Annotated in this window: 48 protein-coding genes, 1 tRNA gene and 2 pseudogenes (1 of these 51 only partly in view); 33 read left to right on the top strand and 18 right to left on the bottom strand. The window is 63.7% G+C overall.

Annotated elements, in window-relative coordinates:
• The 8 genes and pseudogenes from A7A08_RS12325 to A7A08_RS12290 form a co-directional block, all read left to right on the top strand.
• On the top strand, positions 1-137 hold the 3' end of the coding sequence (locus A7A08_RS12325; protein WP_069095775.1) for a GtrA family protein. 217 nt of this gene lie to the left of the window's left edge; 137 of the gene's 354 nt are visible here — the last part of the coding sequence; its start codon lies off the left edge, out of view; its stop codon occupies positions 135-137.
• Entirely contained in the window at positions 134-2,155 is a 2,022-nt protein-coding gene (locus A7A08_RS12320; protein ID WP_069095774.1) for a hypothetical protein, read from the top strand. The genes A7A08_RS12325 and A7A08_RS12320 overlap by 4 nt, the downstream gene beginning before the upstream one ends.
• Positions 2,156-2,233: 78 nt before the next feature.
• Positions 2,234-3,094: a 3-methyl-2-oxobutanoate hydroxymethyltransferase gene (gene panB / locus A7A08_RS12315; protein ID WP_069095773.1), complete on the top strand. Its 861-nt coding sequence runs from the start codon at positions 2,234-2,236 to the stop codon at positions 3,092-3,094.
• A gap of 172 nt (positions 3,095-3,266) precedes the next feature.
• Positions 3,267-4,313, top strand: a complete 1,047-nt coding sequence (locus A7A08_RS12310; RefSeq protein WP_069095772.1) for a tetratricopeptide repeat protein — start codon at positions 3,267-3,269, stop codon at positions 4,311-4,313.
• A gap of 26 nt (positions 4,314-4,339) precedes the next feature.
• Complete coding sequence (locus tag A7A08_RS12305; RefSeq protein WP_141693988.1) at positions 4,340-5,671, top strand: outer membrane protein assembly factor BamB family protein; 1,332 nt, start codon at positions 4,340-4,342, stop codon at positions 5,669-5,671.
• A gap of 40 nt (positions 5,672-5,711) precedes the next feature.
• Positions 5,712-7,075, top strand: a pseudogene (der, locus tag A7A08_RS12300) (ribosome biogenesis GTPase Der).
• Positions 7,072-7,533: a DNA polymerase III subunit chi gene (locus tag A7A08_RS12295; RefSeq protein WP_069095771.1), complete on the top strand. Its 462-nt coding sequence runs from the start codon at positions 7,072-7,074 to the stop codon at positions 7,531-7,533. Before der ends, A7A08_RS12295 begins: the two are co-directional and overlap by 4 nt.
• 58 nt (positions 7,534-7,591) lie before the next feature.
• Positions 7,592-8,257, top strand: a complete 666-nt coding sequence (locus A7A08_RS12290) for a hypothetical protein (protein ID WP_141693987.1) — start codon at positions 7,592-7,594, stop codon at positions 8,255-8,257.
• Positions 8,258-8,264: 7 nt separating this feature from the next.
• On the opposite strand, the gene A7A08_RS12285 is transcribed toward A7A08_RS12290, so the two are convergent.
• Positions 8,265-8,615: a DUF3147 family protein gene (locus tag A7A08_RS12285; protein WP_069095769.1), complete on the bottom strand. Its 351-nt coding sequence runs from the start codon at positions 8,613-8,615 to the stop codon at positions 8,265-8,267.
• Positions 8,616-8,732: 117 nt separating this feature from the next.
• Here A7A08_RS12285 and ndk point away from each other — a divergent pair, with 117 nt between their 5' ends.
• Positions 8,733-9,155: a nucleoside-diphosphate kinase gene (gene ndk, locus A7A08_RS12280; RefSeq protein ID WP_069095768.1), complete on the top strand. Its 423-nt coding sequence runs from the start codon at positions 8,733-8,735 to the stop codon at positions 9,153-9,155.
• A 101-nt stretch (positions 9,156-9,256) separates the two neighbouring features.
• Here ndk and A7A08_RS12275 read toward each other — a convergent pair whose 3' ends face one another.
• From A7A08_RS12275 to A7A08_RS12260, 4 genes are all read right to left on the bottom strand, one after another.
• Positions 9,257-10,630 carry a cytochrome P450 gene (locus tag A7A08_RS12275; protein WP_245290925.1) on the bottom strand — a complete coding sequence of 458 codons (1,374 nt, stop codon included), beginning with the start codon at positions 10,628-10,630 and terminating at the stop codon, positions 9,257-9,259.
• A 292-nt stretch (positions 10,631-10,922) separates the two neighbouring features.
• The gene (gene purN, locus A7A08_RS12270; protein WP_069095851.1) at positions 10,923-11,588 is read right to left on the bottom strand and encodes a phosphoribosylglycinamide formyltransferase; all 666 of its coding nucleotides are present in this window, start codon (positions 11,586-11,588) and stop codon (positions 10,923-10,925) included.
• Positions 11,589-11,593: 5 nt separating this feature from the next.
• Positions 11,594-12,691, bottom strand: a complete 1,098-nt coding sequence (gene purM / locus A7A08_RS12265) for a phosphoribosylformylglycinamidine cyclo-ligase (protein WP_069095767.1) — start codon at positions 12,689-12,691, stop codon at positions 11,594-11,596.
• Positions 12,692-12,774: 83 nt separating this feature from the next.
• Positions 12,775-13,971 carry a hypothetical protein gene (locus tag A7A08_RS12260; protein WP_141693986.1) on the bottom strand — a complete coding sequence of 399 codons (1,197 nt, stop codon included), beginning with the start codon at positions 13,969-13,971 and terminating at the stop codon, positions 12,775-12,777.
• Between the two features lie 239 nt (positions 13,972-14,210).
• Here A7A08_RS12260 and A7A08_RS12255 point away from each other — a divergent pair, with 239 nt between their 5' ends.
• The 7 genes from A7A08_RS12255 (at position 14,211) to A7A08_RS12225 (ending at position 22,153) form a co-directional block, all read left to right on the top strand.
• Positions 14,211-15,446: a DUF2066 domain-containing protein gene (locus A7A08_RS12255; RefSeq protein WP_169823003.1), complete on the top strand. Its 1,236-nt coding sequence runs from the start codon at positions 14,211-14,213 to the stop codon at positions 15,444-15,446.
• Between the two features lie 79 nt (positions 15,447-15,525).
• On the top strand, positions 15,526-16,134 hold the full coding sequence (locus A7A08_RS12250) for a CDP-alcohol phosphatidyltransferase family protein (protein ID WP_083226761.1): 609 nt from the start codon (positions 15,526-15,528) through the stop codon (positions 16,132-16,134).
• Positions 16,131-16,808, top strand: coding sequence for a P-loop NTPase family protein (locus A7A08_RS12245; RefSeq protein ID WP_083226744.1), 678 nt, complete (start codon positions 16,131-16,133; stop codon positions 16,806-16,808). Before A7A08_RS12250 ends, A7A08_RS12245 begins: the two co-directional genes overlap by 4 nt.
• A gap of 157 nt (positions 16,809-16,965) precedes the next feature.
• Positions 16,966-19,146: an RNA degradosome polyphosphate kinase gene (locus A7A08_RS12240; RefSeq protein WP_069095763.1), complete on the top strand. Its 2,181-nt coding sequence runs from the start codon at positions 16,966-16,968 to the stop codon at positions 19,144-19,146.
• A gap of 45 nt (positions 19,147-19,191) precedes the next feature.
• Positions 19,192-20,709 (top strand): Ppx/GppA family phosphatase, encoded by a 1,518-nt coding sequence (locus A7A08_RS12235; RefSeq protein WP_069095762.1) that lies wholly within the window; start codon positions 19,192-19,194, stop codon positions 20,707-20,709.
• 155 nt (positions 20,710-20,864) lie between these two features.
• Complete coding sequence (locus tag A7A08_RS12230) at positions 20,865-21,818, top strand: DnaJ C-terminal domain-containing protein (RefSeq protein WP_069095761.1); 954 nt, start codon at positions 20,865-20,867, stop codon at positions 21,816-21,818.
• Entirely contained in the window at positions 21,818-22,153 is a 336-nt protein-coding gene (locus A7A08_RS12225; protein WP_208430634.1) for a MerR family transcriptional regulator, read from the top strand. Before A7A08_RS12230 ends, A7A08_RS12225 begins: the two co-directional genes overlap by 1 nt.
• Before the next feature lie 43 nt (positions 22,154-22,196).
• On the opposite strand, the gene rnd is transcribed toward A7A08_RS12225, so the two are convergent.
• Together rnd and A7A08_RS12215 are read right to left on the bottom strand one after the other, a co-directional pair.
• Positions 22,197-23,366 carry a ribonuclease D gene (gene rnd, locus A7A08_RS12220; RefSeq protein WP_069095759.1) on the bottom strand — a complete coding sequence of 390 codons (1,170 nt, stop codon included), beginning with the start codon at positions 23,364-23,366 and terminating at the stop codon, positions 22,197-22,199.
• 215 nt (positions 23,367-23,581) lie between these two features.
• On the bottom strand, positions 23,582-23,899 hold the full coding sequence (locus A7A08_RS12215; RefSeq protein WP_069095758.1) for a hypothetical protein: 318 nt from the start codon (positions 23,897-23,899) through the stop codon (positions 23,582-23,584).
• Positions 23,900-24,026: 127 nt separating this feature from the next.
• Between A7A08_RS12215 and A7A08_RS12210 the strand changes: the two genes are divergently transcribed.
• Positions 24,027-24,290 (top strand): hypothetical protein, encoded by a 264-nt coding sequence (locus A7A08_RS12210; RefSeq protein WP_069095757.1) that lies wholly within the window; start codon positions 24,027-24,029, stop codon positions 24,288-24,290.
• Between the two features lie 143 nt (positions 24,291-24,433).
• Positions 24,434-26,209, top strand: coding sequence for an aspartate--tRNA ligase (aspS, locus tag A7A08_RS12205; protein WP_069095756.1), 1,776 nt, complete (start codon positions 24,434-24,436; stop codon positions 26,207-26,209).
• 137 nt (positions 26,210-26,346) lie between these two features.
• On the opposite strand, the gene A7A08_RS12200 is transcribed toward aspS, so the two are convergent.
• Positions 26,347-27,546 (bottom strand): DUF2254 domain-containing protein, encoded by a 1,200-nt coding sequence (locus A7A08_RS12200; protein WP_069095755.1) that lies wholly within the window; start codon positions 27,544-27,546, stop codon positions 26,347-26,349.
• A gap of 209 nt (positions 27,547-27,755) precedes the next feature.
• On the opposite strand from A7A08_RS12200, the gene A7A08_RS12195 reads away from it, so the two are divergent.
• A complete protein-coding gene (locus tag A7A08_RS12195) occupies positions 27,756-28,523 on the top strand; it encodes a hypothetical protein (RefSeq protein ID WP_069095754.1) in 768 nt (255 codons plus the stop codon).
• A 73-nt stretch (positions 28,524-28,596) separates the two neighbouring features.
• Positions 28,597-29,124, top strand: a complete 528-nt coding sequence (locus A7A08_RS12190) for a cupin domain-containing protein (RefSeq protein ID WP_208430633.1) — start codon at positions 28,597-28,599, stop codon at positions 29,122-29,124.
• 45 nt (positions 29,125-29,169) lie between these two features.
• Here the strand turns inward: A7A08_RS12190 and A7A08_RS12185 are convergent.
• Positions 29,170-29,765: pseudogene (locus tag A7A08_RS12185) on the bottom strand (cation efflux transmembrane domain-containing protein).
• Between the two features lie 187 nt (positions 29,766-29,952).
• Between A7A08_RS12185 and A7A08_RS12175 the strand changes: the two are divergent.
• The 7 genes from A7A08_RS12175 (at position 29,953) to A7A08_RS12145 (ending at position 39,191) form a co-directional block, all read left to right on the top strand.
• Positions 29,953-30,747 carry a COG4705 family protein gene (locus A7A08_RS12175; RefSeq protein WP_069095752.1) on the top strand — a complete coding sequence of 265 codons (795 nt, stop codon included), beginning with the start codon at positions 29,953-29,955 and terminating at the stop codon, positions 30,745-30,747.
• A gap of 160 nt (positions 30,748-30,907) precedes the next feature.
• Positions 30,908-30,994: transfer RNA gene (locus A7A08_RS12170), tRNA-Leu, on the top strand.
• 178 nt (positions 30,995-31,172) lie between these two features.
• Positions 31,173-31,394, top strand: a complete 222-nt coding sequence (locus A7A08_RS12165) for a hypothetical protein (RefSeq protein WP_069095751.1) — start codon at positions 31,173-31,175, stop codon at positions 31,392-31,394.
• A gap of 353 nt (positions 31,395-31,747) precedes the next feature.
• Positions 31,748-33,391, top strand: coding sequence for an arylsulfatase (locus A7A08_RS12160; RefSeq protein WP_083226742.1), 1,644 nt, complete (start codon positions 31,748-31,750; stop codon positions 33,389-33,391).
• 229 nt (positions 33,392-33,620) lie between these two features.
• Entirely contained in the window at positions 33,621-35,477 is a 1,857-nt protein-coding gene (locus A7A08_RS12155) for a sulfatase-like hydrolase/transferase (protein WP_083226741.1), read from the top strand.
• A gap of 183 nt (positions 35,478-35,660) precedes the next feature.
• Positions 35,661-36,797 (top strand): hypothetical protein, encoded by a 1,137-nt coding sequence (locus A7A08_RS12150; RefSeq protein WP_069095750.1) that lies wholly within the window; start codon positions 35,661-35,663, stop codon positions 36,795-36,797.
• A 129-nt stretch (positions 36,798-36,926) separates the two neighbouring features.
• Positions 36,927-39,191 (top strand): tetratricopeptide repeat protein, encoded by a 2,265-nt coding sequence (locus A7A08_RS12145; protein ID WP_245290924.1) that lies wholly within the window; start codon positions 36,927-36,929, stop codon positions 39,189-39,191.
• A 14-nt stretch (positions 39,192-39,205) separates the two neighbouring features.
• Here the strand turns inward: A7A08_RS12145 and A7A08_RS12140 are convergent, their stop codons facing one another.
• Positions 39,206-39,832, bottom strand: a complete 627-nt coding sequence (locus A7A08_RS12140; protein WP_069095749.1) for an SGNH/GDSL hydrolase family protein — start codon at positions 39,830-39,832, stop codon at positions 39,206-39,208.
• 222 nt (positions 39,833-40,054) lie between these two features.
• On the opposite strand from A7A08_RS12140, the gene A7A08_RS12135 reads away from it, so the two are divergent.
• The 5 genes from A7A08_RS12135 to A7A08_RS12120 all read left to right on the top strand — a co-directional run bounded on the left by A7A08_RS12135 (position 40,055) and on the right by A7A08_RS12120 (position 48,089).
• Positions 40,055-41,224 carry a mechanosensitive ion channel family protein gene (locus tag A7A08_RS12135; protein ID WP_069095748.1) on the top strand — a complete coding sequence of 390 codons (1,170 nt, stop codon included), beginning with the start codon at positions 40,055-40,057 and terminating at the stop codon, positions 41,222-41,224.
• A gap of 231 nt (positions 41,225-41,455) precedes the next feature.
• Positions 41,456-43,261 carry a catalase gene (locus A7A08_RS12130; protein WP_280948801.1) on the top strand — a complete coding sequence of 602 codons (1,806 nt, stop codon included), beginning with the start codon at positions 41,456-41,458 and terminating at the stop codon, positions 43,259-43,261.
• On the top strand, positions 43,165-43,566 hold the full coding sequence (locus A7A08_RS16595) for a DJ-1/PfpI family protein (RefSeq protein WP_280948815.1): 402 nt from the start codon (positions 43,165-43,167) through the stop codon (positions 43,564-43,566). Before A7A08_RS12130 ends, A7A08_RS16595 begins: the two co-directional genes overlap by 97 nt.
• A gap of 174 nt (positions 43,567-43,740) precedes the next feature.
• On the top strand, positions 43,741-44,865 hold the full coding sequence (locus A7A08_RS12125) for an efflux RND transporter periplasmic adaptor subunit (protein WP_083226738.1): 1,125 nt from the start codon (positions 43,741-43,743) through the stop codon (positions 44,863-44,865).
• A gap of 2 nt (positions 44,866-44,867) precedes the next feature.
• Positions 44,868-48,089: an efflux RND transporter permease subunit gene (locus tag A7A08_RS12120; RefSeq protein WP_069095747.1), complete on the top strand. Its 3,222-nt coding sequence runs from the start codon at positions 44,868-44,870 to the stop codon at positions 48,087-48,089.
• A gap of 32 nt (positions 48,090-48,121) precedes the next feature.
• Here the strand turns inward: A7A08_RS12120 and A7A08_RS12115 are convergent, their stop codons facing one another.
• The 7 genes from A7A08_RS12115 to A7A08_RS12085 all read right to left on the bottom strand — a co-directional run bounded on the left by A7A08_RS12115 (position 48,122) and on the right by A7A08_RS12085 (position 55,417).
• Positions 48,122-50,329, bottom strand: coding sequence for a sensor domain-containing diguanylate cyclase (locus A7A08_RS12115; protein WP_069095746.1), 2,208 nt, complete (start codon positions 50,327-50,329; stop codon positions 48,122-48,124).
• 224 nt (positions 50,330-50,553) lie between these two features.
• Positions 50,554-50,988 carry a hypothetical protein gene (locus A7A08_RS12110; RefSeq protein WP_069095745.1) on the bottom strand — a complete coding sequence of 145 codons (435 nt, stop codon included), beginning with the start codon at positions 50,986-50,988 and terminating at the stop codon, positions 50,554-50,556.
• Positions 50,989-51,012: 24 nt separating this feature from the next.
• Positions 51,013-51,456, bottom strand: coding sequence for a curli-like amyloid fiber formation chaperone CsgH (csgH, locus tag A7A08_RS12105; protein ID WP_141693984.1), 444 nt, complete (start codon positions 51,454-51,456; stop codon positions 51,013-51,015).
• 41 nt (positions 51,457-51,497) lie between these two features.
• A complete protein-coding gene (locus tag A7A08_RS12100; RefSeq protein WP_069095743.1) occupies positions 51,498-51,941 on the bottom strand; it encodes a hypothetical protein in 444 nt (147 codons plus the stop codon).
• Between the two features lie 160 nt (positions 51,942-52,101).
• On the bottom strand, positions 52,102-52,719 hold the full coding sequence (locus tag A7A08_RS12095; protein ID WP_083226760.1) for an exopolysaccharide biosynthesis protein: 618 nt from the start codon (positions 52,717-52,719) through the stop codon (positions 52,102-52,104).
• A 69-nt stretch (positions 52,720-52,788) separates the two neighbouring features.
• Positions 52,789-54,312, bottom strand: a complete 1,524-nt coding sequence (locus tag A7A08_RS16590) for a mechanosensitive ion channel family protein (RefSeq protein WP_208430632.1) — start codon at positions 54,310-54,312, stop codon at positions 52,789-52,791.
• A 97-nt stretch (positions 54,313-54,409) separates the two neighbouring features.
• Complete coding sequence (locus tag A7A08_RS12085; RefSeq protein ID WP_069095846.1) at positions 54,410-55,417, bottom strand: zinc transporter ZntB; 1,008 nt, start codon at positions 55,415-55,417, stop codon at positions 54,410-54,412.
• A gap of 137 nt (positions 55,418-55,554) precedes the next feature.
• Here A7A08_RS12085 and A7A08_RS12080 point away from each other — a divergent pair, with 137 nt between their 5' ends.
• A complete protein-coding gene (locus tag A7A08_RS12080; protein ID WP_141693983.1) occupies positions 55,555-55,845 on the top strand; it encodes a hypothetical protein in 291 nt (96 codons plus the stop codon).
• 40 nt (positions 55,846-55,885) lie between these two features.
• On the opposite strand, the gene A7A08_RS12075 is transcribed toward A7A08_RS12080, so the two are convergent.
• A complete protein-coding gene (locus tag A7A08_RS12075; protein ID WP_069095740.1) occupies positions 55,886-57,109 on the bottom strand; it encodes a cytochrome P450 in 1,224 nt (407 codons plus the stop codon).
• Positions 57,110-57,177 lie beyond the last annotated feature (68 nt).

Raw genomic sequence — 57,177 nt, 5'->3', positions numbered from 1 at the left:
TCTGGGGCTTCACCGCGTTCACGCCGTTGAACTATCAACTCGCCAAGCTTCCGACTGCAGGATTCGTTTTTCTGTTCAACTATTTTGCCCGCCGACAGCTGCTCTTCACCGTGCCCGGCGAACCCCAGTCCCCATGAGCGTGAGCCACGAGAGCGGCTGGGTTCGTCCTTGCAGTGAAGGACGCAGGACGGTCTGTCAGGGATCCATTCCCGTTTGGCTGACGGCCGGCCTTCTCGGCATTGTAGCTTTGGGCGTCGTCCTGCTGACCCATCCTTATGCCGGCATACGCTACGACGCGCGTCTCTACGTCGGCAGCGTTCTGGCACAGATGGACCCTCTCGGGGTCGGCCGGGATTTCATCTTCGCCCAGGACGGCCAGTTCGGTTTTACCGTTTTTCCCGCCTATCTGCGGCTGTTGGTCGAGAGCTTCGGTGTTGGCGTTGGCGCCAAGCTAGCGAGTTTGATCGGCCTTGTGGTTTGGCTTGGCGGATTGATCGGCTTTGCCTCGGGTTTTGCGCCCGGGCGGCTTCGCTGGCTCGTGGTCATCTTTGCGGTTGTTCTGCCCGGCGCCTATGGCGGCTGGCCCATATTTTACGCCGGGGAAAGCATGGCGGTTCCGCGTGTCTACGCGGAAGCGATGATGCTGATGTCGTTCGGTCTGGTGTTGCGGAAACGCTTTTTCTGGGCGCTCGCACCGCTTTTGATCGCCGCGATGTTCCACCCGCTCATGGCCTTGCCTGGCTTTGCCATATGGGGGTCCCTCCTACTATTCGATCCCAGGTATCGACCGCTTTCCATTTCCGCGAGCTGTGCGGTCGTCGCGATCGGTGTCGGCTTAGTGCTGCTCGGCGCCTTTCTGCAATTGCCTTTGCTAGACCGTCTCTTCGTCAGGCTCGACCCGGCACATCACGCAATCGTTGTGGCGCGGACCCCCTATCTCTTTCCTTCCAAATGGCCGGCAATCGCTTGGGCGCCGCTTTTGGTGCAGGGCGCCACCATCGGGGTCGCTATAAGCTGTCTTCGCGAGAGGGTCCGTCCGTTCCTCGTCGCGGTCCTCGCCGTCGCCGTGGCCGGGCTCGCTGTCGCTCTCCTGGCCGGCGATCTCTTCGGTTCGCTGCTGGTTCTTCAACTCCAGCTATGGCGCGTGAGCTGGATTTTCGGTCTGGTGGCAGCCGCCGCGCTAGGCTTGCTGGTCATCCGACTTTGGCAGGAGGGCGATTCCGGCAGGCTAGCACTGGCGTTCCTTGTGTTCGCCTGGCTCAGCATTGGCGAAGGATGGCTCGGTCCCCTGGCGGCGCTTCTGGCCCTCGGCTTCGTGCGCGCGAAGTGGCCTCGCGAGGAGCCGCTCGCGCGGCGCTTTAGCATCTTGGCATGGGCGATCGTCGGCACGTACGGCGCCGCAATGTGGCTTCTTAAAACCTATGCGGCCGCCGATTACGCCATGCAGGTCCCCGAGGGTGGCGTGGCGCCACTCAGCGTGCTGAACGCCGCGCATGCCTTGACCCTGCCGCTCTGCATACTCGCCGTGGCATGGGTCGTCGTTCAAGGCCGGGAGCGGTCGGCCATTCCGCTTGCCGTTGCTGCGGCGGTGATGATCGCAGCGGGCATCCTCCTCTGGGACGCGCGGCCGCAGTGGCATCGCGAGATGGAGGCCCAAAATGGCAGCGCTGCACTGCGGGCCATGCTTGCAAGTCGTCCGGGGGAGGTTCTTTGGCTCGATGGTCCATTCGAGACTTGGTCTCATGCTCAGCGTCCGAATTGGGCGACATCGATGCAGGGGGCCGGGGGCGTGTTTTCTCCCGCGCTTGCGACGCAGTGGGATCGCCGGGTGCGGCTGTTGATCGATCTAGGTCTTGCTGATGCCAGGATTCGCGTCCCCTTGGAGCCTGGAGATGCAGACATCAAAGATTTCATGCCCTGGCGGGAGGTCTCCGTCAGTGCGCTGACGAGGCTTTGCGAGACCGAGGATGCGCCGAGCTGGATCATCGTGCCGGCAAAGAAGGTCGAGAAGGCCGGCCTTTCGGATCCACGCTGGCACCTTCGCCACTGGGACGCGCCCGCAGCGAAGTTCACCTACGCCCTCGACGGCACAACCGTTGGGGCGGTGGCCCACCGCCGTTACGCCGTCATCGCTTGCGCCGGTAAGCGCTCGTAATCGGTCGGGGTTTCTCCTCGCATTTGCGACCCCATATCTGGCATAAGCTAGTCTTTTGCAGAGGATTGGAGCGGATCGGTGTCTGTCCAAAGCCAAATCAAGCGTCTTACGGCCCCCGCCATCGCCCGGAAGAAGGGTGGAGAGCCCATCGTGGCCCTCACCGCCTATCACGCCCACACGGCGCGGATTATCGACCCGTTCGTCGATCTCCTGCTCGTGGGCGACTCCCTCGGCATGGTGATGCATGGCTACGAGACGACGGTGCCGGTGCCGCTCGACCTGATGATCCGCCATGCCCAGGCTGTGGTGCGCGGCTCCGAGAGGGGCCTCGTTGTGGTCGACATGCCGTTCGGCACTTATGAGGAGAGCCCTCAGATCGCCTTCCGCAATGCCGCGCGCGTGCTGAAGGAAACCGGTGCGGGCGCGGTGAAGCTGGAGGGCGGGGTGCATATGGCCGAGACCATCCGGTATCTGACCGACCGGGGTATCCCCGTGATGGCCCATATCGGCATGACGCCCCAGTCCGTGAACGTGTTCGGAAGCTTCAAGGCGCAGGGACGCCGCCGTTCCGAATGGGCGAAGTTCGAAGAGGATGCCCAGGCGATCTCCGATGCCGGAGCCTTCGCCGTGGTGGTGGAGGCGCTCGCCGAGCTCTTGGCTGCGCGGATCACCCGGCAGATTCCCATCCCGACCATCGGTATCGGCGCTTCCGCCGAATGCGACGGGCAGGTTCTCGTGCTGGAAGATCTCCTCGGTCTCTCGCCGCGCGTGCCGAAATTCGTGAAGGAATACGCCCAGCTGGGGGAGGCGATCCGCGATGCGGTCTCGGCCTATGCCGACGATGTGCGCACCCGCAGCTTTCCTGCCGACGAGAACACCTATCCGATGCTGGACGAGGAATCCGAGACCCAGCCGGCGCCAAAGACGGCCACCCGCTAGTCTCCGCCGGCATCCCCGGGAGGTGCTCCGCAACCGGCCGGATGCCATCGCGGACCGGAAATTTGCGCTTCTCAGCTTGCTTCGGACGGGCGGCTTCACTATACGCCCCGGAGGGTATGAGCAGCGCCGGATGGGAAAAATCCGCTGCGGGAAACGCCTTTAAGGTAGGGCCATGAGTGACGGTGATCTTTTTCGCGAGGTGGACCAGGCTGTCCGCCAAGAGCGGTATCGGCTTATTTGGGACCGCTTCGGCTATTACATCCTCGCAGTCGCAGCGCTGATCGTGCTGGTGGTGGCCGGCTATAGGGGCTGGGTCTATTGGCAGGAGAAGCAGGCCAAGGAGACAGGCGCGGAGTTCGTTTCCGCTCTTGAGCTGGCCCAGGCGCAAAACACCGAGAAGGCCGAAAAGGCGTTTGAGAAGCTCGCCGAAGATGCGCCTCAGGGCTACGAGACCCTCGCGCGCTTCCAGATCGCTGCGGCCGAGGCCGATGCCGGGAAGACCAAGGAGGCAGTCGCCAAATACGATGCCATTGCGGAGGACGGCAGCGTCGATCCGATCCTGCGCGGCAATGCCATCGTCCAGGCGGCGACACTGCGCCTTCCCGAAGCAGATTATGCCGAGATGGAGCGGCGCCTGGAGCCGCTGATCAACGAGAACAGCCCGTGGCGCTATTCCGCGCACGATCTCCTGGGCCTGTCGGCCTACCGGACGGGCGACATGGAAACCGCCCAGGACCATTTCAACACGCTGCTCGCCGATAGCGGCACGCCTGCGAATATGCGGGAGCAGACGACGGTAATGCTCGCGGTCATCTCCGGCGCTCTGTCCACGGGCGAGACGCCCGGCGGCACGAAGGATTCGCCAGCTCCGCAGGATGCACCCGCCGAGGGCGCGGCCGCCCCCACGACCGATGCGCCCGCCGCCGAGACATCTCCCGCCGAAGATTCGGCTCCGTCCGCCGGCACGCCGGAGCCCGATGCCGCGGCACAGCCGGCCGAGACACCGGCGGCTGCTGAACCGCCCGCCGCTGAGAGCGGCACGGCCGACGATGCCAGCTCCGCAACAGACAACAGCTCATTGAGCGACGACGCGGCGCCGTCCACGGAGAGCGCCCCTTCAACCGGGGCTTCAGACAACGGTGCAGCGGCGCCGTCCGGGGACGGAGCTGAAACGCAGCCATCGCCGGAAGAGGAGACGCCTCCGGCGGGGTCGAACTAGCGTTACCAATTGCGAGGGTGGCAGGCGTGACTGTCGAGGGTGTGAGAAGCAGGTTGGTCCGGGGCGGAATTTCGGCCTTCAAGCTCGCTCTCGCCTCCAGCTTCGTCATCGGACTCGCCGGTTGCGGCGCCAGCTCGCTCAATCCGTTCGAGAAAGAAGAGACAAAGCTTCCCGGCGAGCGGATCGCGATCATTCCCGATCAGGACTACAAACCAGAAACCTCGCGCTCGGTGTCGCTGCCCGCAGCCCGCGCCAACAGCGCCTGGCCGCAGCCCGGCGGGTCCGCGAGCAACTCCCTGGGCCATCTCGCCTTGGCACCGAACCTCTCCAAGCGCTGGGAGGTCAGTATCGGTGCCGGGTCGTCGAAGCACGGACGCCTCAGTGCCGTTCCCATCGTCTATGGGGACCGTATCTACACCTTGGACGCTGAAGGCACCGTCTCTGCGTTCTCTGCGTCCAGCGGCGGCAAGATCTGGTCGGCCACCACGACGCCTGAAAACGAGAGCGGCTCGGAAGGGTTCGGCGGCGGTCTCGCCATGGATAGCGGCCGGCTCTACGCGACGACGGGGTTCGGGACCGTGGTCGCCTTCGATGCGGGAAGCGGCGCCATCGCCTGGACGACGCGGACGGGGAAGCCGATCCGTTCGTCGCCCACCGTGGCGAACGGCAAGATCTTCTTCGTCTCGACGGACAGCGTGGTCCATTGCCTGAGCGCCAGCAACGGCGCGGAGGTGTGGAACCAGCACGGCCTGCCGGAGCCCGCATCACTGCTGTCCAATGCCAGTCCCGCGGTCAGCGGGAACACCGTCGTCGCGGCCTTCCCGGCGGGCGATTTGGGCGCGTTTCAGGTGGGCAACGGCAAGCCGCAATGGACAGAGTCGCTATCGAGCCGGAGCTCCACGACGGCCTCGGGCATGCTTGCCGATCCCGCACGGCCGGTGATCGACCAGGGAATCGTCTTTGGCGTCAGCCATGGCGGCCGCATGCTGGCCTCGTCGCTGTCGTCGGGCGCGCGGCGCTGGAGCAAAACGATCGCCAGCACCCAGATGCCATGGCCGGCGGGCGATGCGGTCTTCGTGGTCGACGTGCACGGCAAGCTTCTGGCGCTCTCCCGGAGCGATGGGGCGATCCGCTGGGTGAGCGAGCTTCCCAAGAGCTCCCACTGGAGCGGGCCGGTGCTTGCGGGCGGGCGGCTATGGCTCGTCTCCAGCGAGGGGCTGCTGGTCGGGGCCGATGCGCGCACGGGGCAGGTGGCGACGGAGATCAATCTTGAACAGACGGTTCTCATCGCGCCCATTGTCGTCTCGGGCCGGATGTATATCCTCACCGACGAAGCCGAGCTGATCGCGCTCGGCTAGCAGCTTGCGGTCCGCACCGGGCCGCCCTATCCGGTACATCATGACTTTCACCGTAGCCATCGTCGGACGGCCCAATGTCGGCAAGTCCTCTCTCTTCAACAAGCTGGTCGGACGCCGGCTTGCGCTGGTCGACGATCAGCCTGGCCTGACCCGCGACCGGCGCGTGGCCGAGGCGGAGCTGGGTCACATGCGGATCCGGCTGATCGATACGGCGGGACTGGAGGACAGCGGCAACGAGCTTCTGAGCAACATGCGCCGGCAGACCATGGCCGCGATCGCGCAGGCCGATCTGGTGCTGTTCATGATTGATGCGCGGGAAGGGGTGATTCCGGCAGACGAGATGTTTGCAGGAATGGTGCGGGACTCCGGCAAGCCGGTGATCGTGGCGGGCAACAAATGCGAAGGCCGCGCCGCGGAGCCCGGTCTGACGGAAGCCTATTCCCTCGGTTTCGGGGAGCCGATCGCCTTGTCGGCGGAGCACGCCCTCGGTCTCGGCGACGTGTCGGCCGCGATCGTCGATGCGGCGGAGGCCCAACTCGAAGCGAGCGGGGGGGCGCAGGACGAGGACATGGACGATGACGAGCGGCCGCTCAAGCTCGCTATCGTCGGTCGGCCCAATGCGGGCAAGTCCACGCTGGTGAACGCGCTGCTCGGCGAAGAACGCATGATCACCGGGCCGGAGGCGGGCATCACGCGAGACGCCATCGCCAACGATCTGGAATGGGCGGGGCGGCCGATCGAGCTGTTCGATACGGCGGGCTGCGCCGGAAGATGCGTGTTGAAGGCAAGGCGGAGAGCCTTTCGGTGGGCGATGCCCTGCGGGCCATCCGGTTCGCCGAGGTCGCCGTTCTCGTGATCGACGCTGAGCGCCCCTTCGAGAAGCAGGATCTCACCATCGGCGATCTGATCGTGCGGGAGGGGCGCGGCATCGTCATCGCGCTCAACAAGTGGGACCTTGTGAAGGACAAGCAGGAGCGTCTCGCCGAACTGCGAGAGATGTGCGAGCGCATGCTGCCTCAGGTCAAAGGGGTGCCCCTGGTGCCGGTCTCCGGCCTCAAGGGCAACGGCCTGGAGAAGCTGATGGCGGGCGTCTTCGAGATGGCGCGGCTGTGGAACAAGCGCCTGCCCACGGCCAAGCTGAACGACTGGCTTGCCGAGATGGTCGAAGCGCATCCGCCGCCCCATGTCGGCGGGCGCCGGCTCAAGCTGCGATACATGACCCAGGCCAATGCCCGGCCGCCGACCTTCGTCGCCTTCTGCTCCAAGCCCAAGGAGCTGCCGGAATCCTATCTCCGTTACCTGGTCAACGGCTTGCGGGAAGACTTCAAGATGCCGGGCGTGCCGATCCGCTTCAATCTGCGCAAGGGGGAGAACCCCTATGCAGGCAAGGCGAGGCGGCGATGAGCGCGGCGGCGACGGAGCTCTATTTCTACCATCTGGAGCAACGGAGTCTGGAAGACGTTCTGCCCGTGCTGCTGGAGCGGTCCCTCGAGCGCGGCTGGCGAGCAGTGGTGCAGGCCGGAAGCGAGGAGCGGCTGGAGCAGCTCAATTCGCATCTGTGGACCTATTCCCAAGCGAGCTTCCTGCCCCACGGCACGGAAGAGGACGGCCCGCCGGCGGAGCAGCCGGTCTTTCTGACCCTCGATGACGGTAATCCAAACGGCGCAGCGATCCGCTTTCTGGTGGACGGGGCGCCGCTGTCGGAGACGGCGGGATACGAGCGGATCGTGATCCTGTTCGATGGGCGAGACGAAGACGCCAAGGCCCGGGCGCGGCAGGAGTGGAAGGCCGCGCGCGACAAGGATATCCCCGTCAGCTATTGGCAGCAGGACGAGACCGGACGCTGGCAGCAAAAGGCGTAGAGCGCGTCATGCCGATGCTCTACGCTTCGTCACGGCAAAGGGCGGGGAGCGTCACGCGATGCGCATAGTATCATTGGGTGCGATAGCGCTATGGGGCTGGGCGGTCTCCGGGGCCGCTGCATATGGCAGCGATTGCGCCCGCGATCTCTACGATCACAACGGCTCGACCATGGAGATAGAATTCTGCGACGGCGGCAGCGTCGTGATCGAATATGTCGAGCCGCGGCCGGGGCTCAAGAGCGCCGGGGTGAGGAGTGGCACCGTGCTGTTCAGGGGCTCCCAGGCCGGGGATGGCAAGGTGAGCGGCGAGGCCACCATCTTCGATAAGACATGCGGTCCGCTCGCCTATCCCGTGGCGGGTGAGGCCGAGGGCGATGTGCTGGTGTTGAAGGGCGCCGCACCGATCCGTGGGCAGAATTGCAAGGTCGCCCGCTATCGCGAGGACCAGCTGGCCTTCGCCTGGAAGGGGGCGGAGGTCCAGGAGCCTCCTGCGGCTCCCGGATCGGGATCGGGCGATTGGTACGCCATCGCCGCGGCGAGTGCCGACCGGAGCGAGGCTCAAGACATGGCGAACCGGCTCGGCGCCGGCTGGTTCGTGATGCAGACGGACCGCTGTCCAAACTTCACCAAGGGGCTGTGGATCGCCACTGCGGGACCGTTCGCCAAGCGGGCGGCGGAAGATTACGCCCGGCCGGCGTCTGGCTACATCAAGAGCTGCCACTAGGGCCCGATCAGATGGCAATGCCGAAGCGCTTCAGCACCTGGAGCATGGCGAGATAGCCGATCACGGTCAGCCCGATCGAGATCCCGAGGCTTAGATAGAACCCGAGGCCTCTCTGCAGCAGTAGCGGCAAGGTGACGAAGAGGATCAGCGACGGCAGCACCAGCCAGAAGACGCTGGTGGCGAAGGATTCGATCTTGGCCACGTCCTTGGTATCGACGTAGAGCCAGATCATGGCGAGCACGGAGACCAGAGGGATGGAGGCCAGAATCGCCGCCATCACCGAGCTCCGCTTGCCGATCTCGGAAATGACGACGATCAGCACGGCGGTTATGGCGAGTTTCAGGGTTGCGTAGAGCAAGGCGGGCTCCTGAGTGCGTGTTTCGCAAGGGTCGGCAAAGGCATCGCTTGCGGGGTGCAGATGCGACCGGTATAAGCGCGGCCAAATGAGTTTAGGTATTTCTGAGGGGTTTTGGCCATGGCCACCGAACGTACGCTTTCCATCATCAAGCCGGACGCCACCGAGCGGAATATTACCGGCAAGATCATCAGCAAGCTCGAAGATGCGGGCCTGCGGGTGATCGCGCAGAAGCGCGTATGGTGGAAGAAGAAGGACGCGAAGGATTTCTACGAGGTCCACAAGGACCGGCCCTTCTTCAAGGATCTCGTCTCCTACATGACCTCCGGCCCCATCGTCATCCAGGTGCTGGAAGGCGAGGACGCGGTTGCCACGAACCGCAAGGTGATGGGCGCGACCAGCCCGGTGGACGCCGAGGAGGGCACCATCCGCAAGGAGTTCGGTGTGAATATCGAGCGCAACTCCGTGCACGGCTCCGACAGCGTCGAGAACGCCAAGAAGGAGATCGATATGTGCTTCGCCAAGAAAGAGATCGTCGGCTAGCAGCCGAACTCCCTCTCCTCTTGGGAGGGGTGAAGCCGACACAAAAAGCGCCGGGTCCAAAGGCCCGGCGTTTTCGATTCTGAGACTGCTTCGAGACCTGCTTAGACCGTGTCCTCGATCCGCTTGATGCGGAAGGGCAGGCCGCCCTTCGGCGTCAGGGTCACGGTCGCGTGGATCTTTGGCTCTTCCTCGCCGACATATTCGGGCGTGAAGCGGCGCAGCAGCTGCACCAGGGCCAGCGTGTTCTCGATCTGGGAGAGCGCACCGCCGATGCAGGAGCGCCGGCCCGCCGCGAACGGCAGATAGCTGTACTTCACCCGCTTCTTCATGCGCTCGCGGGAGAAACGCTCCGGGTCGAATTCCTCCGGATTGTTCCAGTACTTGTCGGAATGGTGCAGCACGTAGGTGCAAACCACGACCTTGTCGCCCGGATTGATCTTGTGGCCGTCGATCTCGTCCTCTTCCTGGGCGATGCGGATCAGGGCCCAAATCGGCGGGTAGAGGCGCATGGTCTCCTGGATCACCATCCGGGTATAGGTGAGCTGCTGAACCTCGTTCCATTCGGGATCGCGGTCGCCACAGACGGCGTAGGCCTCCTCGCGGATGCGCTTCAGCGCTTCCGGATGGGTGGAGAGCAGGTAGAGCGACCAGGCGAGGGTCAGCGCGGTCGTCTCCGTGCCGGCCCAGAGATACTGCTTCATCTCATCGACGGCCTGCCGGTGGTCGAACTCCGGAAATTCCGGATTCTCGGCGGCGTCCTGGAGCATGGTCAGCAGTGTCTTCTCGCGATTGTCGATGATCGCGGCGTTCATCACCGAATCGGGCACCGAATCCCAGATTTCCATGGCCTTGGCCGCGGTCTCCTGGGTGATCTCCTCCAGCTCGCCGTTGACCCGGCGCATGCGGATGGATTTGTGGTTGCCGACGTCGGTGTAGGTCTTCACCTGCTTGAAGATGAAGTGGGGATTGAACGGCATCTCGCGGTCGAACAGGGCGCGGCAGACCATGTCGGCGGCAAGCGTCCAGGTTTCCTCGACCATCTCGATGGTCTCGCCCGACTCGGCGAGCTGGTCCCAGCGCTCCATCTTAGAATTGATGGAGTTCATCAGGTAGGGGAAGTATTCCTCGAACATTCCAGGATGGAACGCGGCCTGCTGAGGCATGCGGATCTTCTGCCAGAGCGCACCGTCGATGGTGATCATGCTCTTGCCGAAGATCGGCCGCAGGCCGTCGAAATACTTCGTGTAGTTCTCGGCGTTGTCGACAAGAACGCGCTGGGCATGCTCGGGCTTCGCGAGCATCACGATGCGCTGGTTCTTGAGATTGACCGGCATCACGCCGTTGTATTTGTCGGTCAGGCGCAGCAGCATCTGCATCGGGTTCTCCTGCGCCAAAAGTGGCGTCAGCTTGAACCAGATGCTCTGCTCTTCACCCAACCCATGCGATGGAGCGTAGGTGACCGTCATATCCACCATTTACGCCTTTCCCCTTATCATGAAGCTCGTTTGCGAGCTCGTACGAGGCCCCGCTGGCGGCGGCGAAGCGCCCTCGTCGGGCGCGCGGGAACAGGACAAGTTCTCTTTCGGCCGACTTCACTGCCGAAGCTTGGAAAAACCGGCCTGTTACTGAAATATTGTATGTCGTGTAGCACTGCGGACGCCAGATTGTCCATGTCGCCGCGAGGATAGACGGCCGCAATTTGTTGCGGTGCGACATGGCTGCCACGCTATGGGTGGGCAGGGGGTGAATCGTGTCGCCAAAGACCTATCAGGCCCGGTCGTAAGGCGCAGACTCTATTTGTTCTGAATGGTTTACGATAATTTGATCGTCTTCGACGGTGACCGCTCCGGAGGCGACGAGCTTTAGGGCGTGGGGGTAAAGCAGGTGCTCCGCGTCCAGCACCCGCGCCGCTAATGTGTCGGGAGTGTCATTATTTAGCACCGGTACCACCGCCTGATCGACGATCGGGCCCGAATCCATCTCGAAACGCACCGCATGAACGGTGCAGCCGGAAACCGTCATGCCTGCCTCGATCACCCGTTCATGGGTGTGCAGTCCCTTGAAGGCGGGCAGGAGGGACGGATGGATGTTGAGGTGGCGGTTCCACCAGCTCTTCACGAAAGCCTCCGTGTGGAGGCGCATGAACCCGGCGTTGCAGAGAATATCGAGCTCCGCCTTCTTGAGGTTGCGGTCGAGCGCTTCGTCGAAGGCCTCGCGGCTGTCGAAGGTCCGATGATCGAGAGCCAGGGTCGGGATACCCGAATCGGCGGCTTTCCGGAGGCCGGGCGCGTCCGGATTGTTGGAGGCGACGAGCACGATCTCGGCCGGATAATCCGGCTCATGCCGGCTGGCTTCGATGAGGGCGTGGAGATTGCTGCCGCGTCCCGATATCAGGACGCCGACGCGCTTCTTTTCGTTGGCGGCCGAGGTCATGGCGCTCACGCCCCTTGAAAGCCGAGGGTTCCGGCGTACTGAACCGGTTCGCCGTCTTTCCGGTCGATGAGACGGCCGAGCGCGAACGGCTCCGCGCCGGCGGCGCTCAGGGCGGTTATCACGGAATCCTGAGCATCCCGCGACACGATCACTGTCATGCCGACCCCGCAATTGAAGGTCTTCAGCATCTCGTCCTCGGCGATGTTGGCCGTGTCCTTCAGCCAGCCGAAGACCGGCGCGGGCTCGAGCGCGCCGAGGTCGATTTCGGCCGCCAGGCCCTCGGGCAGAACTCGGGGCAGATTCTCGGTGAGCCCGCCGCCGGTGATATGGGCCAGGGCCTTGATAGCGCCGAGCTGGCGGTGCACCTCAAGGAGCGGCTTCACGTAAATGCGGGTCGGCTCCAGCAGCGCTTCGCCGACGGATTTGTCCTTGGCGAAGGGGGCGGGATCGGTCCAGGCGAGGCCGGCCTTCTCGACCACCTTGCGCACCAGGGAGAAGCCGTTGGAATGGATGCCGGAGGATGGGAGGGCGAGGATCACGTCGCCCGCGCCGAGATCGTCCCGGGGCAGGATCCCATCCCGCTCCACGGCGCCGATGGCGAATCCCGCGAGGTCGTAATCGTCGCCTGCGTAGAGGCCCGGCATCTCCGCCGTTTCGCCGCCGATCAGGGCCGCGCCGGCCTGCTCGCACCCGTCGGCGATGCCGGCGATGATGGTCTGGGCCTTGCCGTTGTCGAGCTTTCCGCAGGCGAAATAATCGAGGAAGAAGAGGGGCTCGGCGCCTTGCACCACGAGATCGTTCACGCACATGGCGACGAGATCGATGCCGATCCCTTCGTGGTGGCCGGTCTCGATGGCGATCTTGAGCTTGGTGCCGACGCCGTCGGTGGCCGCGACGAGAATCGGGTCTTTGAACCCCGCTTCCTTCAAATCGAAAAGCCCACCGAAACCGCCGATCGAACCCATAACGCCGGAGCGCTTGGTCTTGGCGGCGAGGGGGTCGATCGCCTTCACCAAGGCGTTGCCCGCATCGATATCGACGCCGGCATCCTTATAGGTGAGCGAGCCGTTCGCTCCGCTTTCGGAATCGGATTTGGAGGCCAAGGATCGTCCCTTTGGGTCGTGCCGCAACTAGGGCGCATAACAAGCGGGCCGACGGCACCCCGTCAAGGACAAGCTGTCCTCGTCTAATGGCTATAATGGCGCGCGAGATGGGATTCGGCGTGGGCGGCGATCTCGGGGTCGGGGTTCTCCGCAAGGCGGTGCAGCACCGGCTCCATGCCTTCGATGCGGCTGGGGGATTCGGTGGCGCACATCATGGCGATCCAGGCGCGGTCCATTTCGATGAGCCGCGTGATGAAGCCGGGATCGGTGTCGTAATACTCGTGGACGTAGAACCAGAAGGCCTGGACGTTGGGGAGAAACGGCTCCTCCTCGTCGAGGCTCAGAACCTCGACCACCCATTCGTCGAGATCGAAGGCTTGCAGCCGTGGGTCGGTGGCGAGGGTGCCGAGGCCGCGGCATTCCGTGTCCAAGCCGCGGATGAACGCGCCGCAAAGGCTGCGGCGATGTTCGGAGCGCTGGGCTAGATCCTCAAGGAATTCGGGGAGGCCGGGAGCCTTTTCATCGTCGGGGAAGGGCGCCTCGGCGAAGAGCGCGCCGAGATAGCGGGCCGCCCCTGCGGCGATCATCGGGTGGGCATGGTCGAGGAGGGGAAGCAGCTCCGCCTCGCATTCCTGCCACGAAATCGGCTCCGGCTCGTTGGCGAGCGCGTCGAGCTCCACCGATTTTTCAATGGCCATCCGCATGCCGGGGTGACCCAGGCCGCGCTGCTCCAGCGCGTCCATCCAATCGCCGAACACTGTGCGGAAGACGGGATAGCCGTCGCTCATTACGTCGTAGCAGAGCTTGAAATGGACGCCTGGGTCCTGGGCCAGGTTTCGCTCGTAGGCGGCAAGGAACGGCGCGATCTCCTCTCTTGCGGTTTCCAAATCCCAGGGGATGTGGAGCTCTGGCGGAAGGTTTTGGTCGCCGAACCCTGCCGGAGTTGGTTTGCCCTCGACCCGGTATCGCTCTTCCCGTTCCCGAATCCACCGGCGCGTTTGGGCATTCCGGTCAAAGAGGCTCTCTTCGATGGCGCTCGCTGCGCAAGCTTCGAGATGTCCCGTCTGCCAGGGCTCGATATGGTGCTCGGAATCGAGGGGAGGCTCGCCGGGCGCGAGGCCGAGAATCCTGAAGCAGAGGCGATAGACACGCTTCAACGTCCCGCTGTCCACGTCGCCCGGGATCTGGAGCGACCGGAAGGCCGTGATGAGTCGTTCGTAGTCGGGCGGAGTCAGACCCGCCTCGAGCTCCTTGAGCGCCTGTTCAATTCGATCTGCCATGGTCGCCATGCCCGCGTCAGGGTGTCTCGGGCGAAGGCGCGAGCCGTACGGCGATTCTCGGACCCGCGACTGCGCCGGATGCATCGATGCAGAGCCCTATTGGACAGCATCCGGTCACAATTTGGAGGGAAAACTGCGAAGTCTTTTGGGGGTATCGGGAGAAATGTGGCGCACCTCTTGTCACGGCGCCCCGGATGGACTTTCTTTCGAGCGGATTTCAATCCTTTCGGGTGACGAACGTGCGGTCTTTCTTTCATTTCATTTGCTTGGCGATTCTCGTCTTTGCTCCCATCGCGGTGCAGGGCGACCCGGCGCAGGCGGCCGGCAGCCTGTACGATGTCGACAAGATCGACGTGGACGTGACAGCGGCCAATGCCGTGGCGGCTCAGAAAAAGGCCATGGCCGAGGCCCAGGCGAAAGGCGCGCAGGTTCTGTTCCGCAGGCTGGTGCCGCCGGAGGCTCATGACCGGCTGCCGCAGCTCAGCTCGGCGGAAGTCGAGTCCCTGGTCACCGGCGTCTCCATCGGCAGCGAGCGCTATTCCACGACCCGCTATATTGCGTCGCTCGGCGTCAGCTACAGCGAGGCGGGCGTCCAGCAGCTCCTCTCCAGCTATGGCCTGCCCATCGAAGACTCCCGAGCGATGGAGATCAAACTCCTGCCGGTGGTGATCGACCAGTCCGGCGCGCCCCTGAACGACAGCAAGCTTGTGAAGGCCTGGACGGACGGCTGGAATAGCGTCGACCTCGCCCATGCGGTCGCGCCGGCGGACCTGGTGAAACGGCAGGGCGTGCTCGATCAGCAGCGCCTGTCGGAGATCCTCAATGGCAATATCGACGCTTACGAGTTCCTGCAGAACGAGATCGGTGGGCCGCTTGTCATCGCCATCGCCGAGCAGAAGGGCGAGACCTTCTCGACGCGGCTGTTCGGTGCCGACGCTGTCAGCGAAGTCGACCTGATCAAGGACGTGCCGATCCGGGGCGACCTGGATGCGGCCGCGATGGCGGCGGCGGAGCAGGATTTCGCAGCGCTGCAGGACCGTTGGAAATCGATGCAGAGCGGTGCGGCAACGGCGATGCCCGAGGGGAGCGAGCCGCCCAGCAGCGGCGGCGGCGGGAACTGGTTCAATTTCGGCGGCCGCCAGCAGCAGCCGGAGGCGGCTCCTGCGCCACGCAACAATGGCGGCGGGTGGTTCAACTTCGGTGGCCGCCAGCAGCAGCAGGAAGAAGCGCCCCCGCCGGCCGAATACATCGTCGCTCGGGTCGAGTTTCAAGGCCTGATGGGTTGGCAGGAGGCTCGTAGCCGTCTCGCCAACGTGCCGGGAATCGAGCGGCTAGAGGTGAACTCGCTATCGCCGCAAGGCGCTTCGATCACCTTCGACTACGCGGGATCCCTCAACAATCTGCAGCAGGATCTGGCGCAGAACGGATTTTCCTTTGAGCCCGGCCAGGGCGAGTATGTCCTCCGGGCGTATTAAATCGGCCTAGGCGCCTGTCGCGCCGGCCAAGCTTTTCGTATCGAGTTTTATGCCTTTCGGCGGATGCTGAACCGTGATCGTGAATATTCCAAATAGCCTGACGCTCGCCCGCATTGTCGCGGTGCCTTTCGTCGTCTGGCTCATCATCACCGGCGAGATGACGGCCGCCTTCGTGCTGTTTCTGCTCGCCGGTGCGTCCGACGCGGCGGACGGCTTCCTGGCGAAGCGTTTCGGATGGAACACCGAGCTTGGAGCCTATCTCGACCCGATCGCCGATAAGGCGCTGCTGGTCAGCATCTATGTAACCCTCGGCTTTTCCGGCCATCTGCCGGTGTGGCTGGTGATCGCGGTGGTGAGCCGTGACGTGCTGATCATCGGCGCCTTCATGCTTTCCTCCATGCTCGGGCGCCCCGTCGAGGTGCGGCCCATCTTTATCAGTAAGGCCAACACCTTCTTCCAGATCGTACTGGCCGGCTTGGTCCTGGCGGAGCTCGGCGTGGGATTCGGGCTGCACGGTCTGGTTCCGGTGCTGGTGTGGGTTACGGGTCTTCTGACGGTCACCTCTGCAGGCGCATATTTCTGGAGCTGGCTCGTCTACATGGCGCGTTACGAGCCTGTGCCCCAGCGTCCGTCCCGCAGGCGCAAGGGCATGGGCGGAACGCATGGCTCCGGGGTTTCGGTGCGATGATGCGCGAGCAGCTCGTGCTGGACCTGCCGCATCGCGCCGCGCTCGGTGCCGACGATTTCCTGGTCAGCGATTGCAATCGCCTGGCGGTCGAATTGATCGATGCGTGGCCCGAATGGAATGCCCCGGCGCAGCTCCTGGTCGGGCCACCGGCGAGCGGCAAGACCCATCTCGTCCGGGTTTGGCAGGCTCGCTCCGACGCGACGTCCCTGACAGGCGCTGCGGATGAGCTTGCGGCGGTCGAAGCAGCGCCGCGCAGCTCTGCCTTCGTGCTGGAGGACGCGGATGGGGGGCGTTTCGGCGAGAAGGCGCTGTTCCATCTCCTGAACGTCGTCAAGGAGGGCGGCCATTTCCTGCTGCTCACGGCACGTCAGCCCCCCCGGCGCTGGGGCATCGATCTGCCGGATCTGAGGTCGCGGCTCAATGCGCTGCCCCTTGCCGATATGGGCACGCCCGATGGGCCACTGCTCAAGACGGTCATGCTGAAGCAATTCGCCGACCGGCAGCTCAATGTCGAGCCGAAGGTGCTGGAGTATCTCGCGCTTCACGTGGACCGCTCCCTGGAGGCGGCGGCGCGGGCGGTCGAGGCGGTGGATCAGGCGGCGCTCGGCTCGGGCCGTAAGATCAGCCGGCAACTCGCGGCGGAGGCGCTGCGCACGACCCAGCCAAGCGAATAGCGGCGATTCGCGCGGGTTTCGGTGCGTCCGGAAGGTGAAAATTCACGCCGGCGCGCTTACTGTAACAGCATTGCAATGGTTGCCCGGCATAGCTTGATCCCGATTTTGCGCCGCCCCGGGGGGCCGGCGCGCCACGCGTAGTCGAATTGAGGCGGTGATGACGTCGACGGATAATGTTCAGACCATGAGTTCCTCGCCGGAGCCGGAGTCCTTCGGACCGTCCCGGTTCTTCAACCGCGAACTCTCCTGGCTGTATTTCAACCAGCGCGTTTTGGAGGAGGCCGAGAACGAGCGGCATCCGCTGCTGGAGCGGCTGCGCTTCCTCTCGATCTCCGCCTCAAATCTCGACGAGTTCTACATGGTCCGCGTGGCGGGCCTGCGCGGGCAGGTGCTGGCCGGCATAGAGACCCCGAGCCAGGATGGGCTGACGCCCGCCGAGCAGCTCGACCGCATCAATCAGTTTGTCGCCGAGCTCACCGCCGACCAGCAGGAGATCTGGGTGACGCTGAAGGCGCTCATGGATGAGGCGGGGATCGATATCCTCGGCGCGGACGATCTGACCGCGGACGAGAAGACTTGGCTCGAGCAATATTTCCTCGATCAGATCTTTCCGGTGCTCACCCCGATCGCCGTCGATCCGGCGCACCCGTTCCCCTTCATCCCGAATTTCGGCTTCACCCTGGGGCTTGAGCTGGTGCGGGAAGGCTCGCTGCGCTCCATGCACGCGCTGATGCCGATCCCGCCGATGCTGGACCGGTTCATCCGTCTGCCCAAGAGCGAGGGGGAGGGGAGCGCGATCCGCTTCATCCGGCTGGAAACCGTGGTCGCCATCTTCGTGAACCGGCTTTTCCCCGGCTACCGGGTGCGCAGCCAAGGCGCATTCCGCGTGCTGCGCGATAGCGATCTGGAGGTCCAGGAAGAGGCGGAAGATCTGGTTCGGCTGTTCGAATCGGCGCTGAAGCGCCGCCGCCGCGGATCGGTGATCCGGCTAGAGATCGAGAATACCATGCCGCCGCGCCTGCAGCGCTTCGTCATGCAGGAGCTGAATGTCACGGAGGACGAGAGCTTCGTCCAGAAGGGGCTGATCGGCCTGACCGACACGGAGCAGCTGATCGTCTCGGATCGGCCGGACCTCAAGTTCGAGCCCTATAACAGCCGGTTTCCGGAGCGCATCCGGGAGCATCAGGGCGATTGCTTTGCCGCGATCAAGGAAAAGGACATCGTCGTCCACCACCCGTACGAGTCGTTCGACGTGGTGCTGCAGTTCCTGAAGCAGGCGGCGGCGGATCCCGACGTCGTGGCTATCAAGTGGACGCTTTACCGGACCGGCAAGGCCTCGCCCATCATCGACGTGCTGAAGGAGGCGGCGGAGAACGGCAAGTCCGTCACCGCAGTGGTCGAGCTGAAGGCTCGCTTCGATGAGGAAGCGAACATCAAATGGGCGCGCGATCTCGAAAGCGCCGGTGTCCAGGTGGTGTACGGCTTCCTGGAGCTGAAGACCCATGCCAAGCTCAGCCTGATTGTCCGCCGCGAGCGCGGGGAGCTCGTCACCTACTGCCATGTCGGCACGGGCAACTATCATACGGTGACGGCGAAGATTTACACCGACCTCTCTTTCTTCACCGCGGACCGCTCCATCGGCACGGATCTGTCGCGGGTCTTCAATTTCGTCACGGGCTATGCGGAGCCGGCGGATCTCGAGTCCCTGGCGCTGTCGCCGCACGGTATCCGGGCGCGCATTCTCGATCACATCCGTGAGGAGATGTATCACGCCAGGGAAGGGCGGCCGGCCGCGATCTGGATGAAGATGAACTCCCTGGTCGACAAGGAGATCATCGATGCGCTTTACGAGGCGAGCCAGGCGGGCGTCGAGATCGACCTCGTCGTGCGCGGCATCTGCTGCCTGCGGCCGGGCATCGCCGGACTTTCGGAGCGCATCCACGTGAAGAGCATCGTGGGCCGGTTCCTGGAGCATGCACGCATCTATTGTTTCGGCGCCGGTCACGGCCTCCCCCACCGGAAGGCCGCGATCTACATCTCGTCGGCCGACATGATGCCGCGCAATCTCGACCGGCGCGTCGAGGCGATGACGCCGATCTCCAATCCGACGGTGCACGAGCAGATCCTCGATCAGATCATGATCGCCAATCTGAAGGACAATCTGCAGAGCTGGCGGGTTCTATCCGATGGAAGCTCCGAACGGATCAAGCCGACGGAAGGCCAGGAGCCGTTCAGCGCCCAGAGCTATTTCATGACCAATCCCAGCCTCTCGGGCAGAGGCGCGGCGCTAAAGGAAAACATGCCGCCGCGATTTGCTCATCTCGTACAGACCGGGTAAGCGTTGGCACTCCTGAATCTTTTTCGGGTGTCCAAATCCCGTCCTATGGCCCTTCGCAAAGAACTCAGCCCGGTCGCGGTCGTCGATATCGGCTCGAACTCGGTTCGGCTCGTGGTCTACGAAGGCGCCACGCCGGCGCCGACTCCACTGTTCAACGAAAAGGTGCTGTGCGGCCTCGGCCGGTCTGTCGCGAGCACGGGCAAGCTCGATCCCAAATCTGTGGAGCGCGCCTTGCGGGCGCTCAGGCGCTTTCGGGAACTGATCGACCAGATCGGTGCAAAGACCGTCGAGGTGATCGCCACGGCGGCGGCGCGGGATGCCGAAAACGGTCCTGAATTCGTTGCGCGCGCGGAGGCCATTCTCAAAGCGCCGGTTCAGCTTCTCACCGGCACAAAGGAGGCGGAGCTCGCCGCTCGCGGCGTGCTCGCCGGCCACCGCAACGCCGATGGGCTGGCAGGCGATCTCGGCGGCGGCAGCCTGGAGCTGGTGGACATCTTCGAGGGTCAGACGGGCGAGGCGGTGACCCTGCCGCTCGGCGGGTTGCGGCTGATCGACGTTTCTGGCGGCAACCTGAAGAAGGCCCGCGAGATCGTCGATGCCGAGCTGGAGACCGTGCCCTGGCTCGAAAAGGGCAGGGGCCGTGATTTCTACGCGATCGGCGGGACGTGGCGTGCGTTCGCCCGGCTCTATATGGCGCAGGTCGAGTATCCGTTGAGCGTCATGCAGGATTTTCGCATCAAGACGGACGATGCGCTGAAATTCGCTTCCGCCCTCGATCTGCAATCTCCGAATTCTCTGTCCGGCATCAGCGAGATCTCCAGCGCCCGGCGCGAGACCGTGCCTTACGGCGCGCTTGTCCTAGAGCGGCTGATCCGGCGCATCAGGCCCAAGATGGTCGTGATCTCGGCCTTCGGTATCCGGGAAGGTCTGCTCTACTCGCTGCTCGACGAGGAGGAGAAGAAGCAAGATCCGCTGATCGCCGCTTGCGAGGATCTCGCCAGGCGCCGGTCGCGCTCGCTGGAGAACGCCTACGAGCTTTGCGACTGGACCGACGCGCTGTTTGCCGGGCCCGAGCTCGAAGAGACGCCGGAGCAGCGGCGGTTGCGCTATGCGGCCTGCCTGCTCTCCGATATTGGCTGGCGGGCCCATCCCGATTATCGCGGCACCCAGAGTCTCAACCTCGTCGCCCAAGGCAACTTCGTCGATCTCGATCACGCCGGCCGGGCCTTCCTCGCCCTGACCGTCTATTTCCGGGCCGAGGGCTACGTGAAGGACGAGCTGACGGAGTCGCTCCGGGAGCTGATCGACGACGACATGGTGCTGCGGGCCCGTATCCTTGGAACGGCCTTGCGTGCGGCCAACATGGTGTCGGCTTCGCTGCCGGGCGTGCTGCCCCATACGCCCCTCACCTACGAAGGCGACCGGCTGGTGTGGACCCTGCCGGAACCCTATTGCAATCTCGAAGGGGAGCGCGTCGAACGACGTTTCAAGAAGCTCGCCGCGCTCCTGGACCGGGATGGTGAGGTCCGTACCGGCGCCTCGGTGCAGCAGGAGGCGGTCTGAAGGCGTCAGTGGGAGGATGCCGCTGAAAACACGGTCTTTTGCGGCCGCCCAGCCTTGCGCAAAGCGGCGTTTTCTCCCAAATCATTGTGACAGCGGGGATGATGGTGTCTTATCCCAATCCCATTCAAAGCCCAGAACCGAGAGCCCAGTCGTAAATGGCAGACGACCTCTATTCCGTGCTCGGCGTTTCCAAGACCGCCAGCGCCGACGAGATCAGCAAGGCCTACCGGAAGCTCGCCAAGAAGTATCATCCCGATCTCAACCCGGGTGACGACTCCGCCGAGGCGAAGTTCAAGGAAGCGTCGGCGGCCTATGCGATCCTGAACGATCAGGAGAAGCGCGGGCAATACGACCGCGGCGAGATCGATGCGTCCGGCCAGGAGCGTCCTCAGCAGCGCTATTACCGCGAATATGCCGGGGGCAACGAGGGCACCCAGTATTATTCCAGCGCCGGGTTCGAGGATATGGGCGACATCTTCTCGGACCTGTTCGGCCAGCGCCGCTCGGCGGGCGGCGGCTTCGGTGGAGCCCGCGGGTTCGGCGGCGGTGCGGGCGGGCACGGTTTCGCCATGCGGGGCCAGGACGCGAATTACCGGCTGGAGATCGCCTTTCTGGAGGCGGCGAACGGCACGAAGAAGCGCATTACGCTGCCCGATGGCGGCACCCTGGACGTGACGATCCCGCCAGGCGTGCGCGACGGGCAGGTGCTCCGCCTTAAGGGCAAGGGCATGCCGGGATCGGGCGGCGCCGAGGCCGGCGATGCTCTCGTTGAGATCACGGTGGGCTCGCATCCGGTCTTCAAGCGCGATGGGCGGGACATCATCGTCGACCTCCCGCTGACCTTTGACGAGGCGGTGCTGGGCGGCAAGGTCGAGGTGCCGACCATTCATGGCGTCGTGTCCATGACCATTCCGGCGGGCGCGAACACGGGCCAGACCTTGCGGATGAAGGGCAGGGGCATCAAGGCCAAGGCCGGCACCGGCGACCAGCTCATTAAGCTTCAGGTCATGCTGCCGGAGACCATCGATAGCGATCTTAAGGAATTTGCGGAAAAGTGGCGTGAGACGCACAGCTACGATCCGCGGAAGAAGTTGAGAGAGCAGGCGTGATGCTGGATGAGCGTGACCTCGTCTCCAAGGTGGAGCAGCTGACCGTCACCCGTCTTCGGGTGTGGGTCAGCGAGGGGTGGATCCGGCCGGCGGATACGGATGCCAAGGCCTATAGCGAAGCCGATTTGGCGCGGGCGGCGCTGATCCGCGATCTCGTCGACGATCTCGGCGTGAACGAGGAAGAGGTGCCGGTGATCCTCAACCTTATCGACCAGATCCACGGGCTTCGCAGCGAGCTTCGGGTGCTGGTCGAGGCGATCAACGAGTTGTCCGACGATAGCCGCACCCAGCTGAAAGAGCGGATCTCTCTCCGGCGCAGCAAGCGGATCGGCTAGCGCGGAGCGGGACTAAACGCCCGCTCGCGCTGTAACGATCAAATCAATCGGATGAGTCGTCGCCGTTCACCTGAAGAACGGACACTTCGCCGTTCTGCACGGCGAGAGACAGCTCGCCGCGCTTGAGCTTCATCGCCTGCTCACCGAACAGCATGCGCCTCCAGCCCTTCATGGTCGGAAGGTCCGGCTCGTCGTGGCGCGCGATCTGCTCCAGCTCGTCGGAGGTCGCGATCAGCTTGGGTGCCACGCCGTGATGGCCTGCGGTGGCCTTCAGAAGCACCCGGAGGAGGTCGAATACCGCGGCCGATTCCGGCGTCATGGGATCGTTTCTCTGAATGCGCGGCACCGTCTCGAGATCCCGCTCCAGGCCGCGCTCGACGGCCTCCAGCACGCTTCTGCCCCGGGAGGAGCGCACGAAACCGTTATGGATGCTGCGGAGCGCGCCGAGATCGTCCAGGCTACGCGGGGCCTGGTTGGCGATATCGTGCAGGGCGTCGTCCTTCAGGATGCGCGAGCGGGGAACGTCCTGGCTCTGAGCCTCGCGCTCACGCCAGGCGGCGACTTCCATCAGCACGGCGAGCGCCTTCGGGGTCTTGGTGCGCATCTTCAGGCGCTTCCATGCATTTTCCGGCGGCTGCTCGTATGTTTCCGGATCGGTCAGAACCCCCATCTCTTCGTCCAGCCAAGTCTCCCGGCCGGAATCGTCGAGCTGGGATTTCAGCGTCGGAAACAGGTCCCTCAGATGGGTGACGTCGCCGATGGCGTAGGTGAGCTGCTTTTCGGATAGCGGCCGCCGGCTCCAGTCGGTGAAGCGAGAGGTCTTGTCCAGATTGCGGTTCAGCATGCGTTTCACGAGCATGCCGTAGCCAACGGATTCGCCGAACCCGCACACCATGGCGGCGACCTGGGTATCGAAGATCGGGTGGGGCACCTGGCCAGCCAGGTGATGCATGATCTCGACGTCCTGACGGGCCGAGTGGAACACCTTGAGGACCGACTCGTCGTTCATCAGGTCGAAGAACGGTGCAAGATCGATATCCGGCGCCAGGGTGTCGATCAGGAGTTCATGTTCGCCCGCGGCGATCTGGATCAGGCAGAGCTTCGGCCAGAAGGTCTGCTCCCGCATGAATTCCGTGTCGACGGCTATGAAGGGATGAGAAGCGAGTTCAGCGCAGGCTGAAGCGAGCTCCTCGGTCGTGGTGATGAGGCGCATGATTAAGCCGGATATATCTCACCCCACCGCCTTCCGCAAAGGACTTGCGTCCTTTCGCGTGCGAACCCGCGCTGCGCCGTTGCTGCGGGGTCACGGCTCGCACCGCGCAGGGCCGTTTTTTCGATTCCTTCAAAGGAATTGGGCTTATGCGCTCAAGAATGGTGGAAACTGCCGCAACACGGCAATTTTCCAGCCTCAGGCGGAAATCTCATCCGTCATTTGGGCTGCACGGTCGGGTCGCCGCCCGGACTGCCCGGAGGCGGGATAACCACCGTGGTGCCAGGATCCGGATCGGGGGCCGGCACGTCGATCTCCGAATCGCCGACCGAGGGCGGATCGATGACACCTTCATCCTCCTCGAGCTGCTCGCTCAGGGGCTTGTTCTCATCCACGCCGGGCACCTCTTCGGAGGTGCTGCCGGCTTTTGGCCGGGCCGGAGTTGCCTGATCCTCATGAGCGTCTTCGGCGGCCTGTATGGGTCCGGCCGATAGAATGGCGGCGGCGATCGCGAGCGATGACAGCAATATCCGCATTGACGGCTCCGTGGTGAAACGAGACCCGTATTAAACCTTGGCTTAGGCTGTCCCGTTCCCCGCTTACGGTGAAATCGCCCTCTGCTACACTGGAGTCAGTCTCATTCCTGAGAGCGAGGATCGCGCCATGACCAAGACTTTGACCAAGGCTTTCCGTATGTTTTCGCTGGTTCTGGCCCTGGCGCTGGGCGGTGTGATAGCGGCCGGCAGCGGCTCAGCGCAGGCCGGCGAGAGCGTCCAGCTGGCCAAGCAGCAGCCCAATTCCGAATGCCTGAACGGGCTCAACGGGTGCAAGGCCATGTGCTTCGGCAAGGACAATCGCCGGCGCGGCCAGTGCCTGGCGGCCTGCAATGTCGACTACCGGCGATGCAAGGCTTCGTCCGGCACCTGACGTAGACGCCATCCAACGGCGGGTTTGCCGTTCGGCGCCGCTTCTGGCATTCCTGCAGCGACCGGGGCGATGCGGACGCTTGACAGCCGGACGCTCGCCATGCGCTCTACGCGCGATTCACACCCTTACCTCACGGAATTGCCATGCATCCCTTCCGCACCACGACCTGCGGCGCGCTTCGCGAGCAGAATGTCGGCGAAACGGTCCGTCTTTCGGGCTGGGTGCACCGCCTGCGCGACCACGGCGGGCTGTTGTTCATCGACCTGCGCGACCATTACGGGCTGACCCAGTGTGTCGCCGATCCCGAATCTCCGGCCTTCGCCCAGGCTGAGAAGCTGAAGGCGGAGTGGGTGGTCAGGATCGACGGCGAGGTGGTGGCCCGCGAGGCGGAGACCGTGAATCCCAACCTGCCCACCGGCCAGGTCGAGGTGCGGATCAAGGCGATCGAGGTTCTGTCGGAATCGGCCGAGCTTCCGCTGCCGGTGTTCGGCGAGCCGGACTATCCGGAAGAGACGCGGCTCAAATACCGTTTCCTGGATCTTCGCCGGGAAACGCTGCACGCCAATATCATGAAGCGCCAGGCGATCATCTGGTCGATCCGCAATCGAATGCGCGATGCCGGCTTTTTCGAGTTTCAGACGCCGATCCTGACCGCTTCCTCGCCGGAAGGGGCGCGGGACTACCTGGTGCCGAGCCGGGTCCATCCGGGCAAGTTCTATGCGTTGCCCCAGGCGCCGCAGCAGTTCAAGCAGCTCATCATGATGGGCGGGTTCGATCGCTACTTCCAGATCGCGCCGTGCTTCCGGGACGAGGATGCGCGCGCCGACCGTTCGCCCGGCGAGTTCTACCAGCTCGATATCGAGATGAGCTTCGCTACCCAGGACGACGTGTTCGAAGCCGTCGAGCCCATGCTGCGCGGTCTCTTCGAGGAGTTCGGCGACGGGCTCCCAGTCACCCAGAAATTCCCGCAGATTCCCTACCGGGAGGCCATGCGGAAATACGGCACCGATAAGCCGGACCTGCGCAACCCGATCGAGATGGAAGACGTCTCGGAGCATTTCCGCGGCTCCGGCTTCAAGATCTTCGCCGGCATGCTGGAGAGCGATCAGAACGCGCGTGTCTGGGCCATTCCCGCCAAGGGTGGCGGTTCCCGCGCCTTCTGCGACCGGATGAACTCCTGGGCGCAGAGCGAAGGGCAGCCGGGCCTCGGCTACATCTTCTTCCGCGATGGCGAAGGGGCGGGGCCTGTCGCCAAGAATATCGGCGAGGAGCGCACTGCCGCGATTCGCGACCAACTCGGCCTGGGCGATGGCGATGCGGTCTTCTTCGTGGCCGGCCTGCCGGCGGAGTTTGCCGACTTCGCGGGGCGTGCCCGGGTGAAGGCGGGCAACGATCTGGAGCTCACCGAGAAGGAGCAGTTCAAGTTCTGCTGGATCGTCGACTTCCCCATGTACGAGCTGACGGATGAGGGCGAGGTCGACTTCTCTCACAATCCCTTCTCCATGCCGCAAGGGGGAATGGAGGCGCTGGAGAACGAGGACCCGCTCGAGATCAAGGCCTTCCAGTACGACATCGTCTGCAACGGCGTAGAGCTGTCGTCGGGTGCGATCCGGAATCACAAGCCGGAGATCATGCAGAAGGCTTTCGAGATCGCCGGCTATTCTAGGGAAGAGCTGGAGAAGGAATTCGGCGGCATGCTGCGCGCCCTGCAATACGGCGCACCGCCCCATGGCGGCATCGCTCCGGGCGTCGACCGCATCGTCATGCTTCTGTGCGGCGAGGAGAATCTCCGCGAAGTTGTGATGTTCCCCATGAACCAGCAGGCCGAAGACCTGCTCATGGGGGCGCCGTCGGAGGTTTCGCCGGAGCAGCTCAAGGAGCTGAACATCAAGGTCGTCCCGCCGAAGGTGGCGAAGTAGCCGAGGCGGAAAACCGAATCGCGAGAATCGGTTGCCGGGTCGTCCTGACACGGCGCCTTAAGGGAGCGGCTTCTCCTTGATCGCTGCCACGGCGGACTTGGCCTGTTCGAGAATCTCCTCGTCGTCTAGAGCCGCGGTCATGTCGGCGAGGACGCTTCGGCGTGCTGCAGCAGAACGGCCCGCTGTGGCGGCGAGGATTCCTGGGCGAGCTGATTGAGGTTCTCGATCAGCCGGTACTGCACCGAGGGGGACCCCTTGGCGTAGTGGCGGATCTTCACGAAGGACGCATCCACCATCGATTTGAAGTCGTATCGCGGCGTGATCAGCCGGACCTTGTCCTCGTCGTCCATCCAGCGGTTCTTGGTCTCGCCCCGGCGCATGATGCGCTCAAGCGAGGTGGAGAGGCGGTTGACCACGGCGATCGCCGTGAACGGATCGGCCATGGACGGAGACAGGGCCCGGAGCGCCACCTCCACCAGCTGATGGATGTAGTAGTTGAGATCCTGCACCGAGTTCGTCGCGGTGCCCTGGACGAGCGCGCCCTGCATCTTCTCGACGAGCTCGTCGGTGACCGCCTCGGGCGGGGCGACGGAGGCGAAGGTCGCGCCCTGGATGCCGTGGTCGCCGGCGACGACATCAAGCCGGATGATGGCGTTGGCGTCTGCCGCCGCCCGCACCAATGCGCTGTGATCGATGCTCTGGATGTAGCCGCTGCGCGGCAGCGCGACGGCTGTCGATTTCTTGGGAAACTTCGTGGGCTCGGGCGTGTCCTGATCGTCCCGCGACGGAAGCAGACGCTCGATCTCCGCGTCGAGGATCGCGCCGACCTGGACCACCACATTGTCGGCGATGATAGAGCGGGCCAGGTGATGCACGAAGATCAGCAGTGCGACGACGTTGATCAGGATCAGCGCGGTGCCGATGGCGACCGCGAGGTTCGGCGCCTGATCGCCCGAGAGGTACGAGGCGCGCAGGACCAGGATCAGGTAGACGACGGTCGACACCATCAGCCCGAGGGAGAACTGGGTGCGCCGGTCGCCCATGAAGCCGCGGATCAATCTGGGGCCGAGCTGCTGCGCGGCCAGGGTCAGCACGACCATGGTGATTGAGATCGCCAGGGTCGCCATTGTGATGATGGCCGCGACGAGATTGGAGAGGAAGTGGGAGGCGCTCTCGGCGCTGCCGCTATAGAGATACCAGGGCGGGTTGTCGCCGAGCTGCCAATCGACCTGGATCGCCAGCAGGGCCGCGACCACGGCGATGACCACCATCACCATGGGCAGGGCCCATAGGCTGGACACCAGACGCCGCCAGAACGCGAGCAGGCGGTTCATCATCGCTTCGGCTCCCGTTGGCGATACGGGTGCGGTGGACGAATGGTCGTTTGGGGCCCGCGCGAACGCGGTTTGGCGAATCTGTTCAAGAAAATGCCTTGTCCGGTTCAAAGTTTGATTCAGGCGCGGTTGCGCCGCATCTGGCGACAAGTCTAGCCGACGAGCCTTCGGAAAATGCTAACCTCCGACGCTGGGGTTAGGGAGAAGGTTCCGTGGCGCTGTCGGATCACGTCTTCAATTATTGCGAGCGCGGCCAGGACCCGGGGATCTGGGCGGAGCCCCTCAACGCCCTCACCAATGGCGGCTTTCTGCTTGCGGCCGTCGTGGCGCTGGGACTCCTGCTGCGCCGGCCCGCCGCGGCGAGAAGCGCCGACCATTATCTCCTGATCGGGCTGGTGTTCATCATCGGGCTGGGCAGCCTTGCCTTCCATCTCTTCGCGACCAAAGGGACTGGTCTGGCCGATACGATCCCCATCGGTTTGTTCATGCTGATCTATCTCGCCTTCGCCCTGAACCGGTTCCTTCAGGTGCCGCCTGGCTGGACCACGCTGCTGGTGATCGCCTTCGCCGCTGCCGGCGCGGGAGCCATGCAGCTTCGCTGCTTCGCGGGCGGGATCGGGTTTCCGGGGGAAGGTGTCGATTCCGGGACGTGCCTGAACGGGAGCGTGGGGTATCTGCCGGCGCTTCTGGCCATGCTCATCGTGGGCGGCCTGGTCTGGGCTCGCGGATTGGCGGCAGGACGGTTCATCCTCTGGGCGGCGCTCGTCTTCGCTGTTTCCGTCACCTTCCGCTCTCTCGACATGGTGTTGTGCGACACCCTGGTTTTCGATGGGCACAGGGTCGGCACTCATGTCGTGTGGCATCTTCTGAACGCCGTTACCTTGTTCCTGTTGCTGCTCGCCAGTTTCCGGGCGGGGGAGGCTGCCCCGCTATCGGATCGTCTTGATCGGCGGGATGCGGAGGGCAAGACACTGCTTTAGGAGTGCTCTATCGCCCTAGAAGGGCGGAGCATCGCGATGCGACGAAGATCAGAACCAGAGGATTCAAGCAGGCATGACATCAGACGCACCGAAATCGGGCTCCCCCATTCGCCGGATCGTGACGGGCGAGCGGCCGGACGGTGCGTCCGTTCTGGTGAGCGACGAGGTCGTGGACGCGATTCAGGTACCGCTGCTGCCCGGCGCCCAGTTCTTCAGCCTTTGGGGCAGCGATGCAGCACCGACGCTGCCCAATGCCGGAGGCGAACCGGATTTCTCCAAGTGGTTTCCGCCGCCGGGCGGTTTCCGGTTTCAGATGATCGTGCTGCCCCCGGCGGGCGCCGAGGCGGACCCCAATCTCGACATGAAGCAGGCGCTGCGGGAGACCGAGGCGAAGCTGCCGGGCATGATCACCAAGATGGATCCGAAGGATCCAGGCATGCACCAGACCGACAGTATCGATCTCATCTTCGTCACGAGCGGGGCGTGCGAGCTGGAGCTTGGCGATGGTACCAAGGTGCCGGTCGGGACGGGGGAGGCGGTGGTGCAGAACGGCCCGCGCATGCCTGGCGCAATCCCCATGACGAGCCCTGCAGCCTGCTGACCGTCACCCTTGGTGCGAAGCGCAACGGTTGACCCCATCGGCCCGTCAGCTCTGGGCTTCCCTGTGCTCTTCGCGGGCGGCTTCGAATATTTCCCGTGCAGCATCGAGATTGAGCAGGAAGATGCCGAGTCCGACGATGAGGTCCGGCCAGCCCGAGAGCGTCGCGGCGGTGACGAAGCCCGCTGCGATGATGGCGATGTTGGCGTAGGCGTCGTTTCGGGCGGAAAGGAAGGCGGCCTTGGTCAGGCTACCGCTATGGCTCCGGAACCGCACGAGCATCAGGCGCAGATGACATTGACGGCGAGGGCGCCGAGTCCCGTGGCCGACAGGATGAAGGGTTCGGGGGGCGACAGGTCCTGAAACTTGGTCCAGGCCTGCCACAGCGTCGCCAAGCTCGGAACGAGAAGGATTGCGGCGAGGACCATGCCCAGACGCGCGCGGTTGCGCAGGGACCAGTTCAGGGCCAGCAGGATGAGAAGGTTGACGGAGGCGTCTTCCAGGAAGTCCACGCTGTCGGCGAACAGGGCTACGGAGCCGATGGTCAGAGCGACGGCGAACTCCACCCCGAAATAGCCGAGGTTCAGGAGAGCGACTCGCTTGACGGCCTGACGAAGCTCTGGCCCGCCTTCGGGTTTATCCATGGGTCTTTGTTCCGCTCCGGCGATCGAGATCTCCGATTTCGCCGCCGATCAGTTCTATCCTCCAGCCCTTATCTTGGACATCGCCTTCATCCTAGCCATGGCCTTCATCCTAGACATGGCCTTCCCAATATATTTACAGCAGGTGGCAGCAGCGGAAGCAGCTTCCACGCGATCTAGGAGACCCTGAATGGACAACCATGAGGGCGGACGAGCGGACGGGGCCCATGGCAGCAAAGTGCCGGCCGTCACGCTCGGGTTCTGGATTATCAAGATCGCCGCCACGACTCTTGGAGAAACTGGCGGCGATACTGCATCGATGTCCTTGGGGCTGGGCTACGCACTCGGAACCGTAATCTTCCTGTCACTACTGATCGTTCTGGTCTCGATGCAGATCGCGGCGAAGAAATTTCATCCATTTCTCTATTGGGCGACGATCGTCGCTTCGACGACCGTGGGCACGACCCTAGCGGATTTTGCGGATCGCTCGCTCGGTATCGGTTATGCGGGCGGCTCGGTAATCTTGCTGACGGGCCTGCTGATAGTCTTGGCGGCTTGGTATCGCATCGAGGGTTCGATTGCTGTCGAGACGGTCAGCGAGCCCCGGGTTGAAGCGTTCTATTGGACCGCTATCACTCTGTCCCAGACGCTTGGTACGGCCCTCGGCGATTGGACGGCGGATTCCGGGCTCGGCTATGGCGGGGCCGCGTTGGTCTTCGGCGGCCTTATCCTGATCGTCGTCCTGCTCTATTTCCGGTCGAATCTCTCCCGTGCGGGACTTTTTTGGGCCGCGTTCATCTTGACCCGGCCGCTCGGCGCGACCGTGGGCGACTTTCTCGACAAACCGCTGGACCAGGGCGGTTTAGCTCTGAGCCGTCCCATCGCTTCGCTGGTTTTGGGGGCATTCATCGTTGCCTGCATATTGGTGCTCCCTCAGCGCTCTGCCGAGCGAGTCCGGACAGCCGCACCACCGGAGACGCGGTAGAATCGATGCGAGAACGTCGCGAGGCGTCCAGGTCCGCCGTCCCTTCATGACGTTCGCCTTCTTTCAACCGGGTATGCAAGCGCGCCCAAAAACGGCAAAACAGCGTGATTGCGCCGCCACCGAATGTGGGTGGCCGGCCCGGAACGTGCAGAGGCGCAATGCGGACGTGGTGGAATTGGTAGACACACAGGACTTAAAATCCTGAGGGCGAAAGCCCGTGCGGGTTCGACCCCCGCCGTCCGCACCAGCCTCGGCTCTCGAGTGTGACGCTTCTCCGACATTAACGACACGCGCCCGTGATCTTCCGTGCTCGTATTCGCACCGCGTTGTGATGGCGCTCGACCGAGGTGTGACCACCGCCGGCCAATGGCGCTGATACGATTCCTTCGTTCGAAACACCCCCCAGCCCAACGAAGGAAAACCAAATGAAACAGCTTCTCCTCGCCGCCGCCCTGATCGGCGCGTTCACGGCTCCGGCTTTCGCCATGGCCGGTCCGTTCTACATCATGTTCGACAACGACAAGGGCACCTGCTCGATGGCGACGAAGGTGCCGTCGGACACCGACAAGTTCGCCATGATGGGCACCTACAAGACCGAGAAGGATGCGCATATGGCCATGGAAGGCATGACCAAGTGCCACAAATAGCGCGACCGAATAATTTCTGACTGTATTACGGCAGCGGCCGTCCCCGGATCGGGGGCGGCCGTTTCCATGTCTTCCGGGCTGTCTTGCGGGCGAAGCCCTCCCACCGCTCATGCAAAAAGTGAACAGGGTACGCATCCGGCCGATGCTAATATGGTCGGCGGTTGGCCCCGCACGTCGCGCGGCGGCGTCACGGTCAGGACGGCGCTATCTACGGCGGCTGGGCAGCTCGCCACCCGAGCATACTTTCACGCGTCATCGGGCGACGGGCGATGGGGATTGGCGCCAATACAAACGTGCGCGGTCAAGGACCGCGAAGATGGGGACGGAGGCCATTGTGATCTAAGGAGGAGATAATGAAAGTTGCAGCCTTGGCGGCCCTCTTTCTCTCGGCCGCTTTCGTCCTCTCCAGTCCGGCTTTGGCCCAGACCCCGGAGGACACGGAGAAATCCGCGAATTCGGAGACTTCGGAACAACCGGCAAAGCCGAACATCCTCGTGATCTGGGGCGATGACATCGGCCTCTGGAACGTCAGCCACAACAATCGCGGGATGATGGGCTACGAAACGCCCAATATTGACCGCATCGCCGACGAAGGCCTGTCCTTCACCGACTATTACGCGCAGCAATCCTGCACGGCCGGCCGCGCCGCCTTCATCGGAGGCAACGTTCCGGTGCGCACCGGGATGACGAAGGTGGGGCTGCCCGGCGCCAAGGAGGGCTGGCAGGACTCCGACGTCACCATCGCCACGGTGATGAAGAGCCTCGGATATTCGACCGGCCAGTTCGGCAAGAACCATCAGGGCGACCGCAACGAGCATCTACCGACGGTGCATGGGTTCGATATGTTCTTCGGCAATCTCTACCACCTGAACGCGGAAGAAGAGCCGGAGCATCGCGACTATCCCAAGGATCCTAAATTCAAAGCGAGATTCGGGCCGCGCGGGGTGTTGAAATGCACTGCGACCGAGGAGGTCTCGACGAGAGAGGACGACCCCCGCTTCGGCGCCTGGGGCAAGCAGGAATGCGAGGACACCGGGGCGCTGACGCGAAAGCGGATGGAGACCATCGACGACGAGACCGTCGCCGCTGCGAAGGATTTCATCAAGCAGGCGGTCAGCGACGGCGAGCCATTCTTCGTCTGGTGGAACGGCACCCGCATGCATCTCTATACCCACGTCAAGAAGGAGCATACGGGCCTGTCGGGACCGAGCGGCAACGAGTATCACGACGGCATGGTCGAGCATGACATGCATGTCGGCGAGCTGCTCGATCTGCTCGACGAGCTCGGCATCGCCGACAACACGGTGGTGATGTATTCCACCGATAACGGGCCGCATTACAACGGCTGGCCGGATGGCGGCACCACGATGTTCCGCTCCGAGAAGAATTCCAACTGGGAAGGCGCCTACCGTGTGCCGACCTTCTTCCGCTGGCCCGGGCATTTCCCGGCGGACAAGACCCTCAACGGCATCGTCGGCCACGAGGACATGCTGCCGACCTTCGCCGCGATCGGCGGGGATCCGGAGATGAAGGCCAAGCTCCTCGAAGGCGTCGAACTGGAGGGGAGGAACTACCGGAACTACATCGATGGCATCAACATGCTGGACTACTTCACCGGCGCTGTGGAGGACTCCCCCCGGCACGAGATGGTCTACGTAAATGACGATGGCGCGATCGTCGCCATGCGCTATGACGACTGGAAGGCGGTCTTCCAGGAGCAGCGCGCCGAGGGGCTGCAGCTATGGCGTGAGCCGTTCGTCGAGCTGCGGGTCCCGCTCCTGTTCAATTTGCGGCGTGATCCGTTCGAGAGAGCGCAGCACAATTCGAACACCTACAACGACTGGTTCTTGCAACGGGCATTCGTGGTCGTGCCGCTCCAGGCCATAGCCACCAGGTTCCTCCAGACGATGGAGGACTATCCGCCGAGCCAGAGTCCAGGTTCGTTCAACCTGGAGAAGGTTCAGAAGCAGATCGAAAACGCGGCCAGCGGCCAATAACCGATCCGCCGACAGCTTCGAATATTCGGACGGCCGCCCCTGCTCGCGGGGCGGCCGTCTCCAATTTAACGCTCCGTTTGGGATGCCGACCGACCTGCGGTTGATGTGCGAGGCAGGGCTGCAATAATGCCGCGATACAGAAATGCGATTCGATCCATGGGGGTGTTGTCATCGTGCTGTTCAGCCTCTCGAGGAGACTAATTGCGAGACGTTTTGGGAGAGAGGCATCATGACACGATTTTGGCTGGCCGCCGCGGCGGCCCTGGCGCTGCTCTGTTCGGCCAGCGTCGGCGCCTCGGCGCAGGATAGCGAAAGCTCCACCGCGCCGGACGAGGGCATCAGCGCTGCCGCAACCACGCAGCCCTTGGAGGCTTCGGGCACGAACATTCGCGGCGCCACAACGGGCCCGACCGATGCGCCGGGCTACGATCATCCCGACCAGTACATTCACCTGAACACCGTGAAGCCCGCGCCCAACATGTACGGCGTGATCCAGCATCCGGAGCAGGATAAGGAAGCCGCCGACAAGCTCGCCAAGTTCATCGAGAAGAACGGCGGCAAGAAGCCGAACTTCCTGGTCTTCCTGCTGGACGATGTCGGCTGGATGGACCCGGGCTTCAATGGCGGCGGCATCGCCGTCGGTCATCCGACGCCGAACATGGACGCGCTGGCTGCGGATGGGCTTGTGCTGACCTCGGCCTATTCCACGCCGTCCTGCAGCCCGAGCCGCGCCACGATCCACACCGGTCAGATTCCGTTGCATCACGGTCTGCTGCGGCCGCCGATGTATGGCGAGCCCGGGGGGCTCGACGGCGCCGTCACCATGCCGGAGGTCCTGAAGAAGCTCGGCTACACCACGCAAGGCGTCGGCAAGTGGCATATGGGCGAGAACAAAGGCTCGCTGCCGCAGAATGTCGGCTACGACAATTACCGCGGCTTCCTCGGCGTCTCGGACATGTACACCGAGTGGCGCGATATGTACTTCAACCCCGAAATCGCGCTGAGCCCCGCTCGCTTCAAGATGATGCAGGAGAAGGGCTTCAGTCACTACGATGTGAACTGCAGCCCGTCGGACAAGGACAAGTGCGAAGACCTGAAGCTCATCGATCTCGACTACATCAAGGAACTGGACGAGGTCTGGACCAAGGTCAGCACGGATTTCATCGAGAAGCAGAAGGATAGCGACAAGCCGTTCTTCCTGTATCACGCGACCCGGGGCTGCCATTTCGACAACTATCCGAACAAGGAATGGGCCGGCAAATCGCGGGCCCGCACGGTCTATAGCGACTGCATGGTCCACATGGACGATGTGTTCAAGCGGCTGGTCGACAAGCTGAAGGAGACCGGACAGCTTGAGAACACCATCATCCTGCTGACCTCGGATAACGGTCCGGAATGCGAGATCCCGCCCCACGGCCAGACGCCGTTCCGCGGCTGCAAGGGATCCAGCTGGGAGGGCGGCGTGCGTGCGCCCATGTTCGTCTATTGGAAGGACATGATCGCCCCGCGCCGTTCGGAAGGGCTGTTCGATCAGGCCGATATCTTCAACACCTTCATCGGCATCGCCGGGGCGCCGGGCAAGGAGCTGGCCAAATACGTGCCGTCCAAGCGCTATGTCGACGGTGTCGACCAGACCGGCTTCCTGCTTGCCACCGAAGGCCAGTCGGCTCGCAAGGCGCGCATCTATACGTTGAACCAGTATCTGTCGGCCGTGCGGGTGGACGAATTCAAGGTCACCATCACAGCCGAACTCGAGGACGGGTTCTTCAAGCGCGGCTACACGGGCGGGTTCTCCGGACCGGTGACGACCGATACGGGCGGTGCCGTCATGGTGAACCTCTACACCAACCCGAAAGAGGATGTGAGCATCGGCGTCCGGCATCTTCCGCTGACGGTGCCGGTCGGCTACGCGCTTGGCGACTACATGCTCGAGCTGGAGAAATATCCGCCGAAATTCTCCACCAGCTTCCTGTCCAACAATCCGCCCATGTACGACATGATTCCGGAGGTCAAGGAAGACGCGACGATGAGCCTGGAGCTGTGGAAGGAGAACGAGGAGAAGAAGCTGAAGACCAACGCCGAATAGGCGCTTTGTTCTCCTGAGCTAGCGGCCTTCGACGGCCCCCGGCTTCGCGGCGCCGGACTGTGGCGCAGCGAACACAGACGATCCAGATTCCTGCCTTGGCAGGCGGTAAGGGGAGCGCGAATCTCGGCGCTCCCCTTATTATTTCCGGCATGGTCCTGATCCAGGAATCCCGGGGGAACGGAAATGGTGTGGAGAGTTTGGGGACTCTCGCTCGGCCTGCTCCTGCTGCCATTTCTGGCGGCGGATGGCGCGAAGGCCGAGAGCGCGACAATCGAGGGCGTCCAGGGTTGGGAGTACGAAGTCGGTTCCTACGCCTGGGCGATCTGGGTTGACGGGGACGTCAGCGCGAACGACCTGGAGTTCGATGTCTACGCCACGCCTGGAGACCTGATCGACGCGGCGAAGTTCGGACTGACCACCACGTTCGAGGCCCGCAAGGACCGGTTCACCTTCTACGCGGACATCCTCTATGCGGATTTCGGCATGGACGGCGATGTGGTGGGCGAGATCGACCTGCCGGCCGATCTGACGCTCCAGGCCAACGCCGCGGCCTATCTCGATTACCGCTTCGGCGTCTATCAGGCCGGCGCTCTCTACGAGGTCTACGACCTGCCGTCGGCCTATGGCGACACCAAGATCTCGTTCGGTGGCGGGGCGCGGTGGGTCCGCCAGGAAGCCGATCTGGGGATCTCGCTCGGGATCTCGACCAACCGGAGCCTGGCAAGCTGGCTCGATCGGATCGAGACGCGGATCAACAGGATCGAGGACCGACAGGAGCGAACGGAGACGCTGGCGCAGCTGAACACCTTGCGGGACAGGCTTTTGAATCGCCGGATCTCGCGCGCCTCCTCCAAAGACGCGCAGCAACGGGCCGAACGGCTGGAGAACCGGCTCAGCCGGGTGGATCGGCGTGGCCAGGCTCTTGCCGCGATCGAGGCGGTGCAGGACTTCCGGCTCGCGCTTCTGCAGCGGCAACTCGTCCTTTCGAACGGCGGCGGCGACGGAAATTACGCATTCGCAACGACTGGTGTGATGCAATGGGTCGATCCGGTGATCGCGACCCGCGTGTCCCATGAATTCAAGGACGGCGAGGCGGTCACCTTCACGGGCGATATTGGCGGCTTCAACGCCGATCGCAATCTAAGCTGGCAAGTACAGCTGACATATGACCGGGAAGGGACCCTGTTTGGCTTCGACACCACCAGCTCTATCGGCTATCGCGCCCTCGGATTGCTTTACGACGACAGAGATTTCGGCGGCAGCCGGGGGGTGGACGTGGTGCTGCACGGCCCGGTCGCGGAGATCGCCTTCCGCTGGTGAGTTTTGATGTCCCGGCGCCTTCCAGATTGGATTGGGGCTGGTCTGCAGAAGCTCCGCGGGGCGGCTGCTTTCCTACTGCGTCCGCTTACCCTCGCGATTTTCGCACTCATCCTTCTCGGTGTTGGATCGGTGGCAAGCTGGCAAGACGCTGTGCTGGCCAGTCCTCCGAAGCCGGAGTCCTCGGGGCTTCATTTCGTCGGGACCGAGACCTGCGCCGGATGTCACGAGGCCGCGGGCACCGCATGGGCACCGTCCCAGCATGCCCACGCCATGGACCATGCGACGGACGCGACCGTGCTGGGCGATTTCGACGACGCCAGCTTCGACTATTTCGGCACGACGTCCCGCTTCTTCAAAAAGGACGGCAAGTTCTTCGTCGAGACCGATGGCCGGGACGGCAAGCTCGGCACGTTCGAGGTGAAGTACACTTTCGGCCTCGATCCCTTGCAGCAATATCTGGTGGCGTTTCCTGATGGCCGTATCCAGGCCCTGCCGCTCGCCTGGGATAGCCGGCCTAAAGCGGAGGGCGGCCAGCGCTGGTTCCACCTCTATCCCGACGAGCATATCGATCACGCCGATCAGCTCCATTGGACGAAGCTGGAGCAGAACTGGAATTTCATGTGCGCCGAGTGCCACTCGACGGGCGTGAAGAAGAACTACGATTCCAACACCGACAGGTTCGCCACCTCCTGGAAGGAGATCAGCGTCGGCTGCGAGGCGTGTCACGGTAAAGGCTCCGGCCACGTCGCATGGGCAAAAGGCGAGGGCGACCGCGACGATCCCAAGAAGGGCTTGGTTGCGCTGTTCGACGAACGGGACGGCGTTTCCTGGCACCAAGATCCCGAGACCGGGCTGCCGGTGCGGAGCAAGCCTCCGAAACCCTTGCGGGTGGAGGTCGAGACCTGCGGCCGCTGCCACGCCTTGCGCTCACAGATCTCCGAGGATTGGGAGCCTGGCCAGCCGCTCTCCGACACCCACTTGGCGAATCTCATCTCCGAAGGGGCCTTCCAGGCCGACGGGCAGATGGAGGGAGAGGTCTTCAATTACGGCTCGTTCAAGCAGAGCAAGATGTTCGCCGCGGGGGTGACGTGCAGCGATTGCCACGAGCCTCACAGCGGGCATCTGCGGGCGAAGGGCGAGGCGGTCTGCCTTCAATGCCATTCGGCAGACCTCGCTACCAAAAGCCATACCCATCACAGCCAAGTGGTGGCTTCGGAGCGGCCGGACTGCATCTCCTGCCACATGCCCGCCCACACCTTCATGGTGATCGATGAGCGCCACGATCACAGCTTCCGCATCCCGCGCCCCGATCTTTCCGTGGAGCTCGGCACGTCCAATGCCTGTAACGACTGCCATCAGGACAAGTCGCCGGCCTGGGCGGCCACGGCGATCGAGGAATGGTTCGGGCCGGAACGGAAAGGCTTCCAGACCTACGGGGCGGCGTTCCATCATCTATGGGAAGGCAAACCGGGTGCGGCTGACGAACTCGCCGCGGTGGCTCGGGACGGAACCTTGCCCGGCTTCGTGCGGGGTAGCGCCTTGGCCGCGCTTCCACCGCCGCTGACCGAGAAGACGTTCCAGGCCGCCCAGGCGGCGCTCTCCGATCCCGATCCCATCGTCCGGCTCGGGGCGCTGGAGAGCCTGAGCACCCTGCCGCCCGATCAGGCCTGGCCTGTGGTCTCGCCGCTGCTCGACGATCCGGTTCGCAGCGTGCGAATGCGGGCGGGCGAGCTTCTGGCGGGGGCGCCGCTCGATGCTCTTTCCCGGCGCCAAAAGGATGCCCTGAAGCGGGCTCAGGAGGCATTCGTCGCCGCTCAGAATTTGAACGCGGACCGGCCGGAATCCCGCGGGCGTCTGGCAGATTTCTACGTTCGCCAAGGGCGGCTCGACGAGGCCGAGCAGGAGTACGAAGCCGCGCTCAGGCTCAATCCGGCCTACGGAACTGCGGCGGTCAATCTCGCCGATCTCTATCGCCGGCAGGGGCAGGACGAGAAAGGCGCGGAGGTTTTGCGAAAGGCCATAGAAGCCGCACCGGAAGAGGGGGCGATCTACCATGCTCTCGGCCTGACATTGGTCCGCCTGAAGCAGCAGGAGGAAGCGCTGGAGGCCTTGAAGAAGGCCGCCGAGCTGGCGCCCGACCGGCCGCGCTTCGCCTATGTCTATGCGGTGGGGCTCAACTCCATGGGCCGGAAGCAGGAAGCGATGACGGTTCTGGAGGAGAGCCTGGAGCGGCATCCCCACGACCGGGAGACGCTGATGATGCTGCTCAACTTCGCCAGCGAGACCGGCCAGATGGACAAGGCGCTGGTCTACGCGGAGCGGCTTGCGGAGATCGATCCCGACAATCAGGAGCTTCAGACCCTGATCCAGGCGCTGAAGGCAAGGTCGCGCTGAGGGTCCGTTCTCGTTCAGAGCAGGGGGGCGATGACATCCTTCACCGCGAGGGCCAGCTTGCGCTGACCTTCGGGACCGAGATGGATCCCGTCGGGCTCGTCCGGCACGGCAACTGAGGCGGCGTCGAGATACGCGGTCCCCAGGGACTCGGCCACCAGCCGATAGGGCTCGGCGAGCTCAGTGCAGAGCTTTTGGCCACCGTCATAGAACAGGCCGATGGTCGGCTCCAGCTCCCCCATATGGGGCGGTGAGATGAGCATGATCGTAGGCGCTGCTCCGCCGGGGCCGGCGAGGCTCTGCTTGACGGTCATGATGAGCCGGGCGCAAGCCAGGGCGATCTCTCCGATGGTGAGGTGATAGCAGGGCGCGCAATCGTTGGTGCCGAGCATGATGATCACGGCATCAAGCGGCGCGTGGGACTCCAAAAGGAAGGGAAGCTTGGCGAGACCGCCGCGGTCGGGTCGAAGGCTGTCTTCCACGGCGAGCGTCCGGCCATTCAAGCCTTCTTCGATGATCTCGAATTCGGGTCCGAGCGCCTCGCCGAGAATGCGCGGCCAACGGTGTTCCGGCGGCAGTCTCGTGGCGTCCTTCGGGTTGTAGCCCCAGGTGATGGAATCGCCGAAGCAGAGGATGGATTTCATCTGGTCTACCGTCCGTCTTGATAGGTTTTCCGAAGCCGATCTGCGCCATTAAGCAGCGCCTGCCTTAAGATTTCGCCACCCCGCATGCCAGAAACCGCAGAAGCTTGCGATTTTCTCCTTGCGACAGATTCACTCTTCGCACCTGCGAAATGTGTTCGCATATGCGAAGTGGCGTTATGATGTTGCCCAGCCTGTCCGTGGACACAAACCCCGGAGATGCCTTTGGAGAACCTCATAACCGTTCTGTCCTCTATCGACTCCAATATGAACTGGTGGCCCGACTGGGCGAGCAGTTCGGTCCTGCTCCTTCTCGCCATCCTGTTTGCCTGGTGGCTCCACTCCATGCTGTTCCCGCTCATCGAGCGGTGGTTCGGCGGCGACGATCTCTTCCGCCGCTCGCTTCTCACGCGGACCCGCGGCGCCACGCGTCTCGCCTTCATACTCGCGGCCATCGCGATTGCGGTCGGTATTGCGCCGCTCACCTGGCAGCAGGCTTCGCTGGTCTGGGATATCGAGGCGGCTGGCATGGTGCTGCTGTTCGGCTGGGGGCTGACAATCGCTCTGCATGTGTGGACAGTCATCTATCTCCGGCGGTTCAGTCTCGATTCCGAGGACAATCTGCTTGCCCGCAAGCATGTGACCCAATCCCGTATCCTGGAGCGCATCGCCAAGATCCTGATCGTCGTGCTGACGATCGGAGCTGCGCTCATGACCTTCGACGGCGTCCGCCAATACGGCGTCAGCCTGCTGGCCTCGGCGGGTGCGGCCGGCCTGGTGGTCGGCCTGGCGTTGCAGCCGATGCTGAAGAACCTGATCGCCGGGTTCCAGCTCGCCGTCACACAGCCGATCCGCATCGACGATGCGCTGCTGGTGGAAGGGGAGTGGGGCAATGTGGAGGAGATCACCTCGTCCTATGTCGTGGTGAAGCTTTGGGATTGGCGGCGGATGATCGTTCCGCTCTCCTATTTCATCGAGACGCCGTTCCAGAACTGGACCCGGGAGAACGCCTCCCTGATCGGCACGGTCTATCTCTATACGGACTTCACAGTGCCGGCGCAGGCGGTGCGCGAGAAGCTCGAAGAGGTGGCCCGCAACTCGTCGATCTGGGACGGCAAGGTGGTCAATCTCCAGGTCACGGACTTCAAGGAGACCACCATGGAGCTGCGCATGCTGGTGAGCGCCAAGGATGCGCCGCGGACCTTCGACCTGAGATGCGAGGTACGCGAAAAGATGATCGCCTGGCTTCAGGAGGAGTATCCGAACGCCTTGCCGCGGACCCGGGCAGAACTGGAGCAAATCCCGGAAAGCCGTGGCGGGCGGTCCGACGGGTTCGGCGACGGATCGCGGCAGGGCGTGGAGCCCCGGAACCGTGAGCTCGCCGCGGCAGACTGATCGCTTTCGGATCGGCCGAAAGGGCCCTTCCATCGCCGCCAGAGGCGCGGTGAGCCATCTCTCAAAAGAAATTTCGAAGAGGAACCAATGTCCTACGCCTCCGGTTAACCGCGAGAGACCGGCCCCGTAAGGGTCCCACCGCACGGTTCAAGGGAGAAGCGATATGGACGAAATCAAGAAGGGCGAGGCAGCGCCTGCCACGGCGCGCACCGTCGGGCAGCCTCAGGCGAGATGGATGAGAGATCGAAGAGCCAGGAGACGTGCAAGTCGAAAGATATGAAGCCGGAGGCCGCCGAGCCCGGCAAGGCGATGACCGGCAATCAGGGCGTCGGCATCTCCGACGATCAGAACACGCTGAAGGCAGGGCCGCGCGGGCCCAGCCTGCTCGAGGATTTCTACTTCCGCGAGAAGATCACTCATTTCGATCACGAGCGCATCCCGGAGCGGGTGGTGCATGCACGGGGCGCCGGCGCCCATGGCGTCTTCACCTGCTATGACGACCTTTCGGATCTGACCTGCGCGTCGCTGTTCGGCGAGGCGGGCAAGGAGACGCCGGTCTTCGTGCGGTTTTCGACCGTTGCGGGGTCGCGCGGCTCGGCCGACACTCCGCGCGACGTTCGCGGCTTTGCCGTGAAGTTCTACACCGACGAGGGCATTTGGGATCTGGTCGGCAACAATATCCCGATCTTTTTCATCCAGGATGCGATCAAGTTTCCCGATCTGATCCATGCGGTGAAGCCGGAGCCGAACAACGAGATTCCGCAGGCCGCTTCGGCTCACGACACGTTCTGGGACTTCGCATCGCTGACGCCGGAAACGGCGGCCATGCTGATGTGGGTGATGAGCGACCGGGCGCTGCCGCGCAGTCTGGCGATGATGGAAGGCTTCGGCATCCACACCTTCCGGATGGTGAACGCCGATGGAAAATCGCATCTGGTGAAATTCCACTGGAAGCCGAAGAAGGGCGTCCATTCGCAGGTCTGGGACGAGGCCCAGCTTACGGCCGGCAAGGATCCCGACTTTCACCGGCGCGACATGTTCGAGGCGATCGAGCGCGGCGACTATCCGGAATGGGAGTTCGGCGTGCAGGTGGTCGACGAAGAGGATCAGCTGAAATTCGGCTACGATCTGCTCGACCCCACGAAGATCATCCCGGAAGAGGATGTGCCGGTCCGGCCGATCGGCAAGATGGTGCTGAACCGCAACCCCGACAATTACTTCGCCGAGACGGAGCAGGTGGCTTTCCATGTCGGGCACGTGGTGCCGGGGATCGACTTCACCAACGATCCGCTGCTGCAGGGGCGCCTGTTCTCCTATCTCGATACGCAGCTGAAGCGGATCGGGCCGAACTTTGCCGAGCTGCCTATCAACCGGCCGCTCAACGAGGTGCGCAACAACGAGCGCGACGCTCAGATGCGCATTCAGATCAACAAGGGCCGGGTCTCGTACTTCCCGAACAGTCTGGACGGCGGCTGCCCGATGCATCAGCCGGAAGCCGTGCAGGCTTTCCGGAGTTATGCCGAAAAGATGGAAGGCGAAAAGGTGCGCGAGCGCAGCGACAGCTTCGCCGACTATTTCAGCCAGGCGCGGCTTTTTTGGAACAGCATGGCGGATTGGGAGAAGGAGCACATCGTCAATGCGATCTCCTTCGAGCTCAACAACTGCACCAGCGACATGGTGCGGGGCAGGGTGCTGAACGAGCTTCTCGTCAACATCCACGAGGATCTCGCGGAAGGAGTGTCCGAGCAGATCGGCATTGCTGTGACGCCGGCGGGCAGCGCCGACAATCCGACGCCGTCGGCGCGACACCGTCGGGACCGGTCAAGAAGCACAACAAGACCTCGCCGGCGCTCAGCATGGACAAGCCGGCCGAGGACATCAAAGGCCGGCGTATCGCGGTCCTTGCCGGGGACGGCGTTGACGGCGATCAGCTCGCGGCGATCCAGAAGAGCTTTCAGTCGGAAGAGGCGGTCGTGGAGGTCATCGCATCGAAGGCCGGTACGATCACTTGCAGCAAGGGGAAGGCGGTTCGGGTGAACCGCGCCGCTCCAAATGCCGCGTCCGTTTTCTATGATGCGGTGATCGTGCCTGGCGGAAAATCCGCGGGGTCGCTTGCGAAGTCGGGTGCGGCCATCAACTTCATCAACGAGACGTTCCATCACGGCAAACCGATCGCGGCGCTGAGCGATGGAAAGAGCGTGCTCGAGGCGGCGCGGTTGCCTGAGATGACCAAAAAAGTAGGGGTGTTCACGGCGGACGACGAAAGTGTCCTGCCGGCGTTCATCGATGCCATCAAGCAGCATCGCTATCATAACCGCACTGTCGCTCCGGTCGCCGCCTAGGCAAGTTTCGACAACTGTGGCATGTGAGCCAAACTGTGGCGGGTCGATCCGAACAGGATCGGCCCGCTTTCAGTTTTAACGTTTGCCCTCTTTCACCTGTCACCGGGGTTGCGTAACCTCCTTAACAATCACGATTTATAGCGACGGCCGCGGCGGGGCCGGGAAGGGTTGGATATGCGATCGGGAGATCGGCAGCGTTTTGTTCTCATGGGCCGTTTCCGGCACCGAATCGATGCGGTTCGCCTTCCCATTTTCGCGATGCTCGTCGCCGGAGCGATCCAATCTACCGCTTACGCCCAGCCGCCCGCGCCGCCTGTCGAAACGGAAACGGTCACGGTTGCTCCGGTGGTCAAGCAGCTAGAGATTTCGGGTACGGTCTCGACGCCCCAGGCCTCCCAGATCTCCACCTCAGTCGAAGGTTTGGTCAGCGAGATCCACTACGACAGCGGCGCCCGGGTGAAGCGGGGCGATGTGCTGCTTAACCTGGATGCCGAGCTGCAGGAGGCGGCCTTTGCCCAGGCGGAGGCGCAGACAAAGCGGGCCGCGGCGGAAGTGAAGGACGCCAAGCGTCGCCTGAAGATCGCCGAGACCCTGGCCGCGCGGAACTACGGCCCCAAGAACGAGAAAGAAGCACGGGAAGCGGAGGTCGATATCGATCAGGCCGCGCTTGAAGCCGCCAAGGCCGAGCAGAAGCGCCGCGCCGCCATCCTGGAACGCCACGAGCTGCATGCGCCATTCGATGGAGTTATCTCGGAGCGCATGGCTGAGGTCGGCCAATGGGTAGAGCCGGGCACGGCGGCCTTCGAGCTGGTCGCCATGGACAAATTCCGCATCGATCTTCCGGTGCCGCAGGATTATTTCGCGCAGCTTCAGAAGGGGACCGAGGTCGCGCTGAAATTCGATGCCTTGCCTGGCGAGACGATCCCGGCGGAAATCGGCGCGCTGATCCCGGTGAGCGATCCCGATGCGCGGACCTTCACCTTGCGGGTGCTGCCCTTGCGCAAGAACCTGCCGATTGCGCCGGGCATGTCCGCCCAGGTGATCCTTCGCCTCCATACGGGCCAGGAAGACGTGGTCGTGAGCCGGGATGCGCTGATCCGCTACCCGGACGGGCGCGTAACCGTATGGGTGCTGGAAGACGAAGACGGGGAGACCAAGGTGAAGGAGCGGCGCGTGGATATCGGGCTTGCCTTCGACAATCTGGTGCAGATCCGCTCCGGCCTCAAGGCAGGGGAGCGGGTGGTCGTGCGCGGCAATGAATCCCTGCGCGACGGGCAATCCGTCCGGCTCGCGAGCTGATCATGAAAGATGACGGCCCCGCCGGGTTCTTCGCCAGCGTCGCCAGGCATGGCACCCTCGTCGCCGTCGTCACCCTGATCGTCTGCGTGCTGGGCGTCGTCGGCGCCTTCAAGATTCCCATCCAGATGATCCCGGACCTGGAAGTCCGCACGATCACGGTGCAGACCCGCTGGCCGGGCGCCACCCCCCAGGACATCGAGAAAGAGATCCTGATCGAGCAGGAGGAGTATCTCCGCTCGATCCCGAGCCTGGAGCGGCTGATCTCGCGCTCGTCCAGCGGCAGCGCCGAGATCGAGCTGGAGTTCCCGTTCAACATCGATCTCAACGAGACGATGATCCGCATCAACAATGCGCTGAGCCAGGTGCCCTCCTATCCGGAGAATGTCGACCAGCCGCGCATCTTCGCCAGCTCTTTCAGCGCCAACTCCTTCATGTATTTCCGAGTCTCGCCGTTGCCGGGCAATCCGCGCGAGCTCGACATGGACATGATGCGGGACTTCGTGGACGACAATGTCCGTCCGCGGCTTGAGAGCGTGCGGGATGTGAGCCGGGTCAGCGTCGGCGGCGGGGCGGAGAAGCAGATCCAGATCCTGTTCGATTCCGCCGCCCTGGCCGAGCGCGGGCTGACCATGACGCAGGTGCGCGAGGCGGTCCGCAACCGGAACCGCGACACCTCGGGCGGCGAGATCGAGAGCGGCAAGCGCCGCTATCTCCTGCGCACCATCGGCCGGTTCGACGATCCGGAATCCCTGGAAGAGCTCATCATCGCGCGCCGCGGCGGGACCATCACGCGGTTGCGCGACGTGGCCGATGTGAAGCTCGATCATTTCGAGATCTACCAGCAGGGCTATGTGAACGAGCGGCCGATCATCTTCCTGTCCGTGCGGCGGGAGGCCGGCTCCAACGTGATCGCGATCAAGGACGCCGTGATGGCGGAGGTTGGTCCGATCAACCGGGAGATCCTGGAACCTGCGGGCATGATCCTGGAGAAGACGGCCGACGACGTGACCTATGTGGAAGCGTCCATCGCCAATGTCTGGACCAACCTCGCCATCGGCGCGGTGCTGGCGACGCTGGTGATGTATCTCTTCCTGCGCTCGGCCAAGGCGACCGTGGTGGGGGTGGTCGGCATTCCCATCTGCACCATCGCGGCGTTTCTCGGCCTGCTGGTGGCGGGGCGCACCATCAATGTGATCTCGCTGGCCGGCGTGGCATTCGCCATCGGCATGACCCTCGACAACTCCATCGTCGTGCTGGAGAGCATCGATCTCGCCAGGCGGCGCGGGCTCGGACGCTTGCAGGCTGCCGTCACCGGCGTGCGCCAGGTCTGGCCGGCGGTGCTCGCCTCGACCCTGACCACGGTGCTTGTCTTCATCCCCATCGTGTTCATCCAGGAGGAGGCGGGGCAGCTCTATTCGGATATTGCCGTCGCCGTGTCGGCGTCGATCCTCGCCTCCATGCTGGTCGCCATCCTGGTGGTGCCGACAGCGGCGGCCTATCTCGATCTGAAGCCCAAGGGCGCGGAGCTGTCGGCAGAGGTCGCCATGAGCAATGGCTGGATCGTGCGCAGCGTCGGGTGGCTGACCGCGACGGCCTGGCGCCGCTTCATCTGCATCGCCGGCGTGGCGGGGGCGAGCGCTGCGGTGATCGTGCTCCTCACGCCGCCGGCGGAGTATCTGCCCGAGGGCGAGGAGCCCAAGATGTTCGCCCGGATGAATGCGCCGCCGGGCTACAATCTGGAGACCATGAGCGAGATCGGCATGGAGCTGCAGGACTGGCTCATGCCCTTCGTCGATGCCGATCCGGCCGACTTCCAGGAGGGCGTCGCCCCGGTGCCGGCGCTCAAATACATCTTCCTGATGATCGAAGCGGAAGGCCTGCGGATCATTGCCGAAACGGTGGATCCCGGCGATATCGGCGCGCTCATGGATATCATGACGGCGAAATACGAGACCTATGCCGGGATGCGGGCGTTCGTCTCGCGGGGGTCCATTATCACCAGCAATGACGGCGGCACGCGCAGCGTCAGTCTCGATATCTCAGGGCGGCGTCTCCAGGAGGTCTACGCGACCGCCTCGGCCGCCTATGCCCGGGCGAACGAGATCTTCGACGGGCCGCGCATCCAGGCCGATCCGCCGACGCTCACTCTGTCTCAGCCCCTGATCGAAGTACGGCCGAAATGGGAGCGGGCAGCGGAGCTCGGCATGACGGCGGACGATCTCGGCTTCACGGTGGCCGCCTTCACCGACGGCGCCTATGTCGGCGAGTTCTTCCGCGACGACGAGAAGATCGACATCTATTTCTATAGCCGCAACGGGGCCGCGACGAATTTGGACAATGTCGGCATGTTGCCGGTCTACACCCCCCAAGGGACCGCCGTGCCGCTTTCGGCCGTCGCCGATATCCGAGAGACGGTCGACACCAACACCATCCGCCGCATCGACGGGCGGCGGACCGTCACCCTCAATATCATTCCACCCGAGAATGTCGCGCTCGAAACGGGTGTCGCGCGGGTGAGCTCGGAGCTCGTCGACTATCTGAAGAGCAGCGGCCAGGTGCCCCAGGGCGTCACCATGACGATCTCCGGGGCGAGCGACGAGCTAAACGCGACGCGGGAAGCGCTGCTCGGCAACTATGTGGTCGCTATCGCGATCATCTATCTGCTGCTCGTGGCCATCTTCACCCATTGGGGCTATCCGCTGCTGATCATGACGACCATTCCGCTGGGTGTGGCCGGCGGCATCGTGGGGCTTGCCCTGATGAACTGGGTCGGGGGCCTCTTACCCATGCTGGGCATGGAGCCGCTGATCCAGCCCTTCGACATGATCAGCATGCTGGGCTTCCTGATCCTCATGGGCACGGTGGTGAACAACCCGATCCTGATCGTCGACCGGGCGCTCTACAACGTGCGGGAGGAGGGCTTCGGCGCGAAGGAGGCGGTCATGGAGGCGGTCTCGTCGCGGCTGCGCCCGATCGCCATGTCCACGGTGACGACGATCTGCGGACTGGCGCCGCTGGTGTTCATACCGGGGGCGGGCACTGAGCTCTATCGCGGTGTGGGCGCCATCGTGCTGTTCGGCATCATGGGGACCGCGGTGGTGACGCTCACCTTCCTTCCGGCACTTACCCTGGGGGTCATGCGGCTGGTCGGCTATCAGCTCGACGATGCCGAGATGGAGCCCGAATCCAACGAGATTTCCGAGGTGAAGAAGAAGGCGGCGTAGCTGGCGCCCCAGGCAAACTGTGCCGAGGAACGCTATGCGACCCGGTGAAGGCCCGCGCTTGCAGGCTGCGACCGCGGTGCCTGCTCGACCCGGTTCCTGCCGTTCAGCTTTGCCGCGTACAGTGCGGCGTCGGCCCGGGCCAGAAGGGTCTCGGGCTTGTCGCCGGGTTCGAGTTCGGCCACGCCAAAGCTGCAGGTGACATCTCCGCCGCTTGAGAAGGTCCCTTCCGCCACTGCCTGCCGAAGGGTTTCGGCGAGCGTCACCGCGGCCTCCAGCTCGCCATGGGGCACGATGACCGCGAATTCCTCGCCGCCCCAGCGGGCCAGGAAGTCGGTCTTGCGCAGCCGTTCGGCGAAGAGCCCCGAGAGCTCGGTCAGGACCGTGTCGCCGACCTGATGGCCGTGTTGGTCATTGATTTGCTTGAAGTGATCGATATCGAAGATGATGAGCGAAAGCGGGGTGTCGTAGCGGTCGGCCCGCGCGATCTCGAGCAGGAGACGCCGGTCGAAGCTCATGCGGTTGCTCAGCCCGGTGAGGGCGTCGGTGCTGGCTTGCTGAGAGAGGTCCTTGGCCAAGGCCTCCAGTTCCGACTGCCGATCCATCTGCAGCTGGTCGTGGATATGGCGTTCCCGGCCCATGAGATAGACGATGGCCGTCGCCGTGGTCATCAGGGTGATGATGATCCCGAGCACCCGGCTTGCAAAGATGCCTCGGGCGGTGGTGAAGGTGACGATGGACCAGCCGCTATGGCCGACCGGCTCACGCTCGACGAAGGTTCTGGCGCCCCAGAGCTCCCGCCACCCGTTGATCTCGATTTCGCTCTTGAACAGAGGCGGGAGATTGAGAGCGCCGTAGCGCCGTGCGGCTGCTTCTTCGCGCTGCGGCGAGAGAGGCCAAAGGGGCTTCAGGAGCATATTCGGATTGTTGGAGAGCGTGACGATGCCATTGCGGTCCGTCAGCATGAAGGGCATATCCAGTCCGGCCAGATCGCTTGCGAACCGGTCCAGGGATTTCTCCATGACCACCGCGCCGACCACTGCGCCGGCGTCGTCCCGGACAGGGACGCTGACATTGTAGCGGGTCTGGTCGCGATCATCGCCATAGATCAGCTGGTGTACGGTCTGGCCGAGAAGCGTCCGGCTGACGATGGGCGACATCCGGATTTGCGGGGGCGGCTCGGCGGTTGCGCCGCCCGCCGCGCTGACGACGACCATTCCCGCCCGGTCCATCAAGAATCCAAACACGGCATTGGAGGCCTGGACATCGAGGGCCAGGACCGAGACGGCTTCTTCCTTTGCCGATGGCCCGCCTTCGGTGAGCAGGGTCCGGACGGTGGGCGAGCCCGCCAGGGAAATGGCCATGGCATCGAGCATGTCCATCTCCCGCGACAGATGGCTTTTAACAAGGGCGACCTGGCCCTCGGCGTCCGCTTCGATATTCTCCTTGTAGATGTTCCCCAGATACTGGGTCAGAACCCAGCCTGCACCGAGGATGACGGCGAGGGTCACGAGGGTGGCGACGTAGAGCCGGTAGAGATGTTTCGCATAGCCGGCCGAGGCCATCCGCTCGATCAGCTTCTGGCCCCAGATCGACCAGATGGCAAAAGACATCCAACAGGCCAGGATGCCGCGCACGAGCTGGATGGGAAGGCCGGTGAGATCGGCGAACCAGCCGTAGTTGGCGACCGTGGCGGGCCAGATGGGTGCTGCCGGAACGATCAGGCCGGCCGCAATGCCGTAAAGCGCGAATCCGGTAGCGGCGCCTAGGGCAAGTCGTGCGTCGCGTCTTGCGAGATGGTGGGCGTGATAGGCGAACACGAAGGCCGTCGCCGTGGCGGCGGGGAAGCCGATGAAGTACCGGCCGCAGGCATTGGCTTCCGCATTACCCCCGAGCCATCCGCCGATCACGACGGGAATCAGGAGAAGGATGTAGATCCAGCGCCCCGGAGACCTGAAGCGGGACTCGATGGCGACTACGCGCGCGAACTCGAATAGGAAGAGGTAAGACCCCACCATCACCGCGGTTCTGAACCAGGCGAAGTTGGCGGAATCGCCGGAGATCAGGGCGACGAGATCCAGCCATTCGGAGGCCCCGTGGACGAGGCCGAAGGTGCCGAGCATCATCCAGGCGGCATGATTGTCGGTGCGTCGGATGGCGAAGCAGACCGCGCCCAGCAGGATGAAGGCGAGCCCGTAGAAGAAGAAGATGAAGTCGAGCTGGGATTCCAAAAATTCGGCCATCGTGACCCTCGGGCCGACCGTCCAAGACACTCCGGTCAGGACGCCGGCCGAACGGCTTTCACATTGCTATCCAGGGTTTGAACTTTTGGCACCTTGGCCGGGAAACATTACCTTTTTGTCCCCGCGAAGCCGACAATTGGCAAAATTCTTTTTCTGGAACAACCCTTTAAGCCTCCCCGGGGCCCGTTGGCGGGGGTCCGGGAAGGCCTAAACGGCGTTTCGGCCTACCATCCGCCCTGAAAGACGATGCTGTTCCGGCCGTAGCCGCTCTGGCGGCCATCGAAGGTGGCGCCGCGGCCGAACTGGAAGACGCCCAGGGTGTTGTTGCGGCCACGCTGATCGAGGGTGGCGCTGTGGTCGTCGCCGCGCTGCACGACGAAGCCGTTGTTGCCGCGGCCGCTCTGGCCGATGGCGGCGGCGTTGCGCTTGCCCTTCTGGTCGACATGGGCGTTGTTCTTCTTGCGCCCCTTCGAGCCGTTCTTGTGATCCTCCACCATGGAGTAGATCTGCAAGCCCGTGCTGATCATGCGGGCCGTATCACCGCTCGGCGTGAGGCCGAAGCTGACGGTGCCTCCGGCGGACGCGGTGGCGGGCATGCTCAACGTGCCCAGGGTGAGGGCGAGTGCGGCGAAGGCGCTTTTGACGGTGATCGGTGTCATCGGTTTTCTCCCTGTAAGGTTCGATTAGAAGAAGCTTGGGAAGCGGCTACCGCCGCCGATGCTCTTGGTGCAGGGCGCGCCGCCCTCCGCCCAGTGGACGGTGAGGGTGGCGCTGTAGCCACCGGAGGTGCCGAGCGCGACGCTGCTGAGCGGTTCGCTTCCGCCGGGATAGGCGCTGAACGGACCACCCTGGACGATCTGCGAGCCGCTGCCCTGGCGGACGGTGAGCTCGTAGGAGCCGTTCGCCGGGTGGTCGGCATAAGCGAAGCCTTCGAGATTGACGCTCCCCATGCTCTCGTCGACGCGGAGCTCGCAATCGTGGCCCGGCGCATAGCCGGCGGCGATCACGGGCTTCTTCAACGGGAGCTCCATCGCCGGAGCGCCGGCCTGGGGGGCAAAGCCGCCTGCCGCCCAAGCCATGCTCAAGGGGAAAAGCGCCACGGAAAGCGGGGCAAGGATGCGGATCATGGTCATGTCTCCTGTGCTTGAGTTGGACGGCAGGGGCCGGGTCAGTCCTGAACGATGACGGTGACGTTGCCCCGGCCGGACTGGACGACATTGGCCTTGTTGCCGCGTCCACCCTGGATGACGGCGAGGGCGTTGCCGGATCCGCGCTGGGTCGTCGTGGCGCGCTGGTGAGCGCCGAACTGGGCGATGCCGGTGATGTTGCGGCCGCCGCGCTGGTAGCTGTCGGCATAGTGGCCGCGGCCCTGCTGGCCGACGACTGCGCGGTTCCGCCAGCCCTGCTGGTTGTGCAGGGAGGTGTTGCCGTATCCGTACTGATGCAGGGTCATGCGGTTGCGTTGACCGTACTGGCTGCCGCCAAACTCGTTATAGGCGCCGCGCTGCTCGACGAAGAATGACGAACCGCCGGCCTGGGCGGGGGTGAGGCCTGCGCCGAGGGTCACGGAAACGGCGGCGGTGCCTGCGATCAAAAGACTGCGAAGTTTCATCTCTCGTCCTCCAGATATTCGCGGCGGGTTTGCTTTGCCGCTTGTGAGGACGAGTTTTAGCGAGCCGGGCTTGAACCCGTTTTGAATGGAGCGTTCACCTCGCGTTCAGGCATGCGAGACGCTGCAGAAATTCAATTTATTGAACGATTTCAGTTGGTTGCTACCAGACCCAGTTCGGTCCGACGAAGCCGAGACCGCCGGCAACGGCCAGTCCGGTGAACGCGCTCGCCACCAGCATCAGGATTCCGTCGCTTACCAGAAGGGCGAGCCCGAACATGGCGATGGCCAAGGCGGGCAGGGCGACGGCGAAGGGCAGAAGCTCTAAAGGCGGGATGGCGAGCGCCAGAAGCACGCAGGCGCCGGCGGCGATCTGTACGAACGGTTCGGCGGTCAGCCTGTCCAGGCGGCCGCGGAACCAGCGGTCCATACGCACCGCCCAGGGGCGCATCGCGTCCAAGGATTGCTTCATCTTGTCGGCCGGTACTCGACGTTTCCGCAGGAATTTCGGGATCCAGAGATGGTCGAGCCCGAGCATGATCTGGACGGCGAAGAGGATGATGATCACCGCCAGAAGCGTCGGAACGCCGGGGATGCCGCCGACGGGGGTGATGCCGATCAGGGCCGGGATCATCAGGAATGGCCCGTAGCTGCGGTTGCCCAGGGCGTCCATCATGTCGCCGATGGTGACGTTCTCGCATTCGCTGGCCCGGTCCTCGAGTTGGTCGAGGATCGAAGCTACGGGACTTGAGGAATCGGACCCCTTGTTTTCCTGATTCATCGCGCCTTCGGCCATGCAACCCAAACATCGGGCCTATGCCAGTGTTCCGTGACGCTTTGCGAACAATGGCTAGACGGCGTCGGGCTCGCCGTCCTCTTGCGCCTTACCGGCGTCTTGTGACGTGGCGGACTCTTGCACGATGGGAAGGCGGCCGGAGCGGATGTGCAGGTCTCGCTGCGGGAAGGGGATCTCGATATTGTATTTGGAAAGCGCGGTCTCGATGGCCCAGCAATAGGCGGCGTTGACGGCCGCCGGGCGCTGCACGGACTCCGGATCGAGCCAGACCACGAGCTCGAAATCGAGGGCGCTATCGCCAAAGCCGACAAGCCAGACCTGGGGCTCGCGGCCTTTGACGCCGAGGAGCGTGTGATGGACGTCCTCGGCCGCCTCCAGCCCCGCCTTACGCACCAGCTCCTTGTCGGTGCCGTAGGCGACCCCGAAGGGGATGCGCATGCGGCGGAAGGCATCGCGATGGGTCCAGTTCACCATCTGCTTGGAGATGAACTCCGAGTTGGGGACGAGGATATCGATATTGTCGTTGGTGGTGACGAGGGTGCTGCGGATGGTGATCTCGCGCACGCTGCCGCGCACGGTATCGGAGAGCTCGATGAAATCGCCGACCTTGATGCTGCGTTCGGAGAGCAGAATGATGCCGGCGACGAGATTGCTGAACACCGATTGCAGTCCGAAGCCGATGCCGACGCCGATGCCGCCGAACAGGACGGTGAGGGCGGTGAGGTCCACGCCGACTGCGCTCAGGGCGATCATGATGGCGCCGAAGAGCAGGGCCAGGCGAATGCTTTGGCCGATCAGCGTGCGGACCGAAGGCGTGAAGGCGCTCGTCCGGCGGATGCGGGAGTTGAGGACGCCCGCGACAACGCTCGCGATCCAGATCAGCAACGCGGCGAACAGCACACCCTTGAGCACGAGGTAGAGGGAGAGGCGCATGGCCCCCATGCGTAAGGCGACACTGTCGAGGAACGCGACGGTCGGATCGAGCAGCTGCAGGATATTGAGGGCGGCGATGATCCACGCGACGGTGGCGAAGGTCTTCGACCAGAACGGGTCGGGCACCAGGGTGGAGAACAGGCGGATCAGGATCCAGGCGTTCAGCAGGCTCGCCACCGCGGTCAGGATCACCCGTTCGAAACCGAACTGGCCGAGCACAGATGCGCCGAACCAGAGCAGCACGACCGCGATGAGCGGGATAACGAGATTGAAGACGACCTTCCGGAGCTCGATGACGGCCTGATAGCTGGTCGCGTCCGGTTCGGGCCACAGGCGCGCCAGAAGTCGCTTGGCGGGGCGCGCCAGGGAATAGGCCGCGATCGCGGCAATGGCGATGACCGTGAGCTCGATAGCCACGCCGAGGGTCAGAACATGGGTGCGGACGAAATCGATCGCCCGCTCGGTCCATGTCATCGCCGCATCGACGGTATCGTCCAGGCTCTCGGAAACCGAGTTCAGGTCACTCTGTGCGGAAAGATCGGGGGTAGGGGCAGTCTCGACAGGGGGCGGAGACGGTCCGGCGCCGATGGCGCCGGAGGTCGGCGGGCCGGGCGTCGACCCCTGAGCGAGAAGCAAGCGGCTCACCTATGGCGCTCTGTCGCTTGGTAGTACATGGCGGTTATTCTAGCGCAAAAAAAAAGCGAGGCAAAGCCGCCATCGGGGCCCGAAGAGCGTTTGGCGATCAAAACCATTTGAGACGGCGGAACAGGTAGACCTCGCCGACGAGGACCAGGCCGAGCATGATGCAGGTGACCCAGAAGCCCAAGGTGCTCTGCACGCCGGGCATACCCCCGACATTGACGCCCAGAAGCCCGGTCAGAAAACCGAGGGGCAGGAAGATGCCTGCGATCAGGGAGAGGGCATACATGCGATGGTTCATGCCTTCGGCGAGCCGGTTGGAGATTTCGTCGCGGATCACGATGGCCCGGTCGCGGGCGGCATCGAGGTCTTCGATATAGCGCTGAAGCTTGTCGGCGGATTCCCGCAGCAGGATCTCCATCTCCCGGTTGAGCCACGGCGGGCGCTCGATATGGATGCGGGCCAGGGCATCGCGCTGGGGCCCGATGTAGCGTCGCATGCCGACCGCCGTCTGGCGGACCGTTGTCAGTTGTCCCCTCAGGGCGGAGAAGTCCCTCTCCTCCAGGTCCTCCTCAACCTCGTCGAGTGCTTCGTCCAGCTCGACGACGACCGTATTCATGCGCTCGGTCAGCCGTTCGGTGAGGCGGACGAAGAGCTCCGGCACGCTCGTGGCGCCGCATCGCTTGTCGATGAGGTCGGAAAGCATGTCCCTCGGTGTCATCACGGGACGGTAGCGGATAGTGATGAGGCGGCTGCTTCCGGTGCAAATGCGCAGGGCGACCATGTCGTCCGGATCGGCGCCGGCATTAAGGTTCACGCCGCGCAGGATCGCGAGCAGGCCGTCATCGGTGGTCAGAACTCGGGGGCGGGTCTCCTCCTCCAGAAGGATGCGGCGGCTGATCTCGCTGAGCTCGGCGGTCTCCTCCAGCCATCGATGGGTGGTCTCCGTGCCGCTATCGAGATGAACCCAAAGCGGACCTTGCTCGGGACGCCAGGCATTCAGCTCCTTCCAGCCGATACGTTCGGCGCCTCCCTTGCCATCCAGAATGCAGGCGAAGACGAGGCCGTCATCGCTGTCGGCGATGACGCCGGGAAGGGAGCTGGTGCTCATGTCGCGTTGCTCGCTGAGGGACCCCATGGACATCGATCCGATCTTGCCACGGAAAGGAAAGCATCACGACTCCCCCGGGAACTGGGATATGATGGTTTCGCGTTCCATCGCCGCTGCAATCGCGAAAGTGACTGTCGATGCTGAAGTCCCGTTCTCTTCGGTCCCGGGATCGGGACGTGCTCCTGCGATCCAGCGCCTCCGGGGCCGCCTCCGTCGGGCTCGGGTCCATCGGCGCTCTTGCCGTCAGCGCTTTGGCGGTCGGCGCATTGGCGATCGGGGCGCTCGCCATCGGCCGGCTCGCGGTGGGGCGGGCCCGGTTCCGGTCGCTCGAGGTCGACGAGCTGACCGTCGGCAAGCTCAAGATAAAGTCCGTGGAGAACGACGATGCCCCCGCTGCCGGTCAGGGCAGGGAGGCATCGGGAAAGTGACCGGCGCGGACGCGCGGGCATGGGGGACATGGTCTAGGGTCTAAGCGGCTGCGGCGACCTTCTCCGGATCGAAGGCGATGGGAAGAGAGATCGGTCCCGTGTTGCCGCTGTCAGGCAGGTAGTGGCCCTCTCCGTTCTTCCGGATATTGCGCATCTGCTGAGGCAGCTTTCTGAAGGCCACGGTCATGTCGGAGCGCGCGATGGCGTGGCCGAGGCAGTGATGGATGCCGCCGCCGAAACCAAAATTGCGCGCCCGGTCCTCGTTGGCGATATCGAAATCAACGGGGTCGAAAACCTCCGGATCGGTGCCGGCGGATTCGGAAATCATGTGAAGGGTGGTGCCCTTCTTGATCATCAGACCTTCGTACTCGAAATCGTCCCAGGCCTCGCGGGTGACCCAGGTGATCGTCGGGCGCACACGCAGGACCTCCTCGACCGCCTTGGGGGCGAGATCGGGGTTGTCGCCGAGGAGCGTCCACTGGTCCGGGTGCTCCAGGAACATGGAAATGCCGAGGCCGAGCTGATTGCGGGTCGTGTCGATGCCGGCGAAGACCAGCATCAGGATCATATCGCGCAGCTCGTTGTCGGACAGGCGGTCATTGTCCTCGGTGGCGGCCACGAGGTTCGACATGAAGTCGTCGCCGCCCTTCTGCTGGCGGCGGCGTGCCACGATCTCGTCGGCGTAGGCGTACATGCCCTCGGTCGCCTCGTTGATACGGGCCTCATGCTTCTTGAAGTCCACGCCGAGGGCCAGACCCATATCGGCGGAGAGGTTCAGCACATGCGCGGCCTCTTCCTTGGGAAGGCCGAGGACGTGGCAAAGCACGCGGGACGCATAGGGGTTGGCGAAGTCGGCCATGAAATCGCATTCGCCCTTCTCGATGAAGTCCGCCGTCAGTTCGTCGGCGATCTCCTCGAATTTCGGCAACAACCCCTGGATGACCCGCGGCGAGAAGGCGGGATTCACGAGCTTGCGCAGCCGGGAGTGATCCTCGCCTTCCAAGGCTAGGATGCTGCGCGACCACCAATCGGCGAAGATGCCCTGCACCTCGTTGTGGCCCGGCCAGGCATGGCTGCCTTGGCGCAAGCCCTTATGCAGCAGGAGCTTGCGTACCTCGTTGTATCGCAGCACCGCGATGCCGTAGGGGGTGCGCGCGAACCAGCTCTGGTCGCGCGCCTCCTTCACTTGGCTTCCACGGATGGAGACGGTGGGGTTTGCGATATCGACGAAGGGCGCGTCTTCCAGCTGTACCGCGTTTTCCATTCTTATTCTCCGCGTTGCTATGGGAGGTAGTCGAGATATGTCTCGACGTCCCAGTTCGTTGTGGTGTG

It is taken from the genome of Methyloligella halotolerans (assembly GCF_001708935.1).
GTDB classification, from domain to species: Bacteria; Pseudomonadota; Alphaproteobacteria; order Rhizobiales; family Methyloligellaceae; genus Methyloligella; species Methyloligella halotolerans.
Note: the sequence above shows the minus strand (reverse complement) of the source record. Positions and strands in the feature narration are given on the sequence as shown.

Excerpts from the sequence above, each read along its gene's own strand:
- A7A08_RS12320 (WP_069095774.1), top strand. The coding sequence starts at position 134 with ATGAGCGTGAGCCACGAGAGCGGCTGGGTTCGTCCTTGCAGTGAAGGA.
- A7A08_RS12310 (WP_069095772.1), top strand. The coding sequence starts at position 3,267 with ATGAGTGACGGTGATCTTTTTCGCGAGGTGGACCAGGCTGTCCGCCAA.
- A7A08_RS12295 (WP_069095771.1), top strand. The coding sequence starts at position 7,072 with ATGAGCGCGGCGGCGACGGAGCTCTATTTCTACCATCTGGAGCAACGG.
- A7A08_RS12290 (WP_141693987.1), top strand. The coding sequence starts at position 7,592 with ATGCGCATAGTATCATTGGGTGCGATAGCGCTATGGGGCTGGGCGGTC.
- ndk (WP_069095768.1), top strand. The coding sequence starts at position 8,733 with ATGGCCACCGAACGTACGCTTTCCATCATCAAGCCGGACGCCACCGAG.
- A7A08_RS12275 (WP_245290925.1), bottom strand. The coding sequence starts at position 10,630 with ATGGTGGATATGACGGTCACCTACGCTCCATCGCATGGGTTGGGTGAA.
- purN (WP_069095851.1), bottom strand. The coding sequence starts at position 11,588 with ATGACCTCGGCCGCCAACGAAAAGAAGCGCGTCGGCGTCCTGATATCG.
- A7A08_RS12260 (WP_141693986.1), bottom strand. The coding sequence starts at position 13,971 with ATGGCAGATCGAATTGAACAGGCGCTCAAGGAGCTCGAGGCGGGTCTG.
- A7A08_RS12245 (WP_083226744.1), top strand. The coding sequence starts at position 16,131 with ATGATGCGCGAGCAGCTCGTGCTGGACCTGCCGCATCGCGCCGCGCTC.
- A7A08_RS12240 (WP_069095763.1), top strand. The coding sequence starts at position 16,966 with ATGACGTCGACGGATAATGTTCAGACCATGAGTTCCTCGCCGGAGCCG.
- A7A08_RS12235 (WP_069095762.1), top strand. The coding sequence starts at position 19,192 with ATGGCCCTTCGCAAAGAACTCAGCCCGGTCGCGGTCGTCGATATCGGC.
- A7A08_RS12230 (WP_069095761.1), top strand. The coding sequence starts at position 20,865 with ATGGCAGACGACCTCTATTCCGTGCTCGGCGTTTCCAAGACCGCCAGC.
- A7A08_RS12225 (WP_208430634.1), top strand. The coding sequence starts at position 21,818 with ATGCTGGATGAGCGTGACCTCGTCTCCAAGGTGGAGCAGCTGACCGTC.
- rnd (WP_069095759.1), bottom strand. The coding sequence starts at position 23,366 with ATGCGCCTCATCACCACGACCGAGGAGCTCGCTTCAGCCTGCGCTGAA.
- A7A08_RS12215 (WP_069095758.1), bottom strand. The coding sequence starts at position 23,899 with ATGCGGATATTGCTGTCATCGCTCGCGATCGCCGCCGCCATTCTATCG.
- A7A08_RS12210 (WP_069095757.1), top strand. The coding sequence starts at position 24,027 with ATGACCAAGACTTTGACCAAGGCTTTCCGTATGTTTTCGCTGGTTCTG.
- aspS (WP_069095756.1), top strand. The coding sequence starts at position 24,434 with ATGCATCCCTTCCGCACCACGACCTGCGGCGCGCTTCGCGAGCAGAAT.
- A7A08_RS12200 (WP_069095755.1), bottom strand. The coding sequence starts at position 27,546 with ATGATGAACCGCCTGCTCGCGTTCTGGCGGCGTCTGGTGTCCAGCCTA.
- A7A08_RS12190 (WP_208430633.1), top strand. The coding sequence starts at position 28,597 with ATGACATCAGACGCACCGAAATCGGGCTCCCCCATTCGCCGGATCGTG.
- A7A08_RS12175 (WP_069095752.1), top strand. The coding sequence starts at position 29,953 with ATGGACAACCATGAGGGCGGACGAGCGGACGGGGCCCATGGCAGCAAA.
- A7A08_RS12165 (WP_069095751.1), top strand. The coding sequence starts at position 31,173 with ATGAAACAGCTTCTCCTCGCCGCCGCCCTGATCGGCGCGTTCACGGCT.
- A7A08_RS12160 (WP_083226742.1), top strand. The coding sequence starts at position 31,748 with ATGAAAGTTGCAGCCTTGGCGGCCCTCTTTCTCTCGGCCGCTTTCGTC.
- A7A08_RS12155 (WP_083226741.1), top strand. The coding sequence starts at position 33,621 with ATGACACGATTTTGGCTGGCCGCCGCGGCGGCCCTGGCGCTGCTCTGT.
- A7A08_RS12150 (WP_069095750.1), top strand. The coding sequence starts at position 35,661 with ATGGTGTGGAGAGTTTGGGGACTCTCGCTCGGCCTGCTCCTGCTGCCA.
- A7A08_RS12140 (WP_069095749.1), bottom strand. The coding sequence starts at position 39,832 with ATGAAATCCATCCTCTGCTTCGGCGATTCCATCACCTGGGGCTACAAC.
- A7A08_RS12130 (WP_280948801.1), top strand. The coding sequence starts at position 41,456 with ATGGATGAGAGATCGAAGAGCCAGGAGACGTGCAAGTCGAAAGATATG.
- A7A08_RS12125 (WP_083226738.1), top strand. The coding sequence starts at position 43,741 with ATGCGATCGGGAGATCGGCAGCGTTTTGTTCTCATGGGCCGTTTCCGG.
- A7A08_RS12120 (WP_069095747.1), top strand. The coding sequence starts at position 44,868 with ATGAAAGATGACGGCCCCGCCGGGTTCTTCGCCAGCGTCGCCAGGCAT.
- A7A08_RS12115 (WP_069095746.1), bottom strand. The coding sequence starts at position 50,329 with ATGGCCGAATTTTTGGAATCCCAGCTCGACTTCATCTTCTTCTTCTAC.
- A7A08_RS12110 (WP_069095745.1), bottom strand. The coding sequence starts at position 50,988 with ATGACACCGATCACCGTCAAAAGCGCCTTCGCCGCACTCGCCCTCACC.
- csgH (WP_141693984.1), bottom strand. The coding sequence starts at position 51,456 with ATGATCCGCATCCTTGCCCCGCTTTCCGTGGCGCTTTTCCCCTTGAGC.
- A7A08_RS12100 (WP_069095743.1), bottom strand. The coding sequence starts at position 51,941 with ATGAAACTTCGCAGTCTTTTGATCGCAGGCACCGCCGCCGTTTCCGTG.
- A7A08_RS12095 (WP_083226760.1), bottom strand. The coding sequence starts at position 52,719 with ATGAATCAGGAAAACAAGGGGTCCGATTCCTCAAGTCCCGTAGCTTCG.
- A7A08_RS12085 (WP_069095846.1), bottom strand. The coding sequence starts at position 55,417 with ATGAGCACCAGCTCCCTTCCCGGCGTCATCGCCGACAGCGATGACGGC.
- A7A08_RS12080 (WP_141693983.1), top strand. The coding sequence starts at position 55,555 with ATGCTGAAGTCCCGTTCTCTTCGGTCCCGGGATCGGGACGTGCTCCTG.
- A7A08_RS12075 (WP_069095740.1), bottom strand. The coding sequence starts at position 57,109 with ATGGAAAACGCGGTACAGCTGGAAGACGCGCCCTTCGTCGATATCGCA.